This is a genomic window from Cupriavidus neocaledonicus, from assembly GCF_000372525.1.
Lineage (GTDB): Bacteria > Pseudomonadota > Gammaproteobacteria > Burkholderiales > Burkholderiaceae > Cupriavidus > Cupriavidus neocaledonicus.
Genome location: NZ_AQUR01000106.1, coordinates 228,528 through 285,092, shown reverse-complemented (window position 1 = coordinate 285,092; position 56,565 = coordinate 228,528). Strand labels below are relative to the sequence as shown.

Genomic DNA, 56,565 nt, shown 5'->3' with positions numbered 1-56,565 from the left:
CGGTGCCCATGGTGGTGGGGTCGAAGTTGCCGTTGGTCTTGCAGAAGTTGATGATTTCCTGATAGATACGGGCGAAGGTGCTTTCCGGGATCACCGCCTTGGTGTCCTTGGGACGGCCGTCGGCGCCCCACATCTTGCCGCCGATGCGGATCATGGCCGGCATCGAGGCATCGACGATCACGTCGTTGGGCGCGTGCAGGTTGGAGATGCCCTTGGCCGAATCCACCATCGCCAGTTCCGGGCGATGCTCGTGGCAGGCGTGCAGGTCGCGGATGATCTCTTCGCGCTTGGAGCTGGGCAGCGACTCGATCTTCTCGTACAGGTTGACCAGGCCGTTGTTGACGTTGACGCCCAGTTCGTCGAACAGCGCGCCGTGCTTGGCGAAGGCTTCCTTGTAGAAGATCTTGACGGCGTGGCCGAACACGATCGGGTGCGACACCTTCATCATGGTCGCCTTGACGTGCAGCGACAGCATCACGCCGGTCTTGCGCGCGTCTTCGAACTGCTCTTCATAGAAGGCGCACAGGGCCTTCTTGCTCATGAACATGCTGTCGATGATCTCGCCATCCTGCAGCGACACCTTGGGCTTGAGCACGATGGTCTTGCCGCTCTTGGTGATCAGCTCCATCTTGACGTCGCGCGCGCGGTCCAGCGTCATCGACTTTTCGCCGTGGTAGAAGTCGCCGTGCTTCATGTGCGCCACGTGCGTGCGCGAGGCCATGCTCCACTCGCCCATGCTGTGCGGGTGCTTGCGCGCGTAGTTCTTGACCGCGGCCGGGGCGCGGCGGTCGGAATTGCCTTCGCGCAGCACCGGGTTCACGGCCGAGCCCAGGCACTTGGAGTAGCGCTTCTGGATCGCCTTTTCCTCGTCGGTCTTGGGATCTTCCGGATAGTCCGGCACCTTGTAGCCCTTGCCCTGCAGTTCGCGGATGGCGCTGACCAGCTGGTGCACCGAGGCCGAGATGTTGGGCAGCTTGATGATGTTGGTGTCGGGCAGCTGCGTCAGCTTGCCCAGCTCGGCCAGGTTGTCCGGCACGCGTTGTTCTTCGGTCAGGAATTCGGGGAACTCGCCCAAGATACGGCCCGCCACCGAGATATCGCTGGTGGTGACGTTGATGCCGGCCGGCTTGGTAAAGGTCTGGATGATCGGGAGGAACGCACTGGTCGCCAGCAGCGGGGCTTCGTCGGTCAGCGTGTAGATGATGGTGGGTTGCTGGGTACTCATTGCTTCTCTCAGATCCTCTATCGGTGGGTGGGACTTCTGCCTGCCGGGTCACGGTCAGGGCAACAAACTAGGCGAAAAATAGAATTTTGCCTCAGTTTCCTTTCAAGAGACTGAAAATCTACGCCGTCAAGGCCTTTCTTCTGCCCTGTCTTGATCGCCCAGCTGGCCGTCATCGCGCCTGCCTCCCTACGCGGCGCGTCGTAGGTCAGAGTTAGATCTGATCTGCATGAAGTTTCATTCCGACAACCAGATGCAGCGCAGCTCACTGGAACCCAGCACGCACCAAAGGGTGGAGGTGGCGTAGCGGCTGCACAGTGGCGGGCGCGCGTCTATCCGTCTTTTGTCTCGTAACTCAGGTCGAACGACGCACATTGCGTCGCTTTCCGCATGGAAATCGGCGCGAACCGACTGCCCTATCCGCCTTTTCGACCACAACAGGCGTGGTGCATTCCTGAACCTGCGCCAACGTTTCAGGGCGGAAACGCCGCTTTTGGCTCAAAGTGCCAGATGACGCACTAATCAGCGTTTTTCGCGTTCGGCGCCCCTGGTCGCGCCCGCGTGCCGGTGCCGGCCCACGGCCTCGACCGGTGTATTCCGTACACCGTTTTGTTACGGACCTGTAACCGCCACGATCCCCCGCGGCGCCCGGACCACCGCGCCAGGAACGCAGGAGCCTCGCGGATCAAGGCACTACGGTCCGCTGGCACGGCCGTCGCTATGGCTCCGCCCAGGAGGGCACAGGCAGCCATCAACCTGGTGTACCGGCCCGATGCCGGCTTCCGACACCGCCTCTCGCAAAAGAACCCCGGCAGCATTTGCTGACCAGACCAAAGAGACCGACATGCCGAAGAAAGTGCTGGCTGTATTCGGAACCCGGCCGGAAGCCATCAAGATGGCGCCGCTGATCCACCGCCTGAAGGCCTCCGACAGCTTCGAGCTGCGGGTCTGCGTGACTGGCCAGCATCGCGAGATGCTCGACCAGGTGTTGCGGCTGTTCGAGATCGAACCGGATTTCGACCTCAACGTCATCAGCCAGGGCCAAAGCCTGAGCGACATCACCACGCGCGTGCTCTCCGGCGTGCATGCGGTGCTCGAGCAATACCTGCCTGATGCGGTGCTGGTCCATGGCGACACCACCACCACGCTGGCAGCCACGCTCGCCGCGTTTTACCGGAATGTTGCGGTCGGACACGTCGAGGCGGGGCTGCGCACCGGCAACCTGAGCGCCCCCTGGCCCGAGGAGATGAACCGCCGCGTCACCGACGTGATGGCCGCCTGGCACTTCGCGCCGACGCAGCAGGCACAGGAGACGCTGCTGCGGGAGGGCGTCGATCCGATCCGGGTCAGCCTGACCGGCAACACCGGTATCGACGCACTGCTGCAGGTCAAGGCCCGGCTGGACAGCGACATCGTGCTGCACCGGGAACTGACGGGAAATTACCCCTTCCTGGACGACTCGCGCCGGCTGGTGCTGGTGACCGGACACCGGCGCGAAAATTTCGGCGCGCCGTTCGAGCGCCTGTTCACGGCGCTGAGAACGCTCGCGGACCGCAATCCCGACCTGCAGTTCGTCTATCCGGTGCACCTGAACCCGCGTGTGCGTGCGCCCGTGCAGGCGATCCTGAGCGGGCATCCGGACATCCACCTGATCGAGCCACAGGAGTACCTGCCTTTTGTGTACCTGATGTCGCGCGCGCATCTGATCGTCACGGATTCCGGCGGCATCCAGGAAGAGGCGCCCGCACTGGGCAAGCCTGTGCTGGTAACACGCGAGACCACCGAGCGTCCCGAAGCCGTCGCCGCGGGCACGGCGCGGCTGGTCGGCTCGGACCCGGAGCGCCTGATTGCCGCGGCCGAGCAGTTGCTCAATGACGCCGACGAGTATGCACGCATGTCGCGCGCACACAACCCCTTTGGCGATGGCCGGGCCAGCGAACGCATCGTGCTTGCGCTGCAGGGCGGTGCGCAGGACAGCGGCACGCGCGTCGGCCTTGCCGCGGGCGTGGCCAGCCCGTAGCGCAGACCAGGTCCGCGCCGACCGGCACAACCCCTTCTACACGCACAATTCGCGCAGCCACGCTTCGGCCGCGGCCGGCCTGGTTGCTTACCGCAGGAGCAACGCAATGAAGCGCTCACGTATTGGAATGGCCGCAGTCGTCGCCCTCGCCGCTGCGCTGGCTTTGCCGGCGGCCCGGGCCGCGCTGACCGAGGAAGCTGCGGCGGCCGTGGCCGGCAGCCCGCTCTACCTGCCGGCCAGCCCGGCGAATCCCGGCGGGCTGGCGGGCTACCAGCATGGCAGCCAGCTTGATTTCACGTTCGAAGCCCATGCGCCGAGCAAGAACAGGGCGCTGAAGGACAAGCTGACGAAGAAGGTCCTGAGCAACGCCGTGGCGGGCCCCCGCGTGCGGACCGGGTCCTACACGCTGGCCCCGGCGCCCGACGCCGAGCCGGACTGATCCCCGGCAGTGCCGTGGCGCCTCGCCGCCGCATCGCCTGACGTGCCCTGCCGCAACCGCGCGGCTGCGCCCGGCAAGACCGCTTCTACATACCTCGCGCTCGGAGAAGACCATGTCCAACCCACTGTACGCGTTGCTGCAACGGCTGCGAAATGGCCGCCTCATGCTGCTGATGGTATTGGCGGCGCTGTCCCTGGCCATGCCCACCGCGGCGCGCGCCGCCACCAACCAGATCGCGCTGCTGGTGCCAGACGGCATGGCGCTGCCCGATGCGCGCGTCTCGGCGTGGCAGGACGCAGCGCTGGAAGAGGGGCTGAAGCTCACCGTCATCAGCGACAGCCAGTTGCTGCAGGGCATCACCCCGGCACAGTTCCCCGGCGTAATCCTGCCCGACCAGGTGCATGTGAATGCCAGCGACGCGCTGATCGCCGCGCTGGAGAGCTACACCAGCCTCGGCGGCAAGGTCATGCTGGTATATGACTTCGGCGCGCTGACCACCACGGGCTTCTACGCGCCGCAAAAAAGCCGGCTCAGCAACCTTGCCGGCGTCGACTACGTGCTTTATGACTCCCTGCTCGGCAATATGATCGGCCTGGGGCCGGTCACGGGCCTGGGCAGCACGCTGCGGAGCATCCAGGTGCCGCCGGGCAAGTCGATGCGGTGGTCCACCGCCAGCACCACCGATCCGGTCGAGGGCATCTCGGGCTATGTCTATGGCTTTTTGACCTATCCCAGCTTTGTCACCCAAGGCAGCTATTCCGGCTCGGCACTGCTGACCTCGCCGAACTTCGGGCTGGTGGCCGGCCTGCGCAACTTCGGCACGGGCAGCGTGCTGTTCGTCAACCTGCCGCTGTCGTACCTCAAGGGCCAGACCGACGGCATGCTGATGCACGGCTTCCTGCGCTACTTTGCCGTCAACCTGATGAAGCTGCCGCGGCTGTCGGCACAGCCCAAGGGACGCGCCGGGCTGGTGCTGAACATGCATTTCTGCGCCGGCGACCAGATCGCGCCCGCGCTCAAGCTCAAGAACTGGGGCGTCTTCAACAACGGCCCGTTCTCCGTTTCCGTGACCGCGGGACCGGACCAGGTCACCTTTGGCGATGGACTCGGCATCAAGCTGTCGCAGAACACCACGGCCCAGCAGCTGCTGCTGTTTCTGCAATCCAAAGGCCACAAGATCGGCAGCCATGGCGGATGGATCCACGACTACTGGGGCGCCAACGCCAGTGAAGGCAACCAGGCCACGTTCCAGCAGTATCTGGAGCTCAACAAGCAAAGCGTCGAAGCGGTGACAGGCAGGCCGGCCGTCGAATATGCCGCGCCCGAAGGGAACACGCCGCCATGGTCGGTCGACTGGCTGGAAGCCAACGGCAATACCGGCTACTACTTCCTTGGCCACACCGGCATGGCGCCGACGCGCAGCTACCGCAACGGCGTGCTGAGCAACCAGAACATCCGCGCCTTCCCGGTAATGCCGTTCGGCCAGTATGCGACGTTCGAGGAGTTCGAGGAGTTCAACGTGCCCGCGGGCAGCGTCACCGCCTGGTACCGGCAACTGATCGACTTCGTGGTCAAGAACCGCACCAGCCGGCTGATCTACATGCACCCCCTCGGCGCCCAGGATTATCCGACTGTACTGAGCGCGCTGTTCAACCGCGCCACGACGCTGGCGCTGGCCGGGCAGTTCAGCTGGTACACCATGGATACGCTCTCCAGGTTCGCGCAGCGGCGCGACCAGACCAGCTGGCAGGCCACCGACAACGGCCTTACCTGGGTGTTCCAGGCCTCGCATCCGACCGACCTGACCGACATGACCTGGCTGCTGCCGCGCACGGGCTTTATCCAGCCGGTGGTCACCGGCGGCCTCGGGCTCGTGACTTTCGATGCCAACAACTGGATCGTGACTTCGCTGGGCGGGACCTCGCTGACGTTTGTCGCCAGCAAGCTCTGATGCGCCGGACCGCAAGGCACGGCCCGCCTGCCCGCGCGCATCACGACGCAGCGACAGGCGCGCCGCGCCGCGTGTTAACCATAGACTGAAGGGTCGTCGTCATGCGCCTGGCCTGTCGCTACTTGCCACTGCTGTGCGGATGGCTTGCATGCAGCGCCTCCGTGCCGCTGCAGGCTGATCCCCTGATCGCTCAGGCCGGCGCCGCGCAGACCACCCCCGGCGCCATGACCGGGGCCATGGCGGACAATTTGTACGACCCCGGCGCGCAATCCGTGGCGCTGGCGATGGCCTACGTCGACACCATGTCGTCCCATGGGATGTCCGCCGATACGCTGGAGCCAGCCGCCCCGCCCGCGCGCACCTGGCCGCCGGCCCCGGCGGGCCAGCCACCGGCGCAGGCTGGCGGGCACGCCCTGGTCGCGCTGCTGACCACCCTGCTGGCGCTGATCGTGGTCCTGGTGGTGTTCTATGCCGTGCGGCACTACGTGTTCACGCTGAACCGCCTGTTTGGCAAGCAACGCCACCCTTACCTCGACATCGATATCGCCGACTGGCCGATGCTGACGGTGATGGTCGCCGCGCACAACGAAGAAGCCGTGATCGCCGGCTCGCTGGCATGCCTGCTGCGCGCCGACTACCCCAGCGAGCGCCTCACCATCATGCCGGTCAACGACCGCTCCACCGACCGCACCCGCGAGATCATCGACGCGGTGGTGGCGCAGCACCCGGGACGCATCACGCCGTTCCACCGCAGCGGCGGCAAGCCTGGCAAGGCCGCCGCGCTGAAGGATGCGTGCGAGACCGTGACCAGCGAAATCATCGTCGTCTTCGATGCCGACTACCTGCCGCCGATCGGCTTGCTCAAGCAACTGGTGGCGCCTTTCTTCGATCCCGAAGTGGGCGCCACCATGGGGCGCGTGGTGCCGATGAACCTCGGCAGCAACCTGCTGACGCGCCTGCTGGACCTCGAGCGCTCCGGCGGCTACCAGGTCGACCAGCAGGCGCGCATGAACCTGGACCTGGTGCCGCAGTATGGCGGCACCGTGGGCGGCATCCGCATGCGCGCGCTGCGCGCCGCCGGTGGCTGGCACGACGATGTGCTGGCCGAAGACACCGACCTGACCTACCGCCTGCTGCTGGCCAACTGGAAGACCGTCTACCAGAACTGGTCCGAATGCTATGAAGAAGTGCCCGAGAGCTGGGCCGTGCGCGTACGGCAGATCAAGCGCTGGACCAAGGGTCACAACCAGGCGCTCTACCGGCACGCCGCGAGCATGGCGCGCTGCCGCGACCACGACCTGCTCGAGCGGGTCGACGGCCTGGCGCTGCTGGGCATCTACATGATGGCGCCGGTGATGCTGGCCGGCTGGCTGCTGGCCATCCTCCTGTTCTATGCCGGCGGACTGCCGCTGCTGGGCGAGACCCTGATCCTGTTCGCACTGATGTCTTACGGCACGCTCGGCAATTTTGCCGCGTTCTTCGAGATCGCCGCCGCGGTGTACCTGGACGGCAGCCGCGCCCGCATCTGCCTGCTGCCGTTGAATTACTTCGGCTTCCTGGTAAGCGTGCTGGCCGTGTCGCGGGCCATCGCCGACCAGGTCCTGCTGGACCCGCTGCTGCGCCGCGAGATGCGCTGGGACAAGACCACACGCTACCGGCGGGGGGGTTGAACGTGTGGCCCCTGACGCTTGCGTTGCTGACCTTGCTGGTGCTGGCGCTGCCGCTGGCGCCGGCACTGCTGGAATGGCGCCGGCAACGCGATATCGGCCCGCTGCCCATCGATGGCGAACACACCCTGGATGTCGGCGCCGTGGCGGCGGGCTTGCGCGCGCAACTGGCTGCGCAGCCGGCGCGCCCCGGGCAAGCGGGCATGGCGGCGGCAGAGCTTTCGCTGGAGCCGCTGGTCCGCGTGCACGGCACCTTCGTGCCGACCCCGGCCGAGGCGGCAGCCGGGCTGTGCGCCCGCACCATCGTGGGCGCCGAAGCCGTGCTGCTGCCCAGCGATTATGCCTTTTCCCGCGACATCTACGGCCGGCGCAGCATCCGCACCGGGCAGCGCAATCGCCTGCAGGGACTGCTTTCCGACGGCGTCATCATCCTGGGCGCAGGCAGCGAGCTGGAGCGCTGGGCCCACGCCGGCCATGTTTACGCGGCCGAACGCTGCCGCCTGCTCGGCCCGGTGGGCGCGCTGCACGCGATCCGGCTGGAGGACGGCTGCCGCTTCGCGTCGGTGAGCGCGCCCGTGGTCCGTTTCGGACGCGCCGGCATCAAGCGTCCCGGCGCGATCCATGGCACTGCGGCCGGTCCGTGCGCACGATCGCCGGCGGGCGAGATCGCATCCGCCGAAGCGAGGGACGGCCGCTGGCTGGTGATGCACGACTTCACCTTCCCCGCCAACGCGCTGTACCGCGGCGACCTGGTGGTCCATGGCAACCTGTGGCTGGGCAGCGGCGCCCACATTGCCGGCAGCGTCAAGGCGAGCGGCAGCATCCGCCTGGAAGCCGGCGCCGTCATCGATGGCGCCCTGATTGCCGGGGCTGTCATCTCGATGGAGCGCGCCTGCGCCGTCGGCGGCCCGGTCGCCGCCGAACGCGAGGTCAGGCTGGCGCCGTTCTGCGTCATCGGCGCGCCGCAGCGGCACACCACCGTGGTGGCGCCGGTGCTGCTGGCGCGCGTCGGCGCCACGGTCCACGGTGCCGCGTCGGCGCTCGAGCTCGGCCGCGTGGAATCGGATTGCGAAGCTGCCACGGCCAAGGACCAGCCATGCCCGCCATAAACGCCCTGTTCACCCTGATGCTGGCGCTTGCCACGCTCCTGCCCGCCCATGCAGCCGCCGCCGAGCTCGCGCTGCCGGGCTACCAACGGGCCGACGGCGCGATCACGACGTATTTCGGCGGCGACTCGATCGACCCGTATTTTGCGGCCAAGGCCCTGCTGGCGGCGCAGGATGCCGGCATGGCCACCACGACCGCGGCCGGCAACTGGATCGCCTGGCAACTGCCACGCCAGCACGGCGACGGCCGCTTCGACCGCTATTGCCTCAAGGGGCAACGTTTTGCCGCCTGCCAGCCCGCCGATGCCGACGACGCGCTGATGGCGGCCTGGATGGAATTGCTGGTTCGCACCGCCCCTGCCAGGGGCATGCCGCCCGCGTGGCAGGCCAGCTTCGACAAGGCCAGCCGCTACCTCGACACGCTGCGTGACCGCCGCACCGGCGTCTATCAGATCTCGTCCACGCTGCCGGTGGCGCTGCTGATGGACAACGTGGAAGTCTCCAGCGCGTTCAAGGCGGTCAGCCGCTACCGCGCGCGGCTGGGCGACAGCAGCGGCGCCCTGGCCTGGGCACGCCAGGCCGAACAGCTCGACCAGGCCATCCTGCGCGTGTTCTGGCGCAAGAACGGCTTCCTGGTGAGCACCCAGCCGCGCGAGCGCAGCGAGTTCTATCCCGATGCAGTGGCGCAGATCTTCCCCATCCTGGCCGACATCCAGGCGCCTGGCCGACCGCATGCCAGCGCCTACCGGGCGTGGATGACCACGCATCGCTTCGCCTGGCTGCAGATGTCCGAGGTGGACTTCCCTTGGGGCCTGGTGGCGCTGGTGGCCGACAAGATGGGCGACGCCGACGCCATCACCTGCTGGCGCGTACGCGCGAACCAATTCCGCCACGGCCGGCACTGGAACGTCCTGGAAGAGGCGCTGTTTCTGGCCTTCGAGTCCAGGCTCACGCCGGCGCAGGCGCTCGCGCCGCCGCCGGCGAGCCTGCGCTGCCGCTAGCACGGCTAGCGCAGGGGGCGCGGGGCAGCAAAGCAACAGGCCCGCGCGCCCGCGCAGCATTTCAGAGATGCAACACACCACCAAAATGACGAGGCATGGCGGATCGACGCATCGCCCCGGTCCGGTGTATGGTGCAAACGCTGCTGCTGCATGGGCGGGTCGCCGACGACCGCCCCCCGGCATTACCCACAGGCACGACAGGAGGCAACGTGAAGCTACCGGACGCCAGTCACTTCGGTGCACAGTCCCTCGCCTGCCTGCTGGGCATGCTGGCACTGGCGGCTTGCCCGCACGCCCGCGCGCAGGCCGAGGCGACCGCACCCCGGACCTTCGCCCCGTTGATGACGGGGTTCATCGAAGGCGGCCTGGGCCATGCCAACCTGAGCGGCAACAACGCCAGCTGGAACGACCAGTATCTGCGCGGCGGCATGCACCTGTCGGACAAGGACTACGTCACCGGCGAAATCAGCCACCAGCACCACTTTGGCGACCAGGGCACCTTCTTCGGCCTGGGCTACACCCGCGACTTCAACGCGGACTGGTACGGCTTCCTGAGCGCCGGCACCAGCACGGGCGGTTTTTTCCTGCCCGAGTTCCGTGTCGACGGCATGCTGTTCCGCAAGTTTCTAGAGAAAAGGAACCTGGTGGCCAGCGCCGGCTTCACCTACTACCGCGCCAGGGAAATCTATACCGACAAGACCCTGCTGCTCGGCCTGACCTACTATTTCGACGCGCCGTGGATCGTGCAGTTCGGCGCGCGGCTCAACCGCAGCGACCCGGGCAACGTCCGCTCCAGCCGCGGCGTGGCAGCCATTACCTACGGTCGCGACAAAGACCAGTACATCACGCTCAAGTACGACGGCGGCCGCGAAGCCTACCAGCTCACCGGCGCCCAGTCGCTGCTGAGCGACTTCACCAGCCACGAGGTCACCCTCAACTGGCGCAAGTGGTTCAACAAACGCTACGGCATGAATTTGCGCGCCATCTATTACGACAACCCTTCGTACCGGCGCAAGCAGGCCGAGATCGGCTTCTTTATCGAGTTCTGATCTATGCCGCGCCAGGCCAGCGACCCCACTGCCGAGCCGGCCGCCGCACGCGACAAGGGCGATGCACTCGGCCTGGCGACGCTGTACCACGCCCGGCAACGGTCGCTGCAGCGACTGATATTGGACCTGCCCACGCTGGCCGCGATCCCGCTGGTCGCGGCCGCCTTCAACGCGGCAGAGTGGATGCTGCGCGCGCAGCTGAGCGCGGCATGGGCGGCCGTGCTGGCGTTCTGGATCGACAAGCTGAGGCTGGACGGCACCGTGGCCGAGCGCGCCGTACCGCTGGGCTGGCTCAACCTGCCGCTTCCCTACATCAACGTCTCCGCCGCCGTGCCCGACGCGCCGACCTGGTGGCTGACGCTGCTCGGCACGCTGGCCGCCGCGCTGCTGGCGTTGCGCCTGCGCGACCATTACCTGCCGCTGCGCTATTTCGTGCTGTTCGCGGTGTTCGTGCAGGCCACCGCGCTGCTGTTCTTCGCGGTGGCACCGGACAGTTTTCCGTATAGCGCGAGCGGCTACCTGGACAACGGCCTCAAGACCTCGTGCGGCCTGCTCTGGCTGATGCCGTGGGCGCACGCGCTGACCTATTACATCTTCCGCTTCGCGTGGTGGAAGAAGGTGTCGTTGACGCTGCTGACACTGGCATTCGTGGTGGTCGCCGTGCCGTTGCAGCTGGCGCTGCACCTGTACGTCCTGTCCTGCTGTTCGTTGCTGATGATGCCGTTGCTGTCCTTCGTACTGGGACCGACCGTGATGGTCGCGGGATGCATCGGGCTGTATGGGTGGGCCATGAGCTGGAGCCGCGCCGGCGAGCAGAACACGTAGTGCCACGGTGCCCGCCGTGGCCACGCGCAACCGGCGCACCCCACTCCGGCCGCGCCGGGCCCGCACCGGCGCCGGCGCCGGCGCCGGCGCCTGGCCGCTACGCCGCCAGCCTGAACGTCGCCACCGCCGCCTTCAGCCGCTGCGCCTGCTCCTCGAGCGAACCCGCCGCCGCGGCCGCCTCTTCCACCAGCGCGGCGTTCTGCTGCGTCACCGTATCCATCTGTGTCACCGCCTGGTTCACCTGCTCGATGCCCGAGCTCTGCTCGGCCGACGCGGCGCTGATCTCGCCCATGATGTCGGTCACGCGCCTGACCGCGGCGACGATCTCTTCCATGGTCTGGCCCGACTGCGTCACCAGCATCGAGCCCTTTTCGACGCGCTCGACCGAATCGCCGATCAGCGCCTTGATCTCCTTGGCCGCGGTCGCGCTGCGCTGCGCCAGCGTGCGCACTTCGCCGGCCACCACCGCGAAGCCACGGCCCTGCTCGCCGGCGCGCGCGGCTTCCACCGCGGCATTCAGCGCCAGGATATTGGTCTGGAACGCAATGCCCTCGATCACGGCGATGATGTCGACCACCTTCTTCGACGCGCCGTTGATCTCTTCCATGGTCTCGGCGACCTTGCCCGCGACTTCGCCGCCCTTGGCGGCGATATCCGAGGCGTTGACCGCGAGCGTGCTGGCCTGGCGCGCGTTGTCGGCGTTCTGGCGCACGATGCTGGTCAGCTCCTCCATGCTGGCCGCGGTCTGCTGCAGCGACGAGGCCTGTTCCTCGGTGCGCTGCGACAGGTCGGTGTTGCCGGCGGCGATCTGGCTGGTGCCCGACACGATCGATTCGGTGCCGGCGCGCACCTGGCGCACGATGCGCAGGATATTGGCGTTCATGTCGGCCAATGCCTGCAGCAGCTGGCCGGTTTCGTCGCGGCTGTCGACGTCGATGCGGCTGGTCAGGTCGCCCGAGGCCACGGTGCGCGCCACCGCGACGGCGCGATGCAGCGGACGCGTGATGCCGATGGTGAGCCAGAACGCGAACGCAATGCCGATCCCGAGCACCACCACGCCCAGCCCGATCAGGCTGTTGCGCGCGTTGACGTAGATGCCGTTGATTTCGCGCGCGGTGGCGTCGATGCTGGCGCGCTGGATGTCGAGCAGCTTCTGGATCTCGGCCAGGTAGGCGTCGCCGGCGGGCACGAACTCTTTCTCCAGCACCTGGTTGGCTTCCTCGGTCAGCCCTTCCTGCTTGAGCTTCGTGATCTTGTCGCGCCCGTTGTTGTACGGGTCGCGCACGCTCAGGATCTTCTGGAACGCGGCCTTTTCCTGCTCGGAGCTGAGCATCGGCTGCAGCTTGTCGCGCAGCTGGGCAATGCCTTCGATCGAGGCCTTGGTCTCGGCGGCAAAGAACTGGCCCAGCGACGGGTCGGCGCTGCGCGCCACCGCGGTGGTGCGGCGCACGCTGGTGTGCATGAGGCGGTACCAGTCGCTGACCAGCCGCTCCTTGGTCAGCGGCTGCTGCATCATCGCGTGCGTGCGCTCGGCCACCTGCTGCAGGCGCAGCATGCCGAATGCCGTCATCAGCGCCGCAAGCAGCAATACCACCCCAAAACCGATGCCGAGGCGAACCCCGATACCTAGATTCTTCATGTCTTCTACCTGATTAGCATTGGTCATGGCGAAGTGCTGCCGCGCACCAAACGGCTTGGCGCAACGCTCTTCGCTCTCATCGTCCGCGGGCGGGCCGGCTCGGGCCGACGCACAGGCGGGCTATGGATGCCAACGGCAGCGGCGACGGTAACTTTAGGGTCTTCCTCGATTGACGGCCAGAAGTGTCCGGATACCGGCTATAGTGGACAGGACCCCGGCCAAAAGGCACGCCATCCCCGCCGCCGGCCGACCTGCCCGTCCTTCACCAGGAGACCCAGCATGGCCACGCCTCCCAATCCCTTCGCCGATTTCACCAGGATGATGGAACAGTTCCGCCTGCCGGGCGTGGACATGAGCGCGGTGATCGAAGCGCGCCGCAAGGACATCGAGGCCCTGTCAGAGGCCAACCGGCTGGCCTATGAAGGCATGCAGGCCATCGTGAAGAAGCAGCAGGAAATCTTTGCCCAGACCATGCAGCAGCTGCAGGCGGCTGCGCAGCAGTACGGCACGGCGGGCAACCCGGCCGAGGCCATGGCCAGGCACAGCGAGTTCGTGCAACAGCAGCTGCACCAGGCGCTGGAGAACATGCGCGCGCTGGCAGAGACCGCGCAGAAGGCGCAAGCCGAGGCGCTTGCGGTGATCGGCAAGCGCGCAGAACAGAACATGAAGGAGGCTGGCGAACTGCTCCAGCCCAAAACGAAACCGCGCGGCTAGCGCCGCTCAGGCGGAACCTGGCCCACCGCCTCGACCAGGCGGGCATGCGCGGCCAGGTCCACCGGCCGGTGCTTGACCTTGGTACTGGCCGGGTGGTTGCCGAGGTAGTTGCCGTTCTTCCAGTCCTGCGCCGGCCGCACCGGCCGCGGCGCGAAGCCGCCGCCGCAGTTCGGGCAGACATTGCCGAGCAGCGCGACACAGCCCGCGCAGAAGGTGCATTCGAACGAGCAGATGCGCGCTTCGGTGGCATCCGGCGGCAGGGGCTTGTTGCAGTGTTCGCAGCCTGGTCTGAGTTCCAGCATGGTGCGTGGCTCCTTTTCTGGATGAGCGGGTCGAGACCGCCATCGTAGCCGGATTCCGCGCGGCCGGCATGGCGCCGGCCGCTGCTCCAGGTCAGATCACGCCTTGCGCCAGCATGGCGTCGGCCACCTTGACGAAGCCGGCGATGTTCGCGCCTTCGACGTAGTTGATGTAGCCGTCCGCCTTCTGCCCATGGTGGATGCAGTTCTGGTGGATGTCCTTCATGATCGCGTGCAGCTTCTCGTCGACCTCGGCATGGTGCCAGGACAGGCGCATCGCGTTCTGCGACATCTCCAGGCCCGAGGTCGCCACCCCGCCGGCGTTGCTGGCCTTGCCCGGCGCGTACAGGATCTTCGCCTCGACAAAGCGGTCGACCGCCTCCAGCGTCGACGGCATGTTGGCGCCTTCGGCCACGCAGATCACGCCATTGCCCAGCAGGGTCTCGGCGTCGTTGCCGTCGAGTTCGTTCTGCGTGGCGCACGGCAGCGCCACGTCGGCGGGCACGTGCCACGGCGTGCGGCCGGCTTCGAAGCTCAGGCCGTGGCGGGCGGCAAAGTCCGACAGCCTGCCGCGCTCTTCATTCTTGAAGGCCATGACTTCGGCCAGCTGCTCGGTGGTCATGCCCTGCGGGTAGTGCAGCACGCCGCCGGAGTCGGACAGCGTCAGCACCCTGGCGCCCAGCTCGATCGCCTTCTCGGCCGCGTACTGCGCCACGTTGCCGGAGCCGGAGATCAGCACGCGCAGGCCGTCGAAGCCGCGCCCGCGACGGTGCAGCATTTCCTGGGCGAAGTACACCGTGCCGTAGCCGGTGGCCTCCGGGCGCATCAGGCTGCCGCCGTAGGCCAGGCCCTTGCCGGTAAACACGCAGGCCGACTGGTTCGACAGCTTCTTCATCATGCCGGCCATGAAGCCGACCTCGCGCGCGCCCACGCCGATGTCGCCGGCCGGGATGTCGGTATCCGGGCCCAGGTGGCGGTACAGCTCGGTCACCAGCGCCTGGCAGAAGCGCATCACTTCACCGTCGGACTTGCCCTTGGGATCGAAGTCCGAGCCGCCCTTGCCGCCGCCCATGGGCAGCGTGGTCAGCGCGTTCTTGAAGGTCTGCTCGAAGCCCAGGAATTTCAGCACCGACAGGTTCACGGTCGGGTGGAAGCGCATGCCGCCCTTGAACGGGCCGATGGCGGAGCTGTGCTGCACGCGGAAGGCGCGGTTGACCTGGACGCGGTTCTGGTCGTCGGTCCATGCCACGCGGAACTGGATCACGCGCTCGGGCTCCACCAGGCGCTCGAGCAGGGCCTGGTCGGCGTAGCGCGGGTTGCGCTCGACGAACGGCCACAGCGTCATCATGACTTCCTTCACGGCCTGGAGGAATTCGGGTTGATTGGGGTCGCGGCGGGCAACCCCCGCCAGAAATGCTTCAAGGGAAGGAGAATTCACGGATGTCTCTTGCTGTGCTGGAGTGGCAGGATCCGGCAGCCTTGCCGGCTGGATGCCGGTCTGCGGTGCCGTCTGGCGTTGCGCCGATGGAAGGTGGGTCGCCTCCGGTTTATCGGACGGGCACGGCTGACCATGCCGATCCGACAACTCGGCACTTTAGCACCGACATGGGGCATACGACAGTCAAAACACCTGTGACAGCGGCGTCAAGGCCGCATTTTGCTGCAGGGCCGGGCGGATTTGCGTGCGATCAGCGGACAGCCCCCCTGCCTCCCCTGACCGGTTGAGACCGTCAGGCAATCAGCAGCTTGTTGCCCCGCTCCTTCAGCGCCGCGCCGAGCTCCGGTGCCGGCGCCATGTCGGTAATCACCCAGGCCGCCAGCTCGGCATGCTTGATGGTGACGCCGGTGTTGCGGCCGAACTTGGTGTGGTCGGCGACCACGCAGGCCACGTCGGCGGCCAGCAGCATGCGGCTGCGCAGCTCCGCCGCGGCGCGCGAGAAGTCGCAGATCTCGCCGCGCGGCGTGATGCCGCCGATGCCGATAAAGGCGAAGTCGGTGTGGTAGCGCGACAGCTGCTCGATGGTGTCCCAGCCGTGGGTGGCGTCTTCGTTGTCCTGCAGCTCGCCGCCCAGCACGATCACGCGGTTGCCGTTGCGCCGGCCCAGCAGCTGGGCGATGGCCAGGTCGTTGGTGTAGACCAGCAGGTTGTGGTGCCCGTGCAGCGCCTGCGCCACCGCATGCGTGGTGGTGCCGTAGTCCAGGATCAGCGAGGCACCGTCGCGCACCAGCTCGGCCGCGCGCACGCCGATGGCGCGCTTGCCCTCGGCATTGACCTGGGCGCGGGTCTGGCTATCGGGCTCGGTCCGGTCCGGCGCCAGCGCGCCGCCGTGGGTCAGCACCAGCAGCCCGCGCGTGGCCAGCGCGTTGAGGTCGCGCCGGATGGTCTCGCGCGACACGTCGAGTTCGCTCACCAGTTCGCTGATGGCCAGCGCGCCGGTCGCGGCCAGCTGGTCGAGGATGTATTTCTGCCGTTGTTCGGCGAGCACGTGGACTCCGGGAGGATCGGGGACTTGGGGGCTGATTCTAGCGCAGCCTATCCTTGGCGTGCGCAGGCACCCTGCCCTGCAAACGACCGCTGGCAGGCTCCGTCTCCCGCTTGCGGGAGCGGATTGGGGAGAGGGCCGAAGCCTCCACGAAGTGAGGGCTGTCGTGATTGCCAGCGCCGGCCCTCTCCCCCGACCCCTCTCCCGCAAGCGGGAGAGGGGCGCAAACCAGCGCCCGGGCCATGCCTTCAGTGCCTCACCCCCACGGCAACGTAATCGTCTTCAGGTTGGTAAAGCTCTTCGCCGCCTCCTGCACCCCCTCCTTGTAGCCCAGCCCCGAATCCTTGATCCCGCCGAACGGCGTCAGCTCGATGCGGTAGCCAGGCACTTCCCACAGGTTGACGGTACCCACATGCAGCGAATTGGCGATCCTGGTGAAGGCCTCGATATTGTTGGTGCAGACCCCCGACGACAGCCCGAACGCGGTGCCGTTGGAGATGCGGATGGCATCGTCCACGTCGCGGAAGGTGATGATGGGCGAGACCGGGCCGAAGGTCTCCTCGCGCACCACCGTCATCGACGGGTCGACGCGGTCGAGCACCGTGGGCGCGTAGCTGGCGCCGCTGCGCTGGTTGCCGACCAGCAGCCGCGCCCCCTGCGCCACCGCCTCGTTGACGCGGGCCTCGAACAGCTGCGCGGCCTGCTCGTCGATGACGGTGCCCATGTCGACCCCACGGTCCATCGGGTCGCCGTACTTCCAGGCGCGGGTCTTCTCCACCACCAGTTCGGTAAAGCGCGCCGCCACGGCCTGGTGCACCAGCATGCGCTTGACCGCGGTGCAGCGCTGGCCGGAGTTCTTGTACGAGCCCTGCACCGCGAGGTCGGAGGCACGGTCGAGGTCGGCGTCGTCGAGCACGATCAGCGGGTCGTTGCCGCCCAGCTCCAGCACCACGCGCTTGTAGCCGGCCTTGCCGGCAATGTACTTGCCGATCGCGACGCCACCGGTAAACGTCACCAGGTCCACCGCCGGGTGCGTGATCAGCTCGTCGGCGATCTCGCGCGGGTCGCCGGTGACCACCTGGAACATCTGCGGCGGCAGGCCGGCTTCGTACAGCAGGTCGGCCAGGTAGAACGCCGACAGCGGCACCTTTTCCGACGGCTTGAGCACCATGCGGTTGTTGGTGGCGATCGACGGCGCGACCTTGTGCGCGACCTGGTTCATCGGGTGGTTGAACGGCGTGATGGCGCTGATCACGCCCATCAGCGGCTCGCGCTGGGTCATCACGCGACGCTTCTTGCCGTGCGGCGTCAGGTCGCACGAGAACAGCTGGCCATCGTCGCGCAGCGCCTCGGTGGCGGCAAAGCCGAGCACGTCGGCGACGCGGCCGATCTCGTACAGCGAATCCTTCTTGGACAGGCCGGATTCGAGCGTGATCAGGTCCGATGCCTCCTCGGTGCGCTCGCGCAGCAGCGCCGCGGCGCGGTTGAGGATGGCGGCGCGCTCGTAACGGGTCAGCGTGGCGCGGTAGGCCTGGCCCACCTCGAAGGCGCGGCGCACGTCTTCCAGCGTGGCCTTGGGCACGGTGCCCACCAGCGATCCGTCGAACGGGTTGCGCACTTCGATCACGCGCTCGCGCACGATCTTCTGGCCGTCGATGCGCAGCGCCTCGGCGCGGAAATGGGGGCTGACGGCGCCAGCGGGAAATTGGGGGGCGTTCATGAGTCTCCTCCGGTCAATGCGTGTTCAGGCGGCGGCTCCGACCGCCGCTGCTATCCAGGCGGTCAGTGCAGGTGGTTCAGCGCGACATCGAAGATGTCGAAATTGCGCAGCACGGCCTTGCCGGGAATGCCGGCGGTGGCGCGGTTGAACACCAGCGGCACGGTCTGCTCCGACACGCCGCCGTGCGAGCGCAGCGGCGCGTCGAGGCCGGACAGGTCATGGCGGCTGCGGCTGGTGCCCAGCACCACGTGCTTGTCGCTGGTGACCACCAGGTCGCCGACGCGGTCGGGCGGCAGCTCGAAGCGCGCGCACGCGTCGGCGTTGGTCAGCACGCTTTCCACGCCCTGCAGGTCCGCCAGGCGCGCCTGGAGCGCGGCCGGGTCGGCATCGTCCGGCAGGTAGATGGTGGCGTAGGAGCCCAGCGCGCCGTGGTGGACCACGTACGGGTCGGTGATCGGCAGGATCACGCGCGCGCCGCCCTGCTCCACGCCGCGCCCCAGCCAGGCGTCCAGGTGGTCCTGCAGGTAGATCACGTTGGGTGCCTTGGTAGCCGCGTCATGCTTGGCGTTCATGCCGTGGTCGGCGGTCAGCGCCACCACGCAGCCGAGCTGGTCCAGCCGCGCCAGGTACTTGTCCATCATCGCGTAGAAGGCATTGGCGCCGTCCGAGCCGGGCGCGAACTTGTGCTGGATATAGTCGGTGGTGGACAGGTACATCAGGTCAGGGCGGCGCGTTTCCATCAGGCGCACGCCGGCGGCGAAGACAAACTCAGACAGCTCCGCGCTATAGACGTCCGGCACCGGCATGCCCACCAGTTCGAGCACGCCGTCGATGCCGTTCTCGGCCATGGTGGCCTGGTCGGCCTTCTCCGACGAAAAGCAGATGCCGCGCATGCCGTGGCCCAGCAGCCGGCGCAGCTTGTCCTTGGCGGTGACCACCGCGACGCTGGCGCCGGCCTCGGCAAAGGCAGCCAGGATGGTGCCGGCGCGCAGGTACTTGGGGTCGTTCATCATCACTTCCTCGCCGCGCCCGCCGTTGGCGCTGCGGTCAAAGAAGTAATTGCCGCAGATGCCGTGCACCGCCGGCGGCGCGCCACACACAATGGACAGGTTGTTGGGGTTGGTGAAGGTCGGCACCACGCACGCGCCGCGGAAGGCCGAACCCGCCTCCAGCAACCGCTTCAGGTAAGGCGCGCGGCCGCTGGCCGCGGCGGCTTCCAGGTAATCGAACTCGCAGCCGTCGACGCAGACCACCACGACGGGCTGCTGCATCCAGCGATAGCTGCGCTGGTTGACGGTAATGGTGCGGGCGTTGGTATCGGGCATGGTCGGTTCCTGTGCGGGATCGCGGTCGGTAAGGCGGTAGCCGGAGGGATTTCGGTCAGGCTGGGTCGGTTTCAGGCGGCGTCATCGGTGGTGCCGGTGCCGGGGCCCGCCGGGGCCACCGCGGCATGCATGCGTGCGCGGCCGCGCTCGACGTGCTCGCGCATCAGGCGCGCGGCCAGGTTGCCGTCACGCGCGGCAATCGCCGAGACGATGGCGCGGTGCTCGCGGGTGGAATCGGGCATGGCGGCGTGGCTGCGCGACAGCGCCTCGCGCCGGAACAGCGTCAGTTCCTTGACCAGGCGCCGGTAGGTCTCGAGCAGCTTGCGGTTGCCGGCCAGCTCGACCATGCGGTCGTGGAAGGCCAGGTTCAGCCGCGTGTATTCATCGACATCGCGCGCCTGGCTCGCCGCGTCGAGCGCCTCCACCAGGGCGCGCAGTTCGCGCAGGCTCTCGGGCGTGATGCGGGCGGCCAGCTGCCGGCCGATGAATTCGTCCAGCACCGCGCGCAGTTCATAGATCTCATCGGCTTCCTCCACCGAGATCGCGCGCACGTACACACCACGGTTCTTCTCGGTGCGCAGCAGGCCGGCCTGCTCCAGCGCACGGAAGGCCTCCCGCACCGGGCCGCGCGAGACGTTGAGCTGGCCGGCGACTTCGATCTCGTTGAGCTTGGCGCCGGGCGCCAGTTCGCCGGACATGATCCGCAGTTCCAGCTCGCGCTGCACCAGGGTGGTCAGCGACTGGCTCTGCAGGATGGTGATTTCGCTCGCCAGCGGAGCTTGGCGTGACATGAACACTCCCGTTTGTGACGGATTCAGCAGTATCGAAAATCCTTGTTGCCATTAAAGCAAGCGGTTTGTATATTGTCAACAATCAAGACATCGGCGCAGTCGGATGGGTGACGAAGCAAGCGCCAGAAGCCGGGCACATGTCTTGCAAGTGTTGTAGCACAAGGGTTCTACGGTGATTCGATGTTGTGCAGCACGCCCCGTGACATTGCAACAGATTCACCACATTGACACATTTCTCCACCTACAATGCCGGAAGGAGTCCCCATGCAACCGTCCTTCACCACCACCCTGCGCACCGCCGCCGCGCTGTTTGCGCTAGCCGCCTCCGGCACCGCGCTGGCGCAGAAGACCACCCTCACCGTCTATACGGCGTGGGAAACCGAGACCCTCAAGCCTTATGCCGAGGGCTTTGCCAGGGTCGCGCCCGATATCGAGCTCAAATACGTGCGCGACTCCACCGGCGTGATCACCGCCAAGGCGCTGGCCGAGAAAGCCAACCCGCAGGCCGACGTGATCGCCGGGCTGGCGGCGTCGAGCCTGGAACTGCTCAAGCAGGAAGGCATGCTGGTGCCCTACACCCCCAAGGGCTTCGAAAAGCTGACGCGCGACTACAGCGACAAGGCCACGCCGCCTTCCTGGGTAGGCCTGGATGTCTGGGGCGCGACCATCTGCTTCAACACCATCGAAGCCAAGAAGCGCAACCTGCCGCGCCCCGAAACCTGGAAGGACCTGGCCAAGCCGGTCTACAAGGGCGCCATCGTGATGCCCAACCCGGCTTCGTCCGGCACCGGCTTCCTCGACGTGACCGCGTGGCTGCAGCTCTACGGCGAGCAGGAAGGCTGGAAGTACATGGACGCGCTGCACGAGAACATCGCGCAGTACACGCATTCCGGATCCAAGCCGTGCAAGCAGGCCGGCTCGGGCGAGTTCCCGATCGGCATCTCGTTCGAGTTGCGCGCGCACAAGACCCTGGCCGCGGGCGCGCCGATCGAGATGATCTTCCCCAAGGAGGGCCTGGGCTACGACATCGAGGCCGCCGGCATCGTCAAGGGCACCAGGAAGATGGAGGCGGCGCAGCGCTACCTGGACTGGCTGGCCAGCAAGGAAGCCAACCAGCTGTTCGCCAAAGACTGGGCCATCGTCGCCTACCCGGGCGTGGCGAGGAAGGTCGAGACCATCCCCGCCAACTACGAGCAGATGCTGGTCAAGAACGATTTCGGCTATATCGCCAAAAACCGCGAGCGGGTGCTGACCGAATGGCAGAAGCGCTATGCCAGCAAGTCGGAGAAGCAGCCCTGAGCGCCTGAGCGCCGTTTTGTACCGGCGCCGCCGGCCCGCCTTGCGGGCCGGCGGCGGCGGGATCCCCCAACAGAACACACCAGGCCCCACGCCATGCAGACCTCCACTTCCACGGCCGAGACCTACCTCAGCCTGAAAGGCATCCACAAGCGCTTCGGCGGCAGCAGCGGCGCCTTCGTCGCCCTGCACAATATCGACCTCGACGTGCGCCAGGGCGAGCTGCTGTGCTTCCTGGGCCCGTCGGGCTGCGGCAAGACCACGCTGCTGCGCATCATCGCGGGGCTGGAATCGCAGAACGCCGGCACCATCCACCAGGGCGGGCGCGATATCTCCAAGCTGCCGCCGATGGAACGCGACTACGGCATCGTGTTCCAGTCCTACGCGCTGTTCCCCAACCTGACCGTGGCCGACAACGTCGCCTACGGCCTGGTCAACCGGCGCATGCCGCGCGACCAGCGCCGCGCGCGCGTGGCGGAACTGCTCACGCTGGTGGGCCTGCCCGATCGCGGCAGCCAGTACCCGGCGCAACTGTCCGGCGGCCAGCAGCAGCGCGTGGCGATCGCGCGCGCGCTGGCCACCTCGCCCGGCCTGCTGCTGCTCGACGAGCCGCTGTCGGCGCTCGACGCGCGCGTGCGGGTGCGGCTGCGCAGCGAGATCCGCGCGCTGCAGCAACGGCTGAACATCACCACCATCCTGGTCACACACGACCAGGAAGAAGCGCTGTCGATGGCGGACCGCATCGTGGTGATGAACCAGGGCGCGATCGAGCAGGTCGGCACCCCGGCGCAGGTCTACCAGCGTCCGGCCACGCCGTTCGCGGCGGACTTCGTCGGCAAGACCAACATGCTGGGCGCGCGCGTTTGCGGCGACGGCGAGCTGCACCTGGGCGGCGTGCGCATGCGCTGCGCCGCGCCGGCAGGCTGCTGCCCCGACGAGGACGTGCAGGTGTTCTTCCGCCCCGAAGACGTCTGCGTGCGCGGCATCGAACAGCATGGCCCCAACGTGCTGGAGGCCACCGTCGACAAGATCGAATTCCTCGGCGCCTTCTCGCGGCTGACGCTGCGGCTGCCCGACGCCGCGCCCGCGGCAGCTGGGGTCCCCGCCGCGCACGGTGGCGCGCTCTATGCCGACCTCTCGCTCAATGACCTGCACGAGCTGCGCCCGCACACCGGCGACCGGCTGCGCCTCGCCATTCCCGCTGACCGTATCCGCATCTTCCGCCACGCATGCGCATGAGCCTCACTGCGGCGCCGGCCACCACGTCTGCCTCCCTGCCGGCTACCGACACCCTAGCCCCCGCCTCGGCCAGCGCGCCGACCGGGCCCGTCAACCCTGGCGCGCAGCCCTCGCCGCAGGCATCGCCGATCTCGCCGGCGCTGGTCGCCACCGCGGTGCGCGCGCACTGGACCGATCGCCTGGCCCACGTGCTGCTGGCGCTAGCCGCGCTGGCGCTGGCCTGCTTCGTGCTGGCGCCGATCTTGATGATCCTCGCCAAGAGCGTGCAGAACCGCGACGGCACCCTGGCGGGGATCGCGCACTTCCGCGCCTACTTCGAATCGCCCGCGCTGCTGCGATCGGTGTGGAACAGCCTGTGGGTATCGGCGCTGGCCACCTGCATCACGGTGCCGCTGGCGTTCGGCTTTGCCTATGCGCTCACGCGCAGCCGCATCGCCTGCAAGGGCCTGCTGCGCAACCTGGCACTGATCCCGCTGCTGGCGCCCTCGTTGCTGGCGGCGATCTCGTTCATCTTCTGGTTCGGCAACCAGGGGCTGTTCAAGCCGTGGATGGGCAGCACGCAGATCTACGGGCCGCTGGGCATCGTCGCGTCGCTGGTGTTCGCCACCTTTCCGCATGCGCTGATGATCCTGATCACGGCGCTGTCGCTGACCGATGCGCGGCTGTATGAAGCCGCCGATGCGCTGGGCACCTCGACCGTGCGCAAGTTCTTCACCATCACCGTGCCGGGCGCGCGCTACGGGCTGGTCAGCGCCGCCATGGTGGTGTTCACCTATGCGATCTCGGACTTCGGCATCCCCAAGGTGATCGGCGGCAACTTCCATATGCTGGCGACCGACATCTACAAGCTGGTGATCGGCATGCAGGACTTCTCGCAGGGTGCGGTGGTGTCGCTGATGCTGCTGGTGCCGGTGGCCGTGACCTACTGCGTCGACGCGCGCGTTCAGCGCCGCCAGATGGCGCTGATGTCGGCGCGCTCGGTGCCCTACGTGCCGCGCCGCAGCCCGCGCTTCGACCTGGCCATGGCGGTGTTCTGCTGGCTGATGGCGGCGCTGATGCTGGCGGTGATGGGCATGGCGGTGTACGCGTCCTTCGTCAAGCTGTGGCCGTATAACTTTTCGCTGTCGCTGAACCACTACCGGGTCGGGCTGGTCGAGGGCGGCGTGGTCGATTCCTACCTGAACAGCCTGCGCATGGCGGGCCTGGCCGCGGTGATCGGGCCGGTGTTCATCTTCGCCACTGCCTACCTGCTGGAGAAGACCCGCGGCCTGGACTGGCTGCGCGGCTTCGTGCGGCTGATGGCGGTGCTGCCGATGGGCGTGCCGGGGCTGGTGCTGGGGCTGGGCTACATCTTCTTCTTCGTGCCGCAGGCCAACCCGCTGCACGGGCTGTACCAGACCCTGGGCATCCTGGTTCTGGTGACCATCGTCCACTACTACGCGTCGTGCCACCTGACCGCCGTGACCGCGCTCAAGCAGCTCGACAGCGAGTTCGAGGCCGTGTCGGCATCGCTCAAGGTGCCGTTCTACAAGACCTTCTTCAAGGTCACGGTGCCGGCCTGCCTGCCCGCCATCCTGGAGATCTCGCGCTACCTGTTCATCAATGCCATGACCACGGTCTCGGCGGTGGTGTTCCTGTACGGCGCCGACACCAAGCTGGCCTCGGTCGAGATCGTCAACCTGGACGAGTCCGGCGACATCGGCCCGGCGGCGGCCATGGCCACGCTGGTGGTGCTGACCTCGGCCGGCGCCTGCCTGCTCTATTACCTGCTGCAACGCGTGCTCGATTGCAAGACCCAGGCCTGGCGCCAGGGCCAGGGCAACGACTGACCTTCCCTTTCCACGCCTTCCCAATCAGGAGTTCAACATGATTCGCGGCAATGACCCGATCCTTCTGACCCCCGGCCCCCTGACCACCTCGCTCGCCACCAAGCAAGCCATGCTGCGCGACTGGGGCTCGTGGGACGCCGCCTTCAACACCATCACGCGCAGCCTGTGCGACGACCTGGTGCGCATCGCCCACGGCGAAGGCACCCATGTGTGCGTGCCGATGCAGGGCAGCGGCACCTTCTCGGTGGAAGCCGCCATCGCCAACGTGGTGCCGCGCGACGGCAAGGTGCTGGTGCCGCAGAACGGCGCCTATTGTCAGCGCATCCTGAAGATCTGCAAGGTGCTCGGCCGCGCCAGCGTGGAACTGCCGATCCCGGAAGACCAGCCCGCCTGCGCCGCGCTGATCGAGGAAGCGCTGCGGCGCGACCCGTCGATCACGCACGTGGCGCAGGTGCACTGCGAGACCGGCGCCGGCGTGCTCAACCCGCTGCAGGACATCGCGCTGCTGTGCCAGCGCCTGGGCAAGGGCCTGATCGTCGATGCCATGAGCTCGTTCGGCGCGATCGAGATCGATGCCCGCACCATGCCCTTCGACGCGCTGGTGGCCGCCACCGGCAAGTGCATCGAGGGCGTGCCCGGCATGGGCTTCGTGCTGGTGAGGAAAGACGTGCTCGAAGCCAGCCAGGGCAACAGCCACTCGCTCGCGCTCGACCTCTATGACCAGTACGTCTACATGCAGAAGACCACGCAGTGGCGCTTCACCCCGCCCACGCACGTGGTGGCGGCGTTCCGCGCGGCGCTGGACCAGTTCCTGGAAGAAGGCGGCCAGCCGGTGCGCGGCGCGCGCTATCGCCGCAATTGCGACACGCTGGTAACGGGCATGGCCGCGCTCGGCTTCCGCACCTTCCTGCCGGCGGCGGTGCAGGCCCCGATCATCGTCACCTTCCACGCACCGGCGGATGCGCGCTATGACTTCAAGACCTTCTACGCCAAGGTGCGCGAGCGCGGCTACATCCTGTATCCGGGCAAGCTGACCCAGGTGGAAACCTTCCGCGTCGGCTGCATCGGCGCGATCGACGACAACGAAATGCGCAACGTGGTGACGGCGATCGGCGAGGTGCTGCGGGAGATGGGGATCGAGATGCAGGCGCAGCTGGCGGAGGCGGCTTGACAGGTTGAGCGTCCCCCATCGCGCCAGCAGCAAGCTCCCCTCTCCCGCAAGCGGGAGAGGGGAGAAAACAAGCGGGTTCGCGAAACATGCCGACGCAGCAAACCACAAGAACCAACCACCCCCTTCATGTCCCTCCCCCCCGATTTCCACGGCCTCGCCTTTGCTGCCGTGATGCTGTCGGCGCTGATGCATGCGTCGTGGAATGCCATCGTCAAGATCGGCGGCGACCGGTTGTCGTCGATGGCGCTGATCGACACCTTCTGCCTGCTGGTGGCGCTGCCGTTCCTGTTCGTGGTGCCGATGCCGGCACCGCAGGTATGGCCGTTTCTGCTGGCCACGGTGGCGCTGGAGGTGGTCTACAAGCTGTCGCTGGTGGCCGCCTACAACCGCGGCGACTTCAGCCAGGCCTATCCGCTGATGCGCGGCTCGGCGCCGATGATGGTGGCGATGCTGCTGTTGCTGACCGGCAGCGAACGGCTGGGCCCCGGCGGCTATGCCGGCATCGCGCTGATCTGCTGCGGGCTGGTCAGCCTGGTGCACTGGCGCCGGCAGGCGCCCGACCTGCTTGGCTTCGCGCTGCTGGCGGGGGCCTGCCTGGCGGGCGGCACCGTGATCGACGGCACCGCGGTCAAGCGCCATGGCGAGGTGCTGACCTACATCGTCTGGCTGCAGGCAATGTCGCATGTGTTCATGCCTGGCTATGCCTTTGCCCGCCGCGGTACGACGCTGCTGGCGCTGCTGCGTACGGAATGGAAGCGCGCCGGCATCGGCGGCATCAACCGCGTCGGCTCGTATGCGCTGATGCTGTGGGCCATGACCATGGCGCCGGTCGCCAAGCTGGCGGCGCTGCGCGAGTCGAGCGTGATCTTTGCCGCGCTGCTGGGGCACTTCCTGCTGCGCGAGGCCTTCGACCGGCGCCGCGTGGTGGCCACCGCGCTGGTGCTGCTGGGCATCGTCACACTGCAACTGGCGCGTTGAGGCGCTACCGGGCCTTGTTGCGTTTTGCGTTGTTTATTGGCGTTTTGTGGCATACCATGGCATTCATCCTCCATCGCCTTCGCGCCGCGCGCTGAACATCATGTCTTCTGCCCTCCCCTCCCAAACCCGCGTCGTCATCATCGGCGGCGGCATCATCGGCTGCAGCGTTGCCTACCACCTGACCAAGCTCGGCTGGACCGACGTGGTGCTGCTCGAGCAGGGCCAGCTGTCGTGCGGCACCACCTGGCACGCCGCCGGACTGGTCGGCCAACTGCGCTCACAGGAGAGCATGACGAAGCTGATTCGCTATTCCACGCAGCTCTACAGCGAACTGGAAGCGGAAACCGGCCTCGGCACCGGCTGGAAGCAATGCGGCTCGCTGTCGGTCGCGCGCACCGCCGAACGCATGACGCAATTGCGCCGCACCGCGGCAGTGGCGCGCGCCTATGGGGTGGAATGCGAGGTGATCTCGCCCGCGCAGGCCGGCGAGCTCTGGCCGGTAATGCGCACCGACGACCTGCTCGGCGCGGTCTGGCTGCCCGGCGACGGCAAGGCCAACCCGACCGACCTGACCCAGGCACTGGCGCGCGGCGCGCGCAGCCGTGGCGCCCGCATTGCGCAGGACACGAAGATCACCGCGGTCCATACCCGCGATGGCCGCGCCACCGGCGTCAGCTGGCGCAACAAGTCCGGCGACGAAGGCCGCATCGAAGCCGAGATCGTGGTCAATTGCGCCGGGCAGTGGGCACGCCAGGTGGGGCAGATGTGCGGCGTGACCGTGCCGCTGCACTCGGCCGAGCACTACTACATCGTCACCGAGCGCATTGCCGGCGTGCACCCCGACCTGCCGGTGATGCGCGACCCGGATGGCTTTATCTACTTCAAGGAGGAAGTCGGCGGGCTGGTGATGGGCGGCTTCGAGCCCGACGCCAAGCCCTGGGGCATGCAGGGCATCCCGGAGCCGTTCGAGTTCCAGCTGCTGCCCGACGACTGGGACCAGTTCCAGATCCTGATGGAAAACGCGCTGGTGCGCGTGCCGGCGCTGGAAACCGCGCAGGTGAAGCAGTTCTACAACGGCCCGGAATCCTTCACGCCGGACAACAACTTCATCCTCGGCGAGGCGCCGGAGCTGCGCAACTTCTACGTCGGCGCGGGCTTCAACTCGATGGGCATCGCCTCGGCTGGCGGCGCCGGCATGGCGCTGGCCGAATGGATCGTCGCGGGCGAGCCCACCATGGACCTGTGGCCGGTCGACATTCGCCGCTTCGCCGGCTTCAACGGCAACCAGGGCTGGCTGCACGACCGCGTCAAGGAAACCCTCGGGCTGCATTACGCGATGCCGTGGCCGAACCGCGAACTGGAGACCGCGCGCCCGTTCCGCCGCTCTGCCCTGTATGCGCAGCTGCGCGATGCCGGCGCCGGTTTCGGCAGCAAGATGGGCTGGGAACGGCCCAACTTCTTCGCGCCGCCGGGCGTGTCGCCGCAGATCGAATACGCCTTCGGCAAGCAGAACTGGGTGCCGTGGAGCGGTGCCGAGCATCGCGCCTGCCGCGAGGGCGTGGCGCTGTTCGACATGAGCTCGTTCTCCAAGTACCTGGTCAAGGGCGCCGATGCCGAGGCGGTGCTGCAGTACGTAATGAGCAACGACGTGGCGGTGCCGCCGGGCCAGACCGTCTATACCGCGATGCTCAACGAACGCGGCACGTATGAGTCCGACCTGACCGTGACACGGCTGGCGCACGACCAGTACCTGGTGGTGACCGGGTCGGCTCAGACCACGCGCGACTTCAGCTATATCGAGCGGCAGATCCCCGCGGACAAGCGCTGCGTGATCGTCGACGTCACCGGCCAGTACGCGGTGCTGGCGGTGATGGGGCCGCGCTCGCGCGAGCTGCTGCAGAAGGTGTCGCGCGCGGATTTCTCCAATGAAGGCTTTCCGTTCGGCAGCTCGCGCGAGATCGACCTCGGCTACGCCACCGTGCGCGCGACCCGCCTGACCTACGTCGGCGAGCTGGGCTGGGAACTGTACGTGCCGGTCGAATTCGCGGTGGGCGTGTACGAGACCCTGCATGAGGCCGGCCGCACGCTCGGGCTGGTCAATGCCGGCTACTACGCGATCGAGTCGCTGCGGCTGGAAAAGGGCTACCGCGCCTGGGGCCGCGAGCTGTCGCCGTCGGTCGATCCGTTCGAGGCGGGACTGTCGTTCGCCTGCAAGCTGGCCAGCGGCATCGACTTCCGCGGGCGTGAAGCGCTGCTGCGGCTGCGCCAGGCGGGCGCGCCCAAGCGGCGCATGGTGGTGGTGACGGTCGACGGCGCCAGCGATGCCATGCTGTGGGGCGGCGAGGGCGTGCTGCGAACCGGCCCCGACGGCAGTGCTCGCGCGGTGGGATCGCTCAGTTCCGCCGCCTTCGGCCATACGCTGGGCTGCCCGGTCGGCATGGCGCTGCTGGCGCGCGAGGACGGGCCGGCCGATGCGGCATGGCTGCAAGCCGGCCGCTATCACGTCGACCTCGCCGGCGCCCTGCTGCCCGCGCGCGTGCACCTGCGCGCGCCCTACGATCCGGCCTCGGCACGGCCCAAGGCCTGAACGGAAAGCCGGCGGGAAATATTCACGCCGGCTGATAACCATTATTCAACGCCCCGCCTTGAGGTAAACCCTAGGCCACGGCGACAATCGCGGGGTCAGCGCAGCCGTTCAGCGCCAGGACCATGACAACCATGCCCCGCCCCGATTCACCCGCGCCGCAGCCGTAGTGACTGGCGGCACGCCATGCCCTGCAGCGGCCGCACCATCGCGGCCGCGTCCCCTGAACACCTGAACCGTATCCGCGCCAGCCCCGGTCTGGCCCGCGGATGGCTGCCCTTGCCGCGCAATCTTGCGCAACCCCCAAGGAAATCCATGCCCAGCTTCAACCCTTCACGGCGCACCTTCCTCAAAGCCAGCGTCGTGGCCGGGGTGTCGGTCTATATCGCGCCCATCGGCGGCAAGGCTTTCGCGGCCTTGTTCGAAGACAAGATCCTGACCCCCGTGCAGTGGGACGCCAAGGCCGGCGCCCCCCGGTTCCGCATCGACGGCATCGCCAAGGTCACCGGCGCCAAGGTGTTCGCGCGCGATATCCGCTCGCGCGACATGCCGCACTGGCCGCGGCAGCAGTCGCACGCCTTCATCCTGCGCGCAACCCGGGCCGACCGCGTCTACGAAGGCTTCGACCTCGGCGTGCTGGGCGACGAGCTCAAGCCCGACCGCGTCGTCACCGCCGACGACCTGGCCCGCGACGGCGTCGCCTTCCCCGTCTTCTACGGCGAGGACATGCTGCTGCCCGCGGGCAAGACGCCCGCCTACCTGGGCCATGCGGTGGCGATCCTGATCTACCACGACTTCGCGCGCTTCCGCTTTGCCAAGGACAAGCTCAAGTTCCGCGACGACGTGATCCGCTATGGCGCCAGGACCGGCCCGCTGGAGCGCGACCCGTGGGGCACCTTCCGCTTCGTGCGCGTGGGCGGGGCCACGCCCTATGACGACGACGTGTTCTCCAGCCTGAAGCACGCGCCGGTGTTCCCCAGCATGATGCGCAAGCACCAGCCGGTCTGGCCGGACGGCAAGGACCACGGCCAGCTCGGCGAACAGGGCATGCACCACGCCGCACGAATCCGCGCGCAACTGGCAAAGCCATCCGACGACTGGCTGGTGCTGGAGCGCGAATACAACTCGCAGTCGGTCGATACCGCCGCGCTCGAGCCCGACAACGCCAACTGCTGGTACGACGCCGCCGCGCAGGCGCTGCACATGGTGGTGCCGACGCAAGGGCCGAACGAGGTCGCCGAAAGCGTGGCCGAGATGCTGGCGAAGGCCAGGGGCGCATTCCCGGTGAAGCAGGTGTTCCTGCACCCGTGCTACACGGTCGGCTACGGCTCCAAGGACCACTACAACTTCCCGTTCTATGGCCTGGTCACGGCGCTGTACGCCGACGGCAAGCCGGTGCGGCTGGCCAACGACCGCTACGAGCAGTTCCAGACCGCGATCAAGCGCCACGCCTTCAGGATGCGCTACCGCATCGCGGTGGACCGCAAGACCGGCCTGTTCCAGGCCTTCCAGGGCGACCTGAAGGCCAACGGCGGCGGACGCTCCAATTTCTCGCCGTCGGTGGCGATGGTGGGCGCCACCGCGGCGCAATCGATCTATTACTTCCCGAACAACGACCTGACCGCGGTGGCGATCGCCTCGCGCGCCGTCGACGCGGGCTCGGCGCGCGGCTATGGCACGCTGCAGAGCATGGCCGCGACCGAGATGATGGTCGACGAGTTCGCCGAGCAGCTCAGGCTCGACCCGATCGAGTTCCGGCTGAAGAACGCGCTGCGCTCGGGCATGAAGAACACGCAGGGCGCGATTCCCGCCGGGGCGATCCGCGTCGACGAGGTGCTGGAAGCGGCGAAGGCCTATCCGCTGTGGACCAACCGCGCCAGCAAGAAGGCAGAATATGAAGCCGCCCACCCCGGCCGCCGCTATGGCGTGGGCTTTGCCTGCGTGCAGAAGGACTTCGGCACCGGCGCGGAAGCGTCATTCGCCAAGGTCGAGCTGAAGGTCGACGGCAGCATCGTGCTGCATCACTCGGGCGCGGAGATCGGCACCGGCATGTCGACCTCGCAGGCCGCCGCGGTGGCGCGCTGGCTGGGCAAGCCCGCGGGCGAGGTGCGCACCTCCGTCACCGACTGGACCGACCTGCCGGTGACCACCTCCGGCGACCCCTACCTGATGAGCCAGGCCGAGCAGGACAGGCTGTCGGCCAACCCGCGCTGGTCGCCGGCCTATGCGTCGCCCGCCAGCGCCACCAACTCGGCCTACTACTTCACCCACAGCACGCGCGAGGCCGCGCGCGTGGTGTTCCTGCACGGCCTGTGGCCGGCGGCGATGGCGATCTGGAGCCAGGGCATCGGCGGCGGCCAGGCGGCCTCGCTGGTGGTGCGCGTGGAAGACGCGCGCTGGGTCGACGGCAAGCTCAGCGCCGGCGGGCTGCATGAATACCTGCCGCTGTACGAGGACGGCCCCGGCAACGGCACCTGGAACTTCAACCGCTACCACCTTCCGCGCGCCAGCGACGTCGCGGTGTGGAGCCAGACCGGCACGGTACTGCCGCCGGTCACCGAAACCGACCCGCCCAAGGGCATCGCCGAGGTGGTGATGATCCCGGTGGTGGGTGCCATCGTCAACGGCATCGCGCATGCCATCGGCCACCGCTTCACCGACCTGCCGGTGACGGCGGCCAAGATCCAGGAGGTACTGGCATGAGCATCGCCACCCAGCCCATCACGCTCAACATCAACGGCAAGGACGTCGGCCCGGTCGACGTGCCCGAAGGCCTGATGATGATCGATTTCCTGCATGAATACCTGGACCTGACCGGCTCGCGCCTGGGCTGCGGCCAGGGCATCTGCCACGCCTGCGTGGTGATCCACGACAAGCCCGACGGCACCAGCGAGGAAGTGCGCAGCTGCATCACCGGCGCGCACTGGTTCCATGGCCGCAAGGTTCGCACCGTGGAAGGCCACGGCAAGCGCAACGAGCAAGGCGAGGTGGTCGAGCTGACGCCGGTGCAGCAGAAGTTCCTGGAGCATTTCAGCTTCCAGTGCGGCTACTGCACGCCAGGCTTCGTCAACGGCGCCACCATCCTGGTGGAACAGCTCAGGCGCAAGCCGGTGCCGAAGGAACAGGTCGAGGCCACCATCACCCGGGCGCTGGACGGCCACATCTGCCGCTGCACCGGCTACGTGCGCTACTACGAGGCGGTGAAGGACGTGATCACCAGCACGCCCGGCCTGGTGCTGGACAGCGGGAGCGACAAGTGATGCAGCGCACGCCCCTGATGATCGCCACGCGCGCCGCGCTGGCAGCCACTATCGCGGCCGCGGTCATGGCCGGCTGCGGCAGCCGCACCGAAGCCATTGCCCCCGCCGCCGACCAGGCGCCGCAGGGCCGGCTTGCGCCCGCCGAACAGATCGCGCGCGGCCGCTACCTGGTGCGCGCCGCCGACTGCGCAGCCTGCCATACCGCGCCGCGGGGCGCGCCGTTCGCCGGCGGCGTGGCACTGGCCTCGCCGTTCGGCACCTTCTACGGCACCAACATCACGCCGGACAAGACGCATGGCATCGGCAACTGGAGCGCGGACGACTTCTACCAGGCGCTGCATGACGGCAAGGCGCCGGGCAAGCAGCTCTACCCGGCGATGCCGTACACCTCGTACCGCGGCCTGTCGCGCGCGGATTCGGATGCCATGTACGCCTACCTGATGCAGGTCAAGCCGGCCGCCGTGGCCAACCGCCCGCACGACCTGCAGTTCCCGTACAACCTGCGCTTCGCGCTGGCGGGCTGGAACCTGCTGTTCCTCGAGGACAAGCTGCCGGACGCTTCAAAGGGCAATTCGGCATCGTGGCAGCGCGGCCGCTACCTGTCCAACGCGCTGGGCCATTGCGCGGAATGCCACACGCCGCGCGCCGCGTTCGGCCGGCTGGACCTGTCGCAGCCGCTGGCCGGCTCCGCGCTGGCGCGCGTCGGCGCGCCGGACATCACGCCCGCCGGGCTGGCCGCGCGCGGCTGGACCGCCGCCGACCTGCAGCAGTTCTTCGCCACCGGCATCGCGCCGCAAGGCTCGGCCTTCGGCGAGATGTACCCGGTGGTGCATCTGAGCAGCCAGTACCTGAACCAGGGCGACCTGGCCGCGATGACCACCTACCTGCTCGGCGACCAGCCGCCGGCGCCGCGGCCGGCCAAGGCCATCAGCGCCGATGCCGCGCAACTCGCGCCGGGCCGCCGTCACTACGTCGCCGTCTGCGCCGGCTGCCACGGCCGCGAGGGCGAAGGCAAGCCGCACGTGGCGGTGTCGATGGCCGGCAACTCGACGGTGCGCAACGCCGACGCGCGCAACCTGATCGTGTCGATGCTCGATGGCATCGCGGCGCAGCGCTTTCCGGGCGTGGAGGCAATGCAGGAAATGCCGGGCTTTGCCGAACGCATGAGCGATGAGGAGCTGGCGCAGCTGGCCAACTACCTGCGAGCGACGTGGGGTGGGCAGCCGGCCGATGTGAAGCCGGGTGATGTGAAGGCGCTGCGCACGGCCGGGCCGGGGCATTAAAGCGCCAGCCGGTTTGCTCCCCTCTCCCACTTCGCGGGAGAGGGGTGCGCTTGCGTGAGATATCAGCAAGCGCTAACGCTGTTGCATAACCACCGAATCCGCCGAGTGTTCCAATCCTGAACACCCGCTGTCACGCACTGGCACACCTGGCCCGATTCCGCGGCCAGATCTTCGGTTTCTCCCCGGATTTCCACCCTCTCCCGCCCCGGCACACCTCTTGCGATCTGCTCCCGTGCGCACGGCCCACGCCGTGACGGCACCACACAGATCACTCGAACGGAGCGAGACATGAACATGGCGGAAATCGCCCAGCTGGGCGTCAGCAACCCCTACAAGCAGCAGTACGACAACTACATCGGCGGCCAGTGGGTGCCCCCCGCCGGCGGCGAGTACTTCGAGTCCATCACGCCGATCACCGGCAAGCCGTTCACGCGCGTGCCGCGCTCGAACCAGCAGGATGTCGACGCTGCGCTGGATGCCGCGCACGCCGCCAGGGCCGCGTGGGCGCGCACCTCCACCACCGAGCGCGCCAACATCCTGAATCGCATCGCCGACCGCATCGAAGCCAACCTGAAGCTGCTGGCCGTGGCGGAAAGCATCGACAACGGCAAGCCTGTGCGCGAGACCACCGCCGCCGACCTGCCGCTGGCGGTCGACCACTTCCGCTACTTCGCGGGCTGCATCCGCGCGCAGGAAGGCGGCATTTCCGAGATCGACGGCGACACCATCGCCTACCACTTCCATGAGCCGCTGGGCGTGGTCGGCCAGATCATCCCGTGGAATTTCCCGCTGCTGATGGCCACCTGGAAGCTGGCCCCGGCGCTGGCTGCCGGCAACTGCGTGGTGCTGAAGCCCGCCGAACAGACGCCCGCCTCGATCCTGGTGCTGATGGAAGTGATCGGCGACCTGCTGCCGCCGGGCGTGGTCAACGTCATCAACGGCTTCGGCCTGGAGGCCGGCAAGCCGCTGGCATCGAGCCCGCGCATCAGCAAGGTGGCATTCACCGGCGAGACCACCACCGGCCGGCTGATCATGCAGTACGCCTCGCAGAACCTGATCCCGGTCACGCTGGAACTGGGCGGCAAGTCGCCCAACATCTTCTTCGAAGACGTGCTCGCCGCCGACGACGCCTACTTCGACAAGGCGCTGGAAGGCTTCGCCATGTTCGCGCTGAACCAGGGCGAGGTCTGCACCTGCCCGTCGCGCGCGCTGATCCAGGAATCGATCTACGACCGCTTCATGGAGCGCGCGCTCGAGCGCGTCGCCGCGATCCGCCAGGGCCATCCGCTCGACACCGGCACCATGATCGGCGCGCAGGCGTCGGCCGAGCAGCTGGAAAAGATCCTGTCGTACATCGACCTGGGGCGCAAGGAAGGCGCGCAGTGCCTCACCGGCGGCGAGCGCAACGTGCTCGACGGCGACCTGGCCGGCGGCTACTACGTCAAGCCCACCGTGTTCGCCGGCCACAACAAGATGCGCATCTTCCAGGAAGAAATCTTCGGCCCGGTGGTCTCGGTCACCACCTTCAAGGACGAGGAAGAGGCGCTGGCGATCGCCAACGACACGCTCTATGGCCTCGGCGCCGGGGTCTGGACGCGCGACGGCGCGCGCGCGTTCCGCATGGGCCGCGGCATCCAGGCCGGGCGTGTGTGGACCAACTGCTACCACGCCTATCCGGCCCATGCCGCGTTCGGCGGCTACAAGCAGTCCGGCATCGGCCGCGAGAACCATCGCATGATGCTCGACCACTACCAGCAGACCAAGAACCTGCTGGTGAGCTACAGCCCCAACGCGCTGGGGTTCTTCTGACCATGGCAGAGCCGGGCGCCGCGCCGGCCGCGCCGCCGGTCGAGCGCGTGGTGGCAACGCCGGCCGCGCTGGCGCTGATCGCCGAGCTGGCCGCGCGGCACGGCCCGCTGATGTTCCACCAGTCGGGCGGCTGCTGCGACGGCAGCGCGCCGATGTGCTATCCCGCCGGCGAGCTGCTGCTGGGCCCGGGCGATGTCTGCCTGGGCCGGATCGGCGGCGCCGCGTTCTACATGACGCGCGCGCAGTTCGAGTACTGGCGCCACACCCGGCTGGTGATCGACGTGGTGCCGGGCGCGGGCGGGATGTTCTCGCTGGAGGGGCGCACGGGCAAACGCTTCCTGACGCGTTCCGAGCTGTTCAGCGATGCAGAGTCGGCGTGGCTGGCGGCGCAGCCGGAACCGTAATGCCGTCATCCCGTGTTACCGCGTGGTGCGATGGCGTGCGGGCCATGGATGCCCGCACGCCATCCCCGGCGGCTCAGCGTTTCTCGTCGAGCAGGTCGTTCAGGATCTCGTCGAAGGTCGCCTGGGCGTCCTCCAGCGCCTGCAGCGCCGCGTCGAAGGTCTGCAGCGCCAGTTTCGACGGCTTGCCGCTGCCCTGCGGCGGATAGTGGGCCTGCAGCGCCGTGAAGGCGACCTGCACCTGCCGCGTGGCCGCAACCACGCGCTCCATGGCCTGCGCCTCTTCGGCGCGGTATTGCTCGTGCTTCTGTTCGCTCATGCCGGTTGGCTCCCTGAAGGCGCGTCGTCTCGGTGGGGTGCGCGCGCCTGAATGAGGCATATCGTACAAGAACTGCGCCGGCCGGCTTGCGCCGCGGCCACGCCGCCGGCAAAAATAAGGTAGGCTGCGCGGCTGGGCAGCAAGGCCGGCGCACACGCGCCACGCCTGGCCGCGGCCCTTGACGAATGCCATGCCATTGACCACCCGCCGCGCGCTGGCCGCCGCGCTGATGACCGCCAGCGGCTTCGCCTGCTACTGGACCTACCTGACCCTGAACCAGGACCGGCTGCTGTTCGACGCGCGCCGGCGCCCGCCGCGCGACCTGCCCGACGGCATCATCGGCTATTCCCATCTGATCCCCGGCGGCGTGGTGCGCGGCTACATCTACCACGCGCCCGGCGACAGCGTGCGCGACCTGCTGTTCTACCTGCCGGGCCGCGGCGAAGATGTGCTCGAAACGCTGCAATACGCGCGTTGGCTGCCGGCCGGCATGGGCTTCGCCACCTACGATTACCGCGGCCTGGGCCACTCCGACGGGCGCCCGTCCGAGAGCGCGGCGGTGGCCGACGCCAGCCAGTTCCTGCTGCATGTGCGGCGCGTGTTCCCCGACACCCGCGTGCACGTGGTGGGACGCAGCCTGGGCACCGGCGTGGCGATCCAGCTGGCCGACCTGCAGGATTTCGAGAGCCTGCAGCTGATCACCCCCTACGACTCGCTGCTCGAGCTGGTGCGCAAGCGCTTTCCGCTGGTGCCGCTGCGCCAGCTGATGCGCCACCACTTCGACTCGATCTCGCATTGCAAAAAGGTCGTGCAGAGCACCAAGGTGTTGCTGGCGGCCACCGACGAAGTGGTGCCGCACGCCTGCTCGGAGCGGCTGATGGCAGCCTGGCCCGGCCCGGTGGCGCTGCAAACCGTGCCGGATACCGATCACTTCACCATCATCGAGCGCGAGGAAACCTGGTTGGCGCTGTGCGACTTCGCCCGCCAGCACAGCCAGGCGCGCCTGCGCGCGGCCGCGGTCCAGGCCGTGACGCAGCCGGCGCAACCGGCGCAACCGGCCCAGCCGGCGCCGCGGCCGGCGCCGGCCGCGCCCCCGCCGCTGCCGGTCGACCATGACGAGCTGGGCAATCCGCTGCCGCTGGCCGCCAACCGCTGAGCCGGCCGGCGGCAGCGGGTAAAATGCGGCCCATGAAAAAATTCGCAGTCAAGGCAGGCGGCGCCGCACTGGCGCTGGCTGCCGCCGGCGCCTTGCTGGCCGGTTTTGCCGCCGTGGTCAGCCTGCGCCAGCTTCCCCCCGTCGATGCGCTGCGCGACTACCGGCCCGACGTGCCGCTGCGCATCTACACCAGCGACAACGTCCAGATCGGCGAGTTCGGCAGCGAGCACCGCGAGTTCATTGCCTTCGAGCAGATCCCGAGGCAAATGGTGCAGGCGCTGCTCGCGGCCGAGGACGACCAGTTCTACCAGCACCAGGGCATCGACGTCCCCGGCCTGTTCCGCGCCGCGCTGGCCAACCTCGGCCAGGGCTACGCCCAGGGCGCTTCCACCATCACCATGCAGGTGGCGCGCGCGTTCTACCTGTCGCGCGAGAAGACGCTGGCGCGCAAATGGTACGAGATGCTGCTGGCCTGGCGCATCGACCACGCACTGCCCAAGGACCGCATCCTCGAGCTGTACATGAACCAGGTCTACCTGGGCGAGCATGCCTATGGCTTCGGCAGCGCCGCGCATGCGTACTTCGGCAAGCCGCTGGCGTCGCTGTCGCTGGCCGAGACCGCGATGCTGGCCGGCCTGCCGAAGGCGCCTTCGACGATGAACCCGGTGGTCAATTTCGCGCGCGCCAAGCGGCGCCAGGAGTATGTGCTGGGTCGCATGCTGGCGCTGGGCATGATCAGCCAGGACGATTACCGCGAGGCCCGCGCCGCGCGCCTGGCCATCAGCGACGACAGCCCCGGCAGCTTTGCCGGCCATGCGGAGTACGTGGCCGAACTGGCGCGCCAGCTGGCGCGCGAGCGCTTCGGCGACGACGCCTACACGCGCGGCCTGAACGTCTACACCACGGTGTCGTCGGTGCGCCAGACCCTGGCCTACGATGCCGTGCACGGCGGGCTGGAAAGCTACGCGCGCCGCCACCGCAAGTTCGTCAGGGATCTGTCGCAAGGGCCGCAGGCCGCGCTGGTCTCGCTCGACCCCGGCACCGGCGCGATCGAGGCCATGGTCGGCGGCGCCGATTTCACCGCCAACCGCTTCAACCACGCCACCCAGGCGCTGCGCCAGCCCGGCTCCACCTTCAAGCCCTTTGTCTATGCCGCGGCGCTGGAGCGCGGCGTGTCGCCCGGCACGCTGATCAACGACGCGCCGCTGCCGAATGGTTCGCGCTGGCAGCCCGCCAACGACGACGGGCGCTTTGTCGGCCCCGTCAGCGTGCGCCAGGCGCTGGCCGAATCGCGCAACCTGCCCGCGATCCGCACGCTGCAGGCGATCGGCATTCCCTATGCGGTGGAATTCGCCAGCCGCTTCGGCTTCTCGCCCAGGCGGCTGCCGCGCTACCTGCCGCTGGCGCTGGGCACCGGCACCACCTCGCCGCTGCGCCTGGCCGCGGCCTATGGCGTGTTTGCCAACGGCGGCCACCGCGTCGAGCCCTACCTGATCGAGCGCATCACCGACAGCGAGGGCAATGTGCTGTTCAGCGCCGCGCGGGACGCACAGGAGCGGCCCGCGCCGCCGCCCGTGGTCAGCGCGCGCAACGCCTTCGTGATGGACAGCCTGCTGCGCAGCGTGGTCGATGCCGGCACCGGCAGCGGCGTGCGCCGCTACCTGCGCCGCGACGACGTGGCGGGCAAGACCGGCACCACCAACGACTCGGTCGACGGCTGGTTCGCCGGCTATGCCGGCGGCGTGGTCACGGTGGCGTGGATGGGCTATGACGACAACCGCAGCTTGGGCGAGCATGAGTTCGGCGCCACCACCGCGCTGCCGGTGTGGGCCGCCTACATGGAAGGCCGCCTGGCCGGCGTGCCGGTGCACGACGTGCCGCCGCCCGCCGGCGTGGTGCAGACCGGCGGCGACTGGATCTACGCCGAGAATGCCGACGGCAGCCAGGGCATCGCCGCGATCGGCTTCCCGCCGCCGGCGCCCGCGGCTGCGCCGGCCAGCCAGCCGCTGACCGATCCGGTCGCGAGCAACCTCGGCAGCCCCTCACCCGCGGCCCCGGCCGCGCCGACCCCCGTCACCAGCGCGGCGCCTGGCGCCGCCACGCCGGCTGCGCCGGCCGACAACCCGCTGTACTTGCGCCTTTCCCAATTTCCGTCCCGAATCCGATGTCCAGCCACAGCCCGCTGCTGATCTGGTCGGTCGCCGCGCTGACCACCGCTGGCGTCCTGTTCCGCCCCTTCCGCCTGCCCGAAGCCTTCTGGGCTGCCGGCGGCGCCCTGCTGCTGTGCGCCACCGGCCTGATGGCGCTGCCCGATGCCTTCGCCGCGGTGCTGCGCGGCTACGACGTGTACCTGTTCCTGGCCGGCATGATGCTGATCGCGGAACTGGCCCGCAAGACCGGGCTGTTCGACCACGTTGCCGCGCTCGCCGTGCGCCAGGCGCGCGGCTCGGCGCCGCGGCTGTTTCTGCTGGTGTACGGCTTCGGCACCCTGGTGACGGCGTTCATGTCCAACGACGCCACCGCCGTGGTGCTGACGCCCGCGGTGCTGGCCGCGACCCGCGCCGCGCGCGTGCGCCGGCCGCTGCCCTACCTGTACGCCTGCGCCTTCATCGCCAACGCGGCCAGCTTCGTGCTGCCGATTTCCAACCCGGCCAACCTGGTGATCTTCGGCGAGCGCATGCCGGCGCTGGCCGGATGGCTGGCGAGCTTCGCGCTGCCGTCGCTGGCCGCGATCCTGGCCACGCTGGCGGCGCTGTGGTGGACCCAGCGCGCGGCACTGGCCGAGCCCATCGCCGATGACGTGCCGGTACCGCCGCTGTCGCTGCAGGCGTGGATGAGCGCGCTGGGCATCGTACTGACCGGTCTGGTGCTGCTGGTGGCCTCGCTGCGCGGCAACCCGCTGGGCTGGCCCACCTGCGCCGCGGGCGTGGCGACGCTGCTGCTGGTCTGCGCCACCCGGCGCGAACTGCTGTGGCCGACGCTGCGCGAGGTGTCATGGAGCGTGCTGCCGATGGTGGCCGGCCTGTTCGTGCTGGTGGCGGCGCTGGAGCAGACCGCGGTGATCCGCCCGCTTGCCGACGCCGTGGCGGCGGCCTCGCGCGACGGCGGCGCGCTGGCGCTGCTGGGCGTGGGCGCGGTGGTGGCGCTGGCAGGCAATGTCGTCAACAACCTGCCGGCCGGACTGATCGGGGCTTCGGCGCTCGCGGCCGGGCAGGCCTCGCACGCGGTCAGCGGCGCGGTGCTGATCGGCATCGACCTGGGCCCCAACCTGTCGGTCACCGGCTCGCTCGCCACGCTGCTGTGGCTCACCGCGCTGCGGCGCGAGGGGCATATGGTCAGCGCCGGCCAGTTCCTGCGCGTGGGCGCGGTGGTGATGCCGGCGGCCATGCTGCCGGCGCTGGCGCTGCTGCTGCTTTAGGACGCCGGCCTCAGCCGCTGGCGGGACGCTGCGCCGCGGGGCTGCGCGGCGCCGGCGACAATGGCCGGCGCAGCCCGCCCGCGCCGTGGCGCACGGCACTGGCATGGTGTTCCGCCACGCCGGTTTCCACCGGCGTGGCCGGCACCGGCACTGTCACCACATGGAGCAACATCAGGCTGCTGCACGGAAAGGCGATCGGCATGTTGAGGTGGATCCCGACTAAGCGTCAGGCCGCGCTTGGCCGCGGCCGGGTGCCGGCAGCCTGCAACGGGCTGCCTGGTGTTGTGCGGACATTATGTGGGCTTGTCGGCGCCGTGCGTTGCGGGCTTGAGCGATGTCACGAACTCTTCATGGAAAGCGCAGCGGTTGTGGCGTATCCGGCCCACCGCGACGTCCTTTTCCGGCCACGGCGCGGGTTGTGAGGCCACGGCATCTGCCATATAGTGAATCCGGCACACACCCGCTGCGCGGCCATTCACGCCATCACGACCCCATCCATGAACAGCAAGGACGCAGCGCACCGCGCCAAGGACAGCAACGCCGGCGAAGTTGCCGGCGAAGTTGCCGGCAAAGCGGCTGGCGAAAGGGCTGGCGAAAGCGCCGGCCATCATGCCGCCAGTGTCTCGGCCCGCATCCGCGCGCGGCTCGAGGCCGCGCAGGAGCGCTTCCACGCCAACGACAATATCGCCCGCTATATCGAGCCGGGTGAAATGGAGCAGCTTCAGGCCGAGGTCCAGGCGCGGCTGCAGGACGTGCTGCGGGCACTGGTGATCGACGTCGACAACGACCACAACACGCAGGAAACCGCGCGCCGCGTGGCCAAGATGTACCTGAAGGAGATCTTCGCCGGCCGCTATGCCAAGCCCCCGCCGGTGACGGAATTCCCCAACATCGGCCAGCTCAACGAACTGATGATCGTGGGCCCGCTGCGCGTGCGCAGCGCCTGCTCGCACCACCTGTGCCCCATCATCGGCAAGCTGTGGATCGGGGTGATGCCGAACCAGCATTCCAACCTGATCGGTCTGTCCAAGTACGCGCGGCTGGCCGAGTGGATCATGTGCCGTCCGCAGATCCAGGAAGAGGCGGTGGCGCAGGTGGCCGACCTGCTGCAGGAAAAGATGAGCCCCGACGGCCTCGCCATCGTGATGGAGGCCGAGCACTTCTGCATGCACTGGCGCGGCGTGCGCGACACCGACGCCAAGATGACCAACAGCGTGATGCGCGGCTCGTTCCTGAAGGACGACAGCCTGCGGCGCGAATTCCTCACGCTGCTGAACCATAACCGCGGCTAGCGGCCAGCGCGCCGGCCGCCACACGGAGCGCCATTACCGGAGCGCCAAGACCATGCTAGTCCGACTGCTCTATGCCAGCCGTGCCCGCCAGGCCATCGATGCCGCCCTGCTCGATGCCATCCTGGCCGCCAGCCTGGAACGCAATCCGCGCCACGGCATCACCGGCGTGCTGTGCCATGGCAACGGCATCTTCCTGCAGGCGCTGGAAGGCGACCGGCAAGAGGTCTCGCAGCTGTTCCAGTCGATCGCGCGCGATCCGCGCCACCACGACGTGACCCTGCTGCATTTCGAGGAAACCTGCACGCGCGACTTCGCCGGCTGGGCAATGGGGCAGGTCAACGCGGCGCGGCTCAATACCGCCACCCTGCTCAAGTTCTCCGCGCGCGCCGAGCTGGACCCCTACCGCACCGGCGGCGCGGCCTCGCTGGCACTGCTCAAGGAGCTGATCGCCGGCGCGTCGGTGGTGTCGCGCACCGGCGAGCGCGGCAGGCACTGAGCCGCGCCGGCAACACCGCTAGACCGTGATCGGCCCGTACAGGCCGCATTCGAGGTCGCTCTCGAACTCTTCCATCCATGCCGTGCCGGGGCCGGCTTCATAGACGCTGGTCTTGTCGGTGCCGACGCGGCGCACGCTGACGCGCCGCGCGCCATCGCCGTCGCGCTCGTCGGTAATGTCGAACATCTCCGCCGCCAGCCCCACATGCCTGCACGCGTCCAGGACCTGCTGCTGCTCGTCGGCGGGAAATTCAGTGAACGGTCTCGTTGCCATGGCATCCTCCGTCAAGGTTGAGATCGCCGCTTGCGCGCAGCGCGAACGCGCGTGGCACCGCCGGCGCCACGCATGAAGCAGGACACGCGCCGGCATCCGGCCGGCGGCGTGTCCGCATCCTGCTGGGATCTTGTTGTTGGAGACTCAGCTCTTGCGCTGGGTCACCGCCACGAACGGCGCCGGCGCGTGTTGCACGGACTGGCTGCCGCAATTCGGGCACGGTGGATGGGCAGAGGCATGTTCCGCGAGATGTTCGGTTTTTTCGAACACATGGCCGCACTTCTCGCAGCGGTATTGATAGACGGGCATGGCATTCCCCCACGCGGTGCACACGCCGCGGGGCGCGTGTCAGCTTCATTCTAGGACAGCGCTCCGCGCCGCCAAGCGCCAAAATTCCGCCTCGCCGGCGCGCGGCCGGCGAAGTCGCCACAGCGGCACTTTGCCCTGCATTGATCTTCCGCAATGGCTGTAACGCAAGACAAGGGCCGGAATCCCGGGCAAACCCGGGCCAAACGGGCACGGCCTGCCGCTTATCTTCCAGGGGTGTCATTGCATTGGCCGGATCCGCTCATCGGCACCATCCGTGAACTAGCCGAATTCCGATTCAGCGAGGGGCGGAATCTGGCCAGAATCCGAGTCTTGTGATGACGCCACCGCACGGCGACACCAGCCCCAACCGGTTGCCGTCTCACCCGGAGGATTGCCCATGAACGACCAAGTCCTGCGCGTTGCCCTGGCCGACGACCACCCGCTGGTAGTGGCCGCGCTGCGCGACTGCCTGCAGCGCAGCGCGCGCGTGCGCATCAGCGCAGAATGCCGCAACGGCACCGAGCTGCTCGGCACGCTGGCGCGGCACCCGGCCGATATCGCCATCACCGATTTCTGCATGGGGCACGGCGATGCCTCGCTGGACGGCTTCAACCTGCTCGGCCGGCTGGCGCGGCGCCACCCGGCGACGCGGGTGGTGGTGCTCAGCGCCCGCTCCAATGCCGCCATCGTCCGCCGCGCCATGAAGCTGGGCGTGCGCGGCTTCGTCAGCAAGGAGGATCCGCTCGAGGAAGTGGTGCGCGCCTGCGCCCACGCTGCGTTCGGCAGGGGCTGCTTCTGCTCGCCCGCGGTGCACGCGGCGCTGCAGCGCGCGGCGCTGCCGGGCACGCCCGCGCGGGAGCCGACCCAGCGCGAGCTCGAGGTCATCCGGCTCTATGCGCAGGGCGCGCAGCTGACCGAGATCGCCGCCAAGCTGGGCCGCTCGGTCAGCACCATCTCCAGCCAGAAGACCGTGGCGATGCGCAAGCTGGGCGTGCAGACCAATACCGGCCTGATCCGCTACGCCTATGAAAGCGGGTTGATCTGATCGCCCCGGGCCATGCAGCAAGACCCCGACCGCGCCCGCGATACCCTGGCCAGCACCTTCGACGCGCTTGCCGACCACGCCCGCCGGCAGCAGCATCTGTATTCGGTGACCATTGCGGCGCTGCTCGCCATCGTGCTGTGCTCGGGCACGCTGCTGGCCTGGCTGGCGGCGGACCAGCACCTGGACTACCGGCGCAGCCAGGTCGCGCATTATGTCGGCACGGTGTCGCAGCGGCTGCATAACGAAGTATCCTTCGTGCGCCGCACCGCGCTCAGCATCCGCTACCATCTCCGCGCCGCCGTCGCGACCCCGTCGCGCGACCCAGAGGTCGAGGCCTTGCGCCGCACCGGCGCGGCCGGCGTCCATGTCGAGGCCGTGCGCAAGGATTACCATCTGCTGGCCGCTGACGCCACGCGCCGGGCCTGGGGCGCGGGCCTGCCGACGGAGTTCGCGCGGCTGCGGCAAATCGCGCTGGCCGCGGTGGCGACGCAGCAGGCCTTCGACCTCGACCATGGCGCCTACGCGGTCTCGCTGGACGAGGACAGCGCGGTCGTGATCCGCCAGCCGGAGGCCGGCGCGCGCGCGCCGCTGGCGCTCGACGCGGCGCTGATCCCGCGCCTGCGCGCCCAGCTGACCCGCGCGCTGCTGGAGCGCACCGGCCGCGCCGTGCCGGCGCGCGACCAGCCCGTCTGGCTGGGGCCGCTGCACGACCCCGTCGACGACAGCCCCATCATGGTCCTGGCCGGCGCCGCCTATGCCGGCGACTCCCCCACCATGCTGGTGGCCGCCTGCGTGCCGGTGCAGGCGTTCCTGGCCGGCCTGCCGCCGCCACAGGACCACGCCGGCCTGGCGCTGCTGAACGACGCGGACCGCCTGATCGATGTGTGGCCGCATGCCGGCTCGCTGAGCTCGGCCAGCGCCCGCGACATCGCCGCGCGGGTCGGCGGCCTGCCGCACCACGCGCTGCGCCTGACGCGCTCGGGCGTGGTGCTGGTGCAGCCGTTGCAGCCCGGCTTCGGCCTGCTGGTCTACCACCTGCCATACCGGCTGCTGGGCAAGGCGCTGGCGGCCGAGCTGGCGGTGATCGGCGCCGCCATGCTGCTGCTCACCGGTGCCATCGTGCTCGCGGCGCGGTACTGGAGCCGGCACCTGCTGCGGCGCTCGCATGCCGAAGCCCGGCGCGCGCTGGAAAGCGAGCTGATGAACCAGGTGCTGGTCAGTGCCACGCCGGTCGGCCTGTGCATCGTGCGCCAGCACGACTACGCCGTGCTGGCGTGCAATCCGCTGGCAGCATCGCTGCTGCCGGCACGGCCGCACGAAGCGCTGCCCGCCGCCGTGGCCGCAGTGCTGGCGCGGCAGCCTGGCGGCGCCGGCGGCGGCCCTGCATCGGTCTGCAGCGTCACCGTCGCGGCCCCGCCAGCGCCCGGCCCTGCCGACGCGGCACCGCGCTTCCTGCAGGTCACCTATGCCCCGGCGCGCTACCGCGATGAAGCCGTACTGTTCTGCGCGGTGCTGGACTGCACCGCGCAAGAGGCGCTGCAGCAGCAACTGCGCTCCGCCCAGCAGGCTGCCGAAGCGATGCTGCGGGTGCGCTCGACCTTCTTTGCCGCGATGAGCCACGAGATTCGCACGCCGCTGAACGCGCTGCTGGGCAATTTGGAACTGCTGGCGCGCAGCGGCGGCATGGAGCCGCACGCCGCGCGGCTGCGCGCGCTCGAGACCGCCGCCGGCTCGCTGCGCCGCATCGTCAACGATGTGCTGGACTTCTCCAAGATCGACGCGGGACAGCTGGCGCTGGTCAATGCGCCATTCCGTCCCGTCGAGGCGCTGGAGAGCCTGGCACTGGCGTATGCGCCGATGGTCGCGGGCCGCCCGCTGCGCTTCTGCCTGCAGCTGTCGCCGACGCTCGCCACCGAAGTCGTGGGCGATCGCACGCGCCTGGTACAGGTTTTCAACAACCTGCTGAACAACGCCTTCAAGTTCACCGCCAGCGGCCGCATCACGCTGCGCGGCGAACTGCAGGCCGATGCCCGGGGCATGCAGCGGCTGGTCTGCAGCGTCAGCGATTCCGGCATCGGCATGGCGCCGGCACTGGCAGCGCGCGTGTTCCAGCCGTTCGTGCAGGGCGACGCCGCTGCCGCCAGCCGCTATGGCGGCACCGGACTCGGGCTGTCGATCTGTGCCAGGCTGTGCGAGCTGATGGGCGGCAGCATCGTCGTCAACAGCGTGCCGGAGGTGGGCAGCGCGTTCACGGTGTCGGTGCCGCTGGCGCCGGGCGATTCAGGGCGGCCCGCGCCCGCGGCGGCCGGCCTGACGCACAGCGGCCATGTGCTGGTGCTGTCGCCGGAGGAACGCACCGGCGCGTCGATCGAAGCGTGGCTCAAGACCGCGGGCTGGCACACCGAGGCGGTGGCCTCCATCGCCGCGGCGCAGGCAAGCGTGCAGCGCACTGCGCCGGCAGCCGTGGTCGCGAGCGAAGACTTTGCGCCGGCGGCGCTGGCTGCGCTGCGCCAGGCCGCGCCGCTGGCGCTGGTGTGGCTGACCGCCGACGGCCCGCATCGCCCGCGACAGCGCGGCCCCGGCATGCTGGAGGCCTCGGCGTTCAGTCATCGCGCGCTGCTCGACGCCGTGGCGGCCGCCACCGGCGCGACGCAGCCGGCGACGCGGCCCATGCCTGCCCCCGCCACGCCGGCGCTGCCCGCGCCCGCGCTGGCGCCCCTGACCATCCTGGTCGCCGAGGACAACCCGCTGAACCAGTCGCTGGTCGCCGAGCAGCTGCAGGCAATCGGCTGCCACCCCATCGTCACGGGCAACGGCAGGCAGGCACTGGCGGTGCTGGAGCGCACGCGCGTCGATGCACTGCTGACCGACCTGCATATGCCGGAAATGGACGGCCACGCATTGCTGCACGCCGTGCGGGCGAAGTATCCGCACCTGCCGGTCATGGCCTTCAGCGCCGTCGCATGCAGCGATCCCGAGCACGACCGGCGCCTGCGCGGCTTTTCCGGCTACCTGGCCAAGCCTGCCTCGCTGCAGGACCTGAACGCCTGCCTGCGCGGCCTGCGCGGCCGGCCTCGCGCCGCCAGCGATGCCGGCGCCGGCGCGCCACCGCGCGACGCGGCCACCACGGCGGAGGCGCCGCGCCGCCGCTACGAAGACATGCTGCGCCGGCAGCTGCAGCAAGACCTGCCGGCGCTGGCCCGCATCCTCGCGCAGCAGGACCTGTCAGCCCTGCGTCACTGGGTGCATGCCACGGCGGGCGCCTTCATGATCGTGCGGCGCCAGTCCATCGTCAGCGAATGCCGGGAACTGGAGGCACTGTGCGAGGCGGCGCCGGCCTGGGCCCCGGCCATGGCTGACGCGGCGGACACCCTGTACAAGCGGCTGCAACGCTACGCGCTGGGCGCCGCGGCGGGCACCTGACCATCAGAACAGCACCGCATTACCACAATTGGCGGATTTGCGAGCAGCGCCACGCGCGACCATAATGGCAACGCCGCGCCGTGGCCCCGCCTGGCCGCGCGTTCCCGAGCCGGGCGCGGCATTGTCTCCAATGTCTCCCCCATGCCGCCAGAACAAGGCCTTCCGCAGCCCCAGCGCACCTGGGCCATCCTCACCGTCTTTTTCGGCCTGATCATGGCCGTGCTCGACGGCTCGATCGCCAATATCGCGCTGCCGTCGATCTCGCGCGAACTGCAGGCCGATCCCGCCAGCACCATCTGGGTCGTCAACGCCTACCAGCTGACGGTGACCGTGTGCCTGCTGCCGCTGTCGTCGCTGGGCGACATCCTGGGCTACAAGCGGGTCTACCGCGCGGGGCTGGCGACCTTCCTGGTGGGGTCGCTGCTGTGCGCGCTGTCGGTCAACCTGCCGATGCTGGTGGCCGCGCGCGTGCTGCAGGGCATCGGCGGCGCCGGCATCATGAGCGTCAATACCGCGCTGGTGCGCTTTATCTACCCGCCCACGCGCCTGGGCCGCGGCATCGGCCTCAATGCGCTGGTGGTGGGCGTGACCATCGCGGTGGGGCCATCGCTGGGCGCGCTGATCCTGGCGGTGGCCAGCTGGCCCTGGCTGTTTGCGGTCAATGTGCCGGTGGCCATCGCCGCGCTCGCCCTGAGCCGCACCGCGCTGCCGCACACGCCGCCGCAGCCGCGCGGTTTCGACTACCCCAGCGCGCTGCTGTCGGCGCTGGTATTCGGCATGTTTATCCTGAGCGTCGATGGACTCGGCCACCCCGGCCGGCGCCTGGCCGGCTGCGCGGGCGTGGCGCTCGCGGTGGGGCTGGGCTGGCTGCTGGTGCGACGCCAGCGCGGCCGCGCCGCGCCGCTGGTGCCGGTCGACCTGTTTGCCAGCCGCGCCTTTGCGCTGGCGGTGGGGACTTCGTTCTGCTCGTTCATGACGCAGATGCTGTCCTTTATCGCGCTGCCGTTCTTTCTCGAGTACCAGCTCGGCCGCTCGCTGCAGCAGACCGGCCTGCTGATCACGCCGTGGCCGCTGATGGTGGCGGTGATGGCGGCGGTCTCGGGCCGGCTGTCGGACCGCTACCCGGCCAGCATCCTCGCCGGCATCGGCCTGGCCATGCTCGGCGGCGGACTGGTCGGCCTGGCCACGCTGGGCCCCGACGCCGGCAGCTTCGACATCGCCTGGCGCATGGCCATGTGCGGCACCGGCTTCGGCTTCTTCCAGTCCCCCAACAACCGCGCCATGATCGGCGCCACGCCGCCGGAACGCAGCGGCGGCGCCAGCGGCGCGCAGGCGACCACGCGGCTGCTGGGACAGACCACCGGCACCGCACTGGTGGCGCTGCTGTTCAGCCTGTCGCCGGCGGGCGCGGCGCGGATGGCGTTGTACGTGGCGGCGGGGGTAGCGGCGGTGGGGGCGATGATCAGCCTGAGCCGCTTGCGTGGTGCCAGTGGCGAGACGGTGGGGCGGGAGGCGATGGAGCCGGATGCGTGATCATCCGGGTTGCGGGTGATGAGGCCCGCAGCACCACGGCCTGCTCCGGGACCGCTTGCTTGCTCTCACTCTCCCGCTCGCGGGAGAGGGGCCGGGGGAAAGGGCATGCGCTCGCCAAGCTGACGCGCGCCACTTCGTGGAGACTCCCGCCCTCACCCCAACCCTCTCCCGCAAGCGGGAGAGGGAGTACACAGAACGGGAGTTGGAAAGCTCGAAGCAGTGATGCGGCTGCCGGATTGTCCCCTCTTCCGCAAGCGGCAGTTGGAAGGCCGGTGGTAAATACCGTTACTCCGCCTTCGCGCCTGACTCCTTCACCACCCTCGCCCACTTGGCGATTTCCTGGCGCTGATACGCGGCCAGCTTTTCCGGCGTGCCCAGCACCGGGTCCAGGCCCAGCGTCTTCAGCTTGGCCTGCACCTCGGGCAGCGTAAAGATGCGGTTGAGCTCGGCATTCAGTTTTGCCACCACCTCCTTCGGCGTATTCGCCGGCGCGAACACCGCGAACCAGGAATCCGCCTCGAAGCCCGGCAAGCCCTGCTCGGCCAGCGTCGGGATATCCGGCGCCGAGGCCGAGCGCTTCGCGCTGGTGATGCCCAGGGCGCGCAGCTTGCCCTCGCGCACCACCGGCAGCGCCGACGGCAGGTTGTCGAACATCATGGTGATATGGCCCCCGAGCAGGTCGGGAATGGCCATGGCGCGGCCCTTGTACGGGACATGGGTGATCTTGACGCCCGCCATCGTATTGAACATTTCCCCCGCCACATGCGGCGAGGTGCCGATGCCGGGCGTGCCGAAGGTCAGGCCGCCCGGGCGCGCCTTGGCCAGCGCGATCAGCTCCGCCACGTTCTTCGCCGGCACGCCGGGATTGACCACCAGCACGTTGGGCGTCGAGGCGATCAGGATCACCGGCGCGAAGTCCTTGACCATGTCGTACGGCATCTTGCTGTACAGCGCGCCGTTGATCGAATGCGTGCCGACGGTGCCTAGCGCCAGCGTATGGCCGTCGGCCGGCGCGTGGGCCACCGCCTCGGCGCCGATGTTGCCGCCCGCGCCGGGCTTGTTGTCGACCACCACGGGCTGTCCCCAGGCGGGCGAGATCTTCTCCGAGACGATGCGCGCCAGCGTGTCGGGCGCGCCCCCGGTGGGGAAACCCACCACGATGCGGATGGGCTTGGCGGGATAGCCCTGTGCCTGCGCGGTCGCCGGGGCGGACAGGAAGGATGCGGCAAGCACTGCCACCGCGGCTACGGTACCGAAACGCATGGGATGCTCCTCCGGTTGCACGCGGCTGCGTGGCCGCGTGCATAGTGAAGGCGGCGGCAACGCCGCCGCCGGAACCTGCCAGGCTGCCCGCCGCTTCACACCGCGATGCCGCCGAACTCCTGCATCACCTTGTCATGCAGGCGGCGCATGCCGCGCAGCCAGCGGTCATAGTCCTGGCCCTTGCGGCGATAGTACTCAAGCACTTCGGGGTGCGGCAAGATCAGGAAGCGCTCGTCGGCCACGCCCTCCAGCGTCACCGCGGCGACATGCTCGGCGGTGACCGAGCCTTCCTGCAGGAAGCCCTTGCGTTCGCCGTTCTCGCCGAACAGCATGTTGGTCTGCACGCCCTGCGGGCAGATGCAGCTGACCTTGATGCCGCGATCGCCGTAGGTGATCGACAGCCATTCGGCAAAGCCGATGGCGGCATGCTTGGTCACCGCATACGGGGCCGAGCCGATCTGCGACAGCAGGCCCGCCGCCGACACCGTATTGACGAAGTAGCCGTCGCCGCGCTCCAGCATCTGCGGCAGCACCGCCTTTGCCGCATGGATATGCGCCATCACGTTGATTTCCCAGATGCGCTGCCAGTCGCCGGCGCTGGCGTCCAGGCCCTTGCGCAGGATGATGCCCGCGTTGGAACAAAAGATATCGACCTGGCCGAAGCGCTGCGTGGCCATGTCGGCCAGCCCCTGCACGGCGGCCGCGTCGGCCACGTCGACAGGCTGGGCAAACACCTGGCAGGCGGGCGCGACGGCCTGGACCTCGGCCGCCACCGCGGCGGCGCCGGCCGCGTTCAGGTCAGCCACGGCCACGCCGCGCGCGCCGGCCTGGGCAAAGGCCAGCGCCAGGGCACGGCCAATGCCGGTGGCCGCGCCGGTCACCACGACGGTCTTGTTGCGTACTTCCATCGGTTGTCTCCTCGTTGAATTCGAATGCCGCATCCGTGTCCGACGCGTCAGGCCGGCTTGCCCCCGCCGCAGTCGGGCTCAAGCTGCGCGGAGGCAAAGCGCGCGGTCGCGCGCGCGCCGCCCGGCTGCCACAGCCGCGCCTGCAGGGTCTGCGCCAGCTCGCGCACGCGCGGCCCCAGGTTGGCTTCCAGGATTTCCGGCGACAGCCGCGCCGCGGCGCCGCCGATATTCAGCGCCAGCACCTCGGTGCTGCCCGCCAGCCGCAGTGGCGCCGCCGCGCCGCTGACGGTGCGGTCCCATTCGGCATGCGCCACGCAGAAGCCACGCCGCGCATGGTCGCGCAGCGCGCGCTCGACCCCCGCGCGCACCGCCGGCCAGCGCGCGCCGTAGTGGCGCACCAGCTCCGCCAGCGCGGCCTCGCGATGATCGGCATCCAGGCCCGCCAGCCACGCCCGCCCGATCGCCGACGTGGCCATCGGCAGCCGCGCCCCCGGCGCCAGCCGGATCACCAGCGCACCACGCGGCTGGCAGCTTTCCAGGTAGACCATCGCGTGGCGGTCCGGCATCGCCAGCGCCACCGTGCAATCGGTCGCGAACGCCAGCGACTGCATCAGTGGCTGCGCGATCTCGCGGATGCCCGCGCCACCGACATAGCGATGCCCCAGCACCATCGCGCCCTGCCCCAGCCGGTACTTTTCCGTCGCTTCGATGTAGGTCAGGTAGCCCAGCGTGGCCAGCGTATAGGTCAGCCGCGACACCGTCGGCCGTGGAATGCCGGTGCGCCGCGACAGCTCCGCGTTGCCAAGGTAATCGTCCTGCGGCCCGAACGCGCGCAGCAGCTCCATGCCGCGCGCCAGCGCCGTGACGAAATTGCGATCGTCCGCACAACCATTACCCGCCGGCACGTCGGCCGGCACCAGGCTGTGCGCGGCATCGGGCGGCGGCGTGGGGATGGTGGTGGTGCGTTTCATGGGCAGCGCTTGGGACGGGCCCATTAGATTGCAGCAAAGGCGGCTGGCCGGGGGCGCTATGTAAGGAAAGCATGTGCCCCAGAAACCGTGTTCATGGACCACCTCGACCGCCCGGTGCGGGCGCCGGTCACATCTCTCGCGCCAGATTCGTCACTTGACGGATTGATTATGAACCGGTCTGCGGCGCGTTACCGTTACCGCTTGCTGCTTGGGTGCTTCCCTCTCCCGCTTTTCCGTGGTGGGGCTGGCGCTGTTCGAGCGCGTCGGCCGGCAACTGACGCTGACCGAACCGGGCGACCGCCTGCTGCACCATGCGCTGCGCATCCTGGGCGAGGTCAAGGACGCCGAGGAAGGACTGCAGGCCGTCAAGGATGTCGACCGGGGCTCGATCACGATCGGCCTGATCAGCACGGCCAAGTACTTTGCGCCCAAGCTGCTGGCCGGCTTTACCGCGCAGCACCCAGGCGTGGAGCTGCGCATCGCCGAGGGCAATCGCGAAACCCTGCTGCAGCTGCTGCAGGACAACGCCATCGACCTCGCCCTGATGGGCCGCCCGCCGCGCGAGCTGGACGCCGTCTCGGAACCCATCGCCGCGCATCCGCACGTGCTGGTGGCCTCGCCGCGACACCCGCTGCACGACGCCGCGCAATTCGATTTGCAGGAACTGCGGCACGAAACCTTCCAGCTGCGCGAACCCGGCTCAGGCACCCGCACCGTCGCCGAATACATGTTCCGCGATCACCTGTTCACGCCGGCCAAGGTGATCACCCAGGGCAGCAACGAGACCATCAAGCAGGCGGTGATGGCCGGCATGGGCATCAGCCTGCTGTCGCTGCACACCAAATGGCGCTGGAGCTGCGCACCAGTGAAATCGCGCTGCTGGACGTGACCGGCACGCCGATCGAGCGCATCTGGCATGTCGCGCATATGGCCAGCAAGCGGTTATCGCCGGCAGGGGAGAGTTGCCGGGCGTATTTGCTGGAGCATGCGGCGGAGTTTTTGGGGAGGGAGTTTAGTGGCTTGTTGGCAAGGAGGCGTGGGCGGCGGTGAAGTTCATGCGGTTCGCGGGAGCATGCGATCATCCGTACTGGGGCGCGTGACAGACCGCCCCACCCGTCAGGCCTTGCAAACATCATCGCCCTCAACGGAGGACAGAACGATGACGAAATACCTGATCTCCTTTCCCGCACCGGCGATGAAAATTCCCGCCGAGGAGCTCGCCGCCGTGGGCGAAGCTGCGCGCGAGGTCATACGCGAGGCGAAGGCTGCAGGCGTATACGTGTTCGGCGGTGGTATCAATACGGATGTCGCGCCGCTCATGGTCGCCCCGGACGGCACGGTCGCCAACGAAACCTATCCCCAGACGAAGGAGTTCGACGGGGGATTTTGTGTCCTGCAGCTCCCATCGCGCGAAGCCGCCATCCTGTGGGCTGCGAAGATCGCCAAAGCTTGCCGCTGCTCGCAGGAACTCCGCGAGTTTGGGGATGACCCCGAGAGTTGAGACGTTGTGCGCAGCCGTCAGCCGCAACGTGGCGATGCTCGAGCGCAACCACATCCTGGCCGCCGGCCCGGGTCGGGCAGGCAATCCGGACCGTGTATCATTGGCCATCCGCATTGAATCGATAATCGATTCGTAAATATCTTGGTGCAATATCTTGCCATCGTGGTGCAGTGGATCACGCCGATGGTGCTGCTTCATGCTGACCCATGTCCACGGAATCTCAACGGCCGGACCCGCTTTTCAACCAGTCGCTCGAAAAAGGCCTGGAAGTCCTGCGCGCTTTCAATGCCGTTCACCGCACCCTGACGCTGGCCGAGCTGGCGGAGCTGACTGGCATGACCAAGAGCTCGGCGCAACGCACGGTCCATACCCTGGAGCGGCTAGGCTATGTCGACAAGCATCCGCAGACACGCCGCTTCCGCCTGACGCCGAAGGTAATGGAGATCGGCTACAACTACCTGGCGGCGGATGCCCTGATTCCCGTTGCCAGCCCCTATCTGTCGCAACTGGCGAATGCCAGTGGTGAAACGGCAAATCTCACCGAGCCCGTGGGACTCGACATGGTCTATGTGGCGCAGTTGATGACGGCCAAGCACGTGCCCGTGCTGACGCCCGTGGGCATGCGCATTCCGATGTACTGTACGAGTTCCGGCCGCGCCTACCTGAGCACGCTGCCCGATGAACAGGTGCGGGCGATGCTCGGCGCCTCTGCGCTCGTGCGGCGCACGCCGGCTACGCTGACCGATGCCGAAGCGATCTTCGAACGGGTAGTGGCTTGCAGGAGCGTGGGCTACGCCTGCAACGAAGAGGAACTGTTCCTCGGCGACATGGGCGTCGGCGCGCCGATCGTGAACAACCGTGGCGTTGCGGTCGGTGCGGTCCATGTGTCGCCGCCTGCCAGCCGTTGGACCATGGCGGAGGCCCAGAAGAAGCTCGGGCCACTGGTCGTGGAATGCGCCTGGGCCATTTCCAGGTCCATCGGACATTGAACCGCGCGCGGGCTTGTCCCCTCGTCTGCGAGAAAGCTCGGCGCCCGCGGGCGATGCATCGGCCTTCAGCGTGCGTGCGCCAGCATCGCCTGAAGCAACACGTTGGCGCCGGCTTCGATATGCTCTGGCAGCGCGTCTTCCAGTTCGTTGTGGCTGATGCCGTCCTTGCACGGCACGAAGATCATCCCCGTTGGCGCAAGCTGCGCAAGATAGACGGCGTCATGCCCTGCCCCGCTTACCACGTCCATATGGGGAAGGCCCAGTGATGCCGCAGCCCGTCTGACACTGTCGACGCACGATGCCGCGAACAGGCACGGCTCGAACTTGACCACCTGGCGGATGTCGACCGATACCGCGGCCGCCTCGGCAATGTCCGCGAAGGCCCCGCGCATGGCCGCGTCCATCCGGTCGAGCCCTTCCTGCGACAGGTTGCGGAAGTCCACCGTGAAATCGACCCGCCCCGGGATCACGTTGCGCGAATTGGGCCTGACCTCCACATAGCCTACCGTGCCGCGCCCGTGCGGCGCTTCCCCGCGCGCGATGCGGTTCACCGTCTCGATCATGCGCGCGGATGCGAGCAGCGCATCATGGCGCAGGGCGAGCGGTGTCGGACCCGCGTGGGCGTCCTGGCCGGTCACGGTCACGTCATACCACTGCTGGCCGAGCGCGCCCGAGACCACGCCGATCGGAAGGCCCGCCGCTTCCAGCACCGGCCCTTGCTCGATGTGGGCTTCGAAATAGGCGGCATACATGCCGCCCGGCACCTCGCCCGCGGGATGTTCACCGCGATAGCCGATAGCCTCGAGCGCCGCCTCGACACGTACGCCGTCGCGGTCCGTCCGGGCGCGCGCATGATCCGCCGCGAACACCCCGGCAAACACGCCCGATCCCATCATGACAGGGGTGAAACGCGTGCCTTCCTCATTGGTCCAGAACGCGACTTCGAGCGGCGCGCGTGTATCGATGCCGAGATCGTTGAGCGTGCGCATTACCTCGAGCCCGGCCAGCACGCCGAAGTTGCCATCGAACTTGCCGCCGGATGGCTGCGTGTCGATATGGCTGCCCGTCGCCACGGCCGGCGCATCGGGGTCGGTTCCATGGCGGCGTGCGAACACGTTGCCGATCTCGTCGACACGTACCTCGAGCCCGGCCTCGCGGAACCACTGCACGACGAGATCGCGGCCCTTGCGGTCCGCGTCGGTCAACGCGATGCGGCATACGCCGCCATTGGCCGTGGCGCCGATCGCGCCGAGATCCATGAGGGACTGCCAGAGGCGGGCGCCATTGATGCGGGGAAGGTGCTGCGAATCCATGTGTGTCGTGCCTGCGGTGGTTGAACGTCGTGCCCCACGCAGCAAGAAGCAGACCAATGCCTGCCCATGTCTTGCTGGCATATCAATTGCTAGATCGTTCGCAGCCATTCCCAACCCAGGAGCTTTGCCCGTGAACCACCCCACGTCGATCCAAGCGAAACGTTTCTCCGCTGCAATGCGGTCCGTGTCCGCGGCCGTCGCGCTCTCGCTGCTCGCCTTGCCCGGGGCCGCGATGGCCGAGAAGGTGTTGCGCAT

Annotated in this window: 48 protein-coding genes and 1 pseudogene (2 of these 49 running past the window's edge); 32 read left to right on the top strand and 17 right to left on the bottom strand. The window is 68.5% G+C overall.

Annotation, left to right across the window (positions count from 1 at the left end; translation table 11 throughout):
- Window positions 1-1,225 carry the 5' portion of an NADP-dependent isocitrate dehydrogenase gene (locus A3AG_RS0127170; protein WP_018008440.1) on the bottom strand. Its footprint begins 1,013 nt before the window's first position, so the window shows 1,225 of its 2,238 coding nt (coding positions 1-1,225); its start codon is at window positions 1,223-1,225; its stop codon lies off the left edge, out of view.
- An 841-nt stretch (window positions 1,226-2,066) separates the two neighbouring features.
- Between A3AG_RS0127170 and wecB the strand changes: the two genes are divergently transcribed.
- The 8 genes from wecB (at window position 2,067) to A3AG_RS0127130 (ending at window position 11,280) form a co-directional block, all read left to right on the top strand.
- The gene (gene wecB / locus A3AG_RS0127165; RefSeq protein WP_018008439.1) at window positions 2,067-3,242 is read left to right on the top strand and encodes a non-hydrolyzing UDP-N-acetylglucosamine 2-epimerase; all 1,176 of its coding nucleotides are present in this window, start codon (window positions 2,067-2,069) and stop codon (window positions 3,240-3,242) included.
- A gap of 106 nt (window positions 3,243-3,348) precedes the next feature.
- On the top strand, window positions 3,349-3,681 hold the full coding sequence (locus A3AG_RS0127160; RefSeq protein WP_026164506.1) for a hypothetical protein: 333 nt from the start codon (window positions 3,349-3,351) through the stop codon (window positions 3,679-3,681).
- Between the two features lie 172 nt (window positions 3,682-3,853).
- Window positions 3,854-5,632 carry a polysaccharide deacetylase family protein gene (locus tag A3AG_RS0127155; protein ID WP_172583531.1) on the top strand — a complete coding sequence of 593 codons (1,779 nt, stop codon included), beginning with the start codon at window positions 3,854-3,856 and terminating at the stop codon, window positions 5,630-5,632.
- Between the two features lie 101 nt (window positions 5,633-5,733).
- Entirely contained in the window at window positions 5,734-7,302 is a 1,569-nt protein-coding gene (locus tag A3AG_RS0127150; RefSeq protein ID WP_018008436.1) for a glycosyltransferase family 2 protein, read from the top strand.
- A 2-nt stretch (window positions 7,303-7,304) separates the two neighbouring features.
- Window positions 7,305-8,408 (top strand): bactofilin family protein, encoded by a 1,104-nt coding sequence (locus tag A3AG_RS0127145; RefSeq protein WP_115678611.1) that lies wholly within the window; start codon window positions 7,305-7,307, stop codon window positions 8,406-8,408.
- Window positions 8,396-9,406 carry a hypothetical protein gene (locus A3AG_RS32080; protein WP_018008434.1) on the top strand — a complete coding sequence of 337 codons (1,011 nt, stop codon included), beginning with the start codon at window positions 8,396-8,398 and terminating at the stop codon, window positions 9,404-9,406. Before A3AG_RS0127145 ends, A3AG_RS32080 begins: the two co-directional genes overlap by 13 nt.
- Window positions 9,407-9,615: 209 nt before the next feature.
- Window positions 9,616-10,455 carry a YaiO family outer membrane beta-barrel protein gene (locus A3AG_RS0127135; protein ID WP_240619974.1) on the top strand — a complete coding sequence of 280 codons (840 nt, stop codon included), beginning with the start codon at window positions 9,616-9,618 and terminating at the stop codon, window positions 10,453-10,455.
- 3 nt (window positions 10,456-10,458) lie between these two features.
- The gene (locus tag A3AG_RS0127130; protein ID WP_018008432.1) at window positions 10,459-11,280 is read left to right on the top strand and encodes a hypothetical protein; all 822 of its coding nucleotides are present in this window, start codon (window positions 10,459-10,461) and stop codon (window positions 11,278-11,280) included.
- 97 nt (window positions 11,281-11,377) lie between these two features.
- Here the strand turns inward: A3AG_RS0127130 and A3AG_RS0127125 are convergent, their stop codons facing one another.
- Window positions 11,378-12,919, bottom strand: a complete 1,542-nt coding sequence (locus tag A3AG_RS0127125; protein WP_018008431.1) for a methyl-accepting chemotaxis protein — start codon at window positions 12,917-12,919, stop codon at window positions 11,378-11,380.
- A gap of 279 nt (window positions 12,920-13,198) precedes the next feature.
- Here A3AG_RS0127125 and A3AG_RS0127120 point away from each other — a divergent pair, with 279 nt between their 5' ends.
- Complete coding sequence (locus tag A3AG_RS0127120; RefSeq protein ID WP_018008430.1) at window positions 13,199-13,633, top strand: phasin family protein; 435 nt, start codon at window positions 13,199-13,201, stop codon at window positions 13,631-13,633.
- Here A3AG_RS0127120 and A3AG_RS0127115 read toward each other — a convergent pair.
- The 6 genes from A3AG_RS0127115 to A3AG_RS0127085 form a co-directional block, all read right to left on the bottom strand.
- Window positions 13,630-13,935, bottom strand: a complete 306-nt coding sequence (locus A3AG_RS0127115) for a DUF1272 domain-containing protein (RefSeq protein ID WP_018008429.1) — start codon at window positions 13,933-13,935, stop codon at window positions 13,630-13,632. The two genes, A3AG_RS0127120 and A3AG_RS0127115, sit on opposite strands and share 4 nt — an antisense overlap.
- Window positions 13,936-14,026: 91 nt before the next feature.
- Entirely contained in the window at window positions 14,027-15,370 is a 1,344-nt protein-coding gene (gene gdhA, locus A3AG_RS0127110; protein ID WP_026164504.1) for an NADP-specific glutamate dehydrogenase, read from the bottom strand.
- 292 nt (window positions 15,371-15,662) lie between these two features.
- Window positions 15,663-16,418, bottom strand: a complete 756-nt coding sequence (locus tag A3AG_RS0127105) for a DeoR/GlpR family DNA-binding transcription regulator (RefSeq protein ID WP_018008428.1) — start codon at window positions 16,416-16,418, stop codon at window positions 15,663-15,665.
- A 253-nt stretch (window positions 16,419-16,671) separates the two neighbouring features.
- Window positions 16,672-18,135: a phosphonoacetaldehyde dehydrogenase gene (gene phnY / locus A3AG_RS0127095; RefSeq protein ID WP_018008426.1), complete on the bottom strand. Its 1,464-nt coding sequence runs from the start codon at window positions 18,133-18,135 to the stop codon at window positions 16,672-16,674.
- Window positions 18,136-18,197: 62 nt separating this feature from the next.
- Window positions 18,198-19,460 carry a phosphonoacetate hydrolase gene (phnA, locus tag A3AG_RS0127090; protein ID WP_018008425.1) on the bottom strand — a complete coding sequence of 421 codons (1,263 nt, stop codon included), beginning with the start codon at window positions 19,458-19,460 and terminating at the stop codon, window positions 18,198-18,200.
- A 71-nt stretch (window positions 19,461-19,531) separates the two neighbouring features.
- Complete coding sequence (locus A3AG_RS0127085) at window positions 19,532-20,251, bottom strand: phosphonate utilization associated transcriptional regulator (protein WP_035849810.1); 720 nt, start codon at window positions 20,249-20,251, stop codon at window positions 19,532-19,534.
- 264 nt (window positions 20,252-20,515) lie between these two features.
- On the opposite strand from A3AG_RS0127085, the gene A3AG_RS0127080 reads away from it, so the two are divergent.
- From A3AG_RS0127080 to A3AG_RS0127030, 11 genes are all read left to right on the top strand, one after another.
- Window positions 20,516-21,550: a putative 2-aminoethylphosphonate ABC transporter substrate-binding protein gene (locus tag A3AG_RS0127080; protein WP_018008423.1), complete on the top strand. Its 1,035-nt coding sequence runs from the start codon at window positions 20,516-20,518 to the stop codon at window positions 21,548-21,550.
- 93 nt (window positions 21,551-21,643) lie between these two features.
- Window positions 21,644-22,786, top strand: coding sequence for a putative 2-aminoethylphosphonate ABC transporter ATP-binding protein (locus tag A3AG_RS0127075; RefSeq protein WP_018008422.1), 1,143 nt, complete (start codon window positions 21,644-21,646; stop codon window positions 22,784-22,786).
- Window positions 22,777-24,615 carry a putative 2-aminoethylphosphonate ABC transporter permease subunit gene (locus A3AG_RS0127070; protein ID WP_018008421.1) on the top strand — a complete coding sequence of 613 codons (1,839 nt, stop codon included), beginning with the start codon at window positions 22,777-22,779 and terminating at the stop codon, window positions 24,613-24,615. Before A3AG_RS0127075 ends, A3AG_RS0127070 begins: the two co-directional genes overlap by 10 nt.
- A 37-nt stretch (window positions 24,616-24,652) precedes the next feature.
- Complete coding sequence (locus tag A3AG_RS0127065) at window positions 24,653-25,786, top strand: 2-aminoethylphosphonate--pyruvate transaminase (RefSeq protein WP_018008420.1); 1,134 nt, start codon at window positions 24,653-24,655, stop codon at window positions 25,784-25,786.
- Between the two features lie 126 nt (window positions 25,787-25,912).
- Complete coding sequence (locus A3AG_RS0127060; protein ID WP_018008419.1) at window positions 25,913-26,764, top strand: EamA family transporter; 852 nt, start codon at window positions 25,913-25,915, stop codon at window positions 26,762-26,764.
- A gap of 100 nt (window positions 26,765-26,864) precedes the next feature.
- Entirely contained in the window at window positions 26,865-29,351 is a 2,487-nt protein-coding gene (locus A3AG_RS0127055; RefSeq protein WP_018008418.1) for a GcvT family protein, read from the top strand.
- 312 nt (window positions 29,352-29,663) lie between these two features.
- The gene (locus A3AG_RS0127050) at window positions 29,664-32,051 is read left to right on the top strand and encodes a xanthine dehydrogenase family protein molybdopterin-binding subunit (RefSeq protein WP_018008417.1); all 2,388 of its coding nucleotides are present in this window, start codon (window positions 29,664-29,666) and stop codon (window positions 32,049-32,051) included.
- Window positions 32,048-32,608, top strand: a complete 561-nt coding sequence (locus A3AG_RS0127045; protein WP_018008416.1) for a (2Fe-2S)-binding protein — start codon at window positions 32,048-32,050, stop codon at window positions 32,606-32,608. Before A3AG_RS0127050 ends, A3AG_RS0127045 begins: the two co-directional genes overlap by 4 nt.
- Window positions 32,608-33,891, top strand: a complete 1,284-nt coding sequence (locus A3AG_RS0127040; protein ID WP_018008415.1) for a cytochrome c — start codon at window positions 32,608-32,610, stop codon at window positions 33,889-33,891. Before A3AG_RS0127045 ends, A3AG_RS0127040 begins: the two co-directional genes overlap by 1 nt.
- A 288-nt stretch (window positions 33,892-34,179) precedes the next feature.
- Complete coding sequence (gene adh, locus A3AG_RS0127035; RefSeq protein WP_018008414.1) at window positions 34,180-35,700, top strand: aldehyde dehydrogenase; 1,521 nt, start codon at window positions 34,180-34,182, stop codon at window positions 35,698-35,700.
- Between the two features lie 2 nt (window positions 35,701-35,702).
- Window positions 35,703-36,104, top strand: coding sequence for a DUF779 domain-containing protein (locus A3AG_RS0127030; RefSeq protein ID WP_018008413.1), 402 nt, complete (start codon window positions 35,703-35,705; stop codon window positions 36,102-36,104).
- Between the two features lie 73 nt (window positions 36,105-36,177).
- On the opposite strand, the gene A3AG_RS0127025 is transcribed toward A3AG_RS0127030, so the two are convergent.
- A complete protein-coding gene (locus A3AG_RS0127025) occupies window positions 36,178-36,420 on the bottom strand; it encodes a hypothetical protein (RefSeq protein WP_010812795.1) in 243 nt (80 codons plus the stop codon).
- A 190-nt stretch (window positions 36,421-36,610) separates the two neighbouring features.
- On the opposite strand from A3AG_RS0127025, the gene A3AG_RS0127020 reads away from it, so the two are divergent.
- Genes A3AG_RS0127020 through A3AG_RS0127010 form a run of 3 tightly spaced genes read left to right on the top strand, consistent with a single transcriptional unit; the run spans window position 36,611 to window position 40,994 of the window.
- Window positions 36,611-37,576 carry an alpha/beta hydrolase gene (locus tag A3AG_RS0127020; protein ID WP_018008412.1) on the top strand — a complete coding sequence of 322 codons (966 nt, stop codon included), beginning with the start codon at window positions 36,611-36,613 and terminating at the stop codon, window positions 37,574-37,576.
- Between the two features lie 32 nt (window positions 37,577-37,608).
- Window positions 37,609-39,765 carry a penicillin-binding protein 1A gene (locus tag A3AG_RS0127015; RefSeq protein ID WP_018008411.1) on the top strand — a complete coding sequence of 719 codons (2,157 nt, stop codon included), beginning with the start codon at window positions 37,609-37,611 and terminating at the stop codon, window positions 39,763-39,765.
- Window positions 39,741-40,994 carry an arsenic transporter gene (locus A3AG_RS0127010; protein WP_018008410.1) on the top strand — a complete coding sequence of 418 codons (1,254 nt, stop codon included), beginning with the start codon at window positions 39,741-39,743 and terminating at the stop codon, window positions 40,992-40,994. Before A3AG_RS0127015 ends, A3AG_RS0127010 begins: the two co-directional genes overlap by 25 nt.
- Before the next feature lie 10 nt (window positions 40,995-41,004).
- On the opposite strand, the gene A3AG_RS0127005 is transcribed toward A3AG_RS0127010, so the two are convergent.
- Both A3AG_RS0127005 and A3AG_RS34125 read right to left on the bottom strand, forming a co-directional pair.
- Window positions 41,005-41,196, bottom strand: coding sequence for a hypothetical protein (locus A3AG_RS0127005; protein ID WP_018008409.1), 192 nt, complete (start codon window positions 41,194-41,196; stop codon window positions 41,005-41,007).
- 91 nt (window positions 41,197-41,287) lie between these two features.
- A complete protein-coding gene (locus A3AG_RS34125) occupies window positions 41,288-41,434 on the bottom strand; it encodes a hypothetical protein (RefSeq protein ID WP_157625339.1) in 147 nt (48 codons plus the stop codon).
- A 57-nt stretch (window positions 41,435-41,491) separates the two neighbouring features.
- Between A3AG_RS34125 and folE the strand changes: the two genes are divergently transcribed.
- The gene (gene folE / locus A3AG_RS0127000; protein ID WP_026164501.1) at window positions 41,492-42,286 is read left to right on the top strand and encodes a GTP cyclohydrolase I; all 795 of its coding nucleotides are present in this window, start codon (window positions 41,492-41,494) and stop codon (window positions 42,284-42,286) included.
- 52 nt (window positions 42,287-42,338) lie between these two features.
- Window positions 42,339-42,782 carry a BLUF domain-containing protein gene (locus A3AG_RS0126995; RefSeq protein WP_018008408.1) on the top strand — a complete coding sequence of 148 codons (444 nt, stop codon included), beginning with the start codon at window positions 42,339-42,341 and terminating at the stop codon, window positions 42,780-42,782.
- A gap of 18 nt (window positions 42,783-42,800) precedes the next feature.
- Here the strand turns inward: A3AG_RS0126995 and A3AG_RS0126990 are convergent, their stop codons facing one another.
- Window positions 42,801-43,055, bottom strand: coding sequence for a hypothetical protein (locus tag A3AG_RS0126990; protein WP_018008407.1), 255 nt, complete (start codon window positions 43,053-43,055; stop codon window positions 42,801-42,803).
- Window positions 43,056-43,199: 144 nt separating this feature from the next.
- Window positions 43,200-43,364 carry an FmdB family zinc ribbon protein gene (locus A3AG_RS33630; protein WP_018008406.1) on the bottom strand — a complete coding sequence of 55 codons (165 nt, stop codon included), beginning with the start codon at window positions 43,362-43,364 and terminating at the stop codon, window positions 43,200-43,202.
- A 397-nt stretch (window positions 43,365-43,761) separates the two neighbouring features.
- On the opposite strand from A3AG_RS33630, the gene A3AG_RS0126980 reads away from it, so the two are divergent.
- From A3AG_RS0126980 to A3AG_RS0126970, 3 genes are all read left to right on the top strand, one after another.
- Complete coding sequence (locus tag A3AG_RS0126980) at window positions 43,762-44,409, top strand: response regulator (RefSeq protein WP_018008405.1); 648 nt, start codon at window positions 43,762-43,764, stop codon at window positions 44,407-44,409.
- A gap of 12 nt (window positions 44,410-44,421) precedes the next feature.
- On the top strand, window positions 44,422-47,832 hold the full coding sequence (locus tag A3AG_RS0126975; protein ID WP_018008404.1) for an ATP-binding protein: 3,411 nt from the start codon (window positions 44,422-44,424) through the stop codon (window positions 47,830-47,832).
- 141 nt (window positions 47,833-47,973) lie between these two features.
- Window positions 47,974-49,365: an MFS transporter gene (locus A3AG_RS0126970; RefSeq protein ID WP_018008403.1), complete on the top strand. Its 1,392-nt coding sequence runs from the start codon at window positions 47,974-47,976 to the stop codon at window positions 49,363-49,365.
- A gap of 285 nt (window positions 49,366-49,650) precedes the next feature.
- On the opposite strand, the gene A3AG_RS0126965 is transcribed toward A3AG_RS0126970, so the two are convergent.
- From A3AG_RS0126965 to A3AG_RS0126955, 3 genes are all read right to left on the bottom strand, one after another.
- Entirely contained in the window at window positions 49,651-50,628 is a 978-nt protein-coding gene (locus tag A3AG_RS0126965; RefSeq protein WP_018008402.1) for a Bug family tripartite tricarboxylate transporter substrate binding protein, read from the bottom strand.
- 95 nt (window positions 50,629-50,723) lie between these two features.
- Entirely contained in the window at window positions 50,724-51,536 is an 813-nt protein-coding gene (locus A3AG_RS0126960; protein WP_018008401.1) for an SDR family oxidoreductase, read from the bottom strand.
- Between the two features lie 47 nt (window positions 51,537-51,583).
- Window positions 51,584-52,507: an IclR family transcriptional regulator gene (locus A3AG_RS0126955; RefSeq protein WP_035849802.1), complete on the bottom strand. Its 924-nt coding sequence runs from the start codon at window positions 52,505-52,507 to the stop codon at window positions 51,584-51,586.
- A gap of 232 nt (window positions 52,508-52,739) precedes the next feature.
- On the opposite strand from A3AG_RS0126955, the pseudogene A3AG_RS32075 reads away from it, so the two are divergent.
- The 3 genes and pseudogenes from A3AG_RS32075 to A3AG_RS0126940 all read left to right on the top strand — a co-directional run.
- Window positions 52,740-53,557, top strand: a pseudogene (locus A3AG_RS32075) (LysR substrate-binding domain-containing protein); the annotation flags it as partial.
- A gap of 109 nt (window positions 53,558-53,666) precedes the next feature.
- Entirely contained in the window at window positions 53,667-54,008 is a 342-nt protein-coding gene (locus tag A3AG_RS0126945) for a YciI family protein (protein WP_018008399.1), read from the top strand.
- A 206-nt stretch (window positions 54,009-54,214) separates the two neighbouring features.
- The gene (locus A3AG_RS0126940) at window positions 54,215-54,997 is read left to right on the top strand and encodes an IclR family transcriptional regulator (RefSeq protein ID WP_018008398.1); all 783 of its coding nucleotides are present in this window, start codon (window positions 54,215-54,217) and stop codon (window positions 54,995-54,997) included.
- A 65-nt stretch (window positions 54,998-55,062) separates the two neighbouring features.
- Here the strand turns inward: A3AG_RS0126940 and A3AG_RS0126935 are convergent, their stop codons facing one another.
- Window positions 55,063-56,310 (bottom strand): Zn-dependent hydrolase, encoded by a 1,248-nt coding sequence (locus tag A3AG_RS0126935; protein WP_018008397.1) that lies wholly within the window; start codon window positions 56,308-56,310, stop codon window positions 55,063-55,065.
- Between the two features lie 175 nt (window positions 56,311-56,485).
- Between A3AG_RS0126935 and A3AG_RS0126930 the strand changes: the two genes are divergently transcribed.
- On the top strand, window positions 56,486-56,565 hold the start of the coding sequence (locus tag A3AG_RS0126930) for an ABC transporter substrate-binding protein (RefSeq protein WP_018008396.1). Its footprint extends 1,555 nt past the window's final position; the window shows 80 of its 1,635 coding nt (coding positions 1-80); its start codon is at window positions 56,486-56,488; its stop codon lies beyond the right edge, outside the window.

Bases quoted from the DNA above. Each gene is read 5' to 3' on its own strand.
- wecB (WP_018008439.1), top strand. From the start codon at position 2,067: ATGCCGAAGAAAGTGCTGGCTGTATTCGGAACCCGGCCGGAAGCCATC.
- A3AG_RS0127160 (WP_026164506.1), top strand. From the start codon at position 3,349: ATGAAGCGCTCACGTATTGGAATGGCCGCAGTCGTCGCCCTCGCCGCT.
- A3AG_RS0127155 (WP_172583531.1), top strand. From the start codon at position 3,854: ATGGTATTGGCGGCGCTGTCCCTGGCCATGCCCACCGCGGCGCGCGCC.
- A3AG_RS0127150 (WP_018008436.1), top strand. From the start codon at position 5,734: ATGCGCCTGGCCTGTCGCTACTTGCCACTGCTGTGCGGATGGCTTGCA.
- A3AG_RS32080 (WP_018008434.1), top strand. From the start codon at position 8,396: ATGCCCGCCATAAACGCCCTGTTCACCCTGATGCTGGCGCTTGCCACG.
- A3AG_RS0127130 (WP_018008432.1), top strand. From the start codon at position 10,459: ATGCCGCGCCAGGCCAGCGACCCCACTGCCGAGCCGGCCGCCGCACGC.
- A3AG_RS0127125 (WP_018008431.1), bottom strand. From the start codon at position 12,919: ATGAAGAATCTAGGTATCGGGGTTCGCCTCGGCATCGGTTTTGGGGTG.
- A3AG_RS0127120 (WP_018008430.1), top strand. From the start codon at position 13,199: ATGGCCACGCCTCCCAATCCCTTCGCCGATTTCACCAGGATGATGGAA.
- A3AG_RS0127115 (WP_018008429.1), bottom strand. From the start codon at position 13,935: ATGCTGGAACTCAGACCAGGCTGCGAACACTGCAACAAGCCCCTGCCG.
- phnY (WP_018008426.1), bottom strand. From the start codon at position 18,135: ATGAACGCCCCCCAATTTCCCGCTGGCGCCGTCAGCCCCCATTTCCGC.
- phnA (WP_018008425.1), bottom strand. From the start codon at position 19,460: ATGCCCGATACCAACGCCCGCACCATTACCGTCAACCAGCGCAGCTAT.
- A3AG_RS0127085 (WP_035849810.1), bottom strand. From the start codon at position 20,251: ATGTCACGCCAAGCTCCGCTGGCGAGCGAAATCACCATCCTGCAGAGC.
- A3AG_RS0127080 (WP_018008423.1), top strand. From the start codon at position 20,516: ATGCAACCGTCCTTCACCACCACCCTGCGCACCGCCGCCGCGCTGTTT.
- A3AG_RS0127075 (WP_018008422.1), top strand. From the start codon at position 21,644: ATGCAGACCTCCACTTCCACGGCCGAGACCTACCTCAGCCTGAAAGGC.
- A3AG_RS0127070 (WP_018008421.1), top strand. From the start codon at position 22,777: ATGCGCATGAGCCTCACTGCGGCGCCGGCCACCACGTCTGCCTCCCTG.
- A3AG_RS0127065 (WP_018008420.1), top strand. From the start codon at position 24,653: ATGATTCGCGGCAATGACCCGATCCTTCTGACCCCCGGCCCCCTGACC.
- A3AG_RS0127060 (WP_018008419.1), top strand. From the start codon at position 25,913: ATGTCCCTCCCCCCCGATTTCCACGGCCTCGCCTTTGCTGCCGTGATG.
- A3AG_RS0127055 (WP_018008418.1), top strand. From the start codon at position 26,865: ATGTCTTCTGCCCTCCCCTCCCAAACCCGCGTCGTCATCATCGGCGGC.
- A3AG_RS0127050 (WP_018008417.1), top strand. From the start codon at position 29,664: ATGCCCAGCTTCAACCCTTCACGGCGCACCTTCCTCAAAGCCAGCGTC.
- A3AG_RS0127045 (WP_018008416.1), top strand. From the start codon at position 32,048: ATGAGCATCGCCACCCAGCCCATCACGCTCAACATCAACGGCAAGGAC.
- A3AG_RS0127040 (WP_018008415.1), top strand. From the start codon at position 32,608: ATGCAGCGCACGCCCCTGATGATCGCCACGCGCGCCGCGCTGGCAGCC.
- adh (WP_018008414.1), top strand. From the start codon at position 34,180: ATGAACATGGCGGAAATCGCCCAGCTGGGCGTCAGCAACCCCTACAAG.
- A3AG_RS0127030 (WP_018008413.1), top strand. From the start codon at position 35,703: ATGGCAGAGCCGGGCGCCGCGCCGGCCGCGCCGCCGGTCGAGCGCGTG.
- A3AG_RS0127025 (WP_010812795.1), bottom strand. From the start codon at position 36,420: ATGAGCGAACAGAAGCACGAGCAATACCGCGCCGAAGAGGCGCAGGCC.
- A3AG_RS0127020 (WP_018008412.1), top strand. From the start codon at position 36,611: ATGCCATTGACCACCCGCCGCGCGCTGGCCGCCGCGCTGATGACCGCC.
- A3AG_RS0127015 (WP_018008411.1), top strand. From the start codon at position 37,609: ATGAAAAAATTCGCAGTCAAGGCAGGCGGCGCCGCACTGGCGCTGGCT.
- A3AG_RS0127010 (WP_018008410.1), top strand. From the start codon at position 39,741: ATGTCCAGCCACAGCCCGCTGCTGATCTGGTCGGTCGCCGCGCTGACC.
- A3AG_RS0127005 (WP_018008409.1), bottom strand. From the start codon at position 41,196: ATGCCGATCGCCTTTCCGTGCAGCAGCCTGATGTTGCTCCATGTGGTG.
- A3AG_RS34125 (WP_157625339.1), bottom strand. From the start codon at position 41,434: ATGGCAGATGCCGTGGCCTCACAACCCGCGCCGTGGCCGGAAAAGGAC.
- folE (WP_026164501.1), top strand. From the start codon at position 41,492: ATGAACAGCAAGGACGCAGCGCACCGCGCCAAGGACAGCAACGCCGGC.
- A3AG_RS0126995 (WP_018008408.1), top strand. From the start codon at position 42,339: ATGCTAGTCCGACTGCTCTATGCCAGCCGTGCCCGCCAGGCCATCGAT.
- A3AG_RS0126990 (WP_018008407.1), bottom strand. From the start codon at position 43,055: ATGGCAACGAGACCGTTCACTGAATTTCCCGCCGACGAGCAGCAGCAG.
- A3AG_RS33630 (WP_018008406.1), bottom strand. From the start codon at position 43,364: ATGCCCGTCTATCAATACCGCTGCGAGAAGTGCGGCCATGTGTTCGAA.
- A3AG_RS0126980 (WP_018008405.1), top strand. From the start codon at position 43,762: ATGAACGACCAAGTCCTGCGCGTTGCCCTGGCCGACGACCACCCGCTG.
- A3AG_RS0126975 (WP_018008404.1), top strand. From the start codon at position 44,422: ATGCAGCAAGACCCCGACCGCGCCCGCGATACCCTGGCCAGCACCTTC.
- A3AG_RS0126970 (WP_018008403.1), top strand. From the start codon at position 47,974: ATGCCGCCAGAACAAGGCCTTCCGCAGCCCCAGCGCACCTGGGCCATC.
- A3AG_RS0126965 (WP_018008402.1), bottom strand. From the start codon at position 50,628: ATGCGTTTCGGTACCGTAGCCGCGGTGGCAGTGCTTGCCGCATCCTTC.
- A3AG_RS0126960 (WP_018008401.1), bottom strand. From the start codon at position 51,536: ATGGAAGTACGCAACAAGACCGTCGTGGTGACCGGCGCGGCCACCGGC.
- A3AG_RS0126955 (WP_035849802.1), bottom strand. From the start codon at position 52,507: ATGAAACGCACCACCACCATCCCCACGCCGCCGCCCGATGCCGCGCAC.
- A3AG_RS0126945 (WP_018008399.1), top strand. From the start codon at position 53,667: ATGACGAAATACCTGATCTCCTTTCCCGCACCGGCGATGAAAATTCCC.
- A3AG_RS0126940 (WP_018008398.1), top strand. From the start codon at position 54,215: ATGTCCACGGAATCTCAACGGCCGGACCCGCTTTTCAACCAGTCGCTC.
- A3AG_RS0126935 (WP_018008397.1), bottom strand. From the start codon at position 56,310: ATGGATTCGCAGCACCTTCCCCGCATCAATGGCGCCCGCCTCTGGCAG.